The organism is Microbacterium sp. NPDC056052, assembly GCF_042266785.1.
Classification (GTDB): domain Bacteria; phylum Actinomycetota; class Actinomycetes; order Actinomycetales; family Microbacteriaceae; genus Microbacterium.
Genome location: NZ_JBHJWV010000009.1, coordinates 1 through 55,782, shown reverse-complemented (window position 1 = coordinate 55,782; position 55,782 = coordinate 1). Strand labels below are relative to the sequence as shown.

The window sequence follows — 55,782 nt, the reverse complement described above, 5'->3', positions numbered from 1 at the left end:
TCGCCGCCGCCGTGCTGCCCCCCGTGCTCACCCGCCCCGAGCGCACGACGACCGCGCGCACCGCGTCGGGCAGGACGGACGCCCCGTGCAGATCCGCGAAGACCAGCGCAGGCCGTGCCCGCGCGGTCACGGTGGACAGGACGACGATGCGGCTCAGCTCCGCGGCACGGAGCCGGGGCCGGTGCAGCTCCAGAAGGGAATCGGTGTGACGCAACACGCGCTCCTTGCGCAGCCCCACCGACGCCCCGGGTCCGACGTCGACCTGCGGCCCGCCGATCCCGGCGAGCACGTGCGTCGCCTCGTGTGCCAGATGCAGGATGCCGACCGGGCCCCGCAGCTCGACCAGTTGCAGTGTCCAGTGCAGTTCGCCGTTCGCGCCGCGCAGTCCGCAGATCTCGCGCACGTGCCCGCCCCCCGCGGCGAGGCCGCGCCTCGGCAGGCTCCGCAGCTGCAGGAGCTCGGCCGGGGCGGTGCTCGCCGCGAGGGACACGGGGTTCACCGGCTCAGGCCCGCGCGCCGGTGAGGACATAGCCCTCTTCGCCGTGCACCACGGTGTCGAGCCCGGCGATCTCGTCCTCGTCCTTGACCCGGAAGCCGAGAGTCTTCTCGATCACGAAGCCGATCGCATAGGCGAGGACGAAGGAGTACACCAGCACCGCTCCGGCGGCGAGCGCCTGCGCCGCGAGCTGTGCGAAGCTGCCGCTGTAGATCAGGCCCGTGCCGTTGGCGAAGATGCCGAGGTACAGCGTCCCGATGATGCCGCCGACGAGGTGGATGCCCACCACATCGAGGGAGTCGTCGAAGCCGAGCTTGAACTTCAGGTCGATGGCGAGCTGGCAGACGGCGCCGGCGAGCAGGCCCAGCACGACCGCCCAGATCGGGGTCAGCGAGGCGCAGGCCGGGGTGATCGCCACGAGACCCGCGACCGCACCGGACGCGGCGCCGACCGACGTCGGCTTGCCGTTGCGGATCTTCTCCATCACCAGCCAGCTCAGCAGCGCCGCAGCGGGCGCGGCGATCGTGTTCACGAACGCGACAGCGGCGGTGCCGTCGGCGGCCAGCTCAGAACCGGCGTTGAAGCCGAACCAGCCGAACCACAGCAGACCCGCACCGAGCAGGACGAACGGCGGGTTGTGCGGAACGTCCGCACCCTTCTGGAACCCGAGGCGCTTGCCGAGCACGAGGGCGAGGGCGAGGGCTGCGGCGCCCGCATTGATGTGCACCGCGGTGCCTCCGGCGAAGTCGATCGCACCGACGCCGAGCATGTCCTGCAGGCCGTGCGTGACCCAGCCGCCGTAGGCGAAGCTGCCGTCCTTGTTCAGGCCGAAGTTGAACACCCAGCTCGCGACGGGGAAATAGACGACCGTCGCCCAGATGCCGGCGAAGATCATCCAGGATCCGAACTTCGCGCGGTCGGCGATCGCTCCCGAGATGAGCGCGACCGTGATGATCGCGAACGTGGCCTGGAATGCGACGAACGCGAGCGGCGGGTAGGCGGCGTCCTTCGGCACCTCGAGCAGATTCGACAGTCCGATCGAGGACCAGTCGATCGTCCAGGGTGCGACAGTGCCGTGGTTGCCGGGGAAGGCGATCGCGTAGCCGTAGATCACCCACAGCACGCCGATGAGGCCGATCGCGCCGAAGCTCAGCATCATCATGCTGATCACGCTCTTGGCCTTGACGAGGCCTCCGTAGAAGAACGCAAGGCCGGGGGTCATCAGCAGCACGAGGGCCGCGCAGATCAAAACGAAGGCGGTGTTTCCCTGATCCATGAGGTCCGCTCCTCTCTGTCAGGACGCTCCTGCAGCGTCGGGTGACGTCAGACTGTCACTCGCGCGTTTCGCTTCGACGCGCGCAATGTTTCGGATCCGTTTCGTCGCGCGCACCCGGCGTGAACAAGCTGTGACGAAGACCCGTGCGCCTGGCAGGATGAGGCCATGCGTGCAGTGGTCTTCGATGCGGTCCGTTCCCAGCCCGAGGTGCGGATGGTCCCGGAGCCCGAGCTCCCGGCCGACGGCGTGCTCGTGCAGGTGAGGGCCACGGGCATGTGCCGGAGCGACTGGCACGCCTGGGCGGGGCACGACGACATCGCGTTCCCGCATGTACCGGGGCACGAGCTCGCCGGAACCATCGCCGCCGTCGGGCCGCAGGTGACCCGCTGGCGGGTCGGAGACCGCGTGACGGTGCCGTTCGTGTGCGGCTGCGGGCGCTGCGAGTGGTGCCTGTCCGGAAATGCGCAGGTCTGCCCGGATCAGCAGCAGCCGGGCTTCACGCACGGGGGATCCTTCGCCGAGGTCGTCGCCCTGCACGCCGCGGATCTGAATCTCGTCGCACTCCCGGACGAGGTGGACTTCGCCACCGCGGCGAGCCTCGGCTGCCGCTTCGCGACCGCGTTCCGGGCGCTCGTCGGGCGCGCCCAGGTGCGCGAGGACGAGTGGGTCACCGTGATCGGCGCCGGGGGCGTCGGCCTCAGCGCCGTCATGATCGCGAAGGCGTGCGGCGCCAGGGTGATCGCGGTGGACCGCAACCCGGAGGCGCTCGCGGTGGCGAAGGAGGTCGGCGCCGCGCACACGCTCCTCGCCGACGGAACCGCCATCCCGGCCGCTGTCGCCGCGCTGACCGGCGGGGGCAGCCACGTCTCCGTCGACGCCGTCGGCAGCGAGCAGACCCTCGCCGACGCGGTCCTCGGGCTGCGCCGGCGCGGCAGGCATGTGCAGATCGGCCTGCTCCCGCCGATCGACGGACATCCCCGCGTGCCGATGGAGCGCGTGATCGGCTGGGAGCTCGACCTGCTCGGCAGCCACGGGATGGCGGCCGCCGACTACCCCGCGATGATGGACCTGATCGCCGAGGGGCGCCTGGCCCCGCAACGCCTCATCGAGCGCACGATCGGGCTCGAGGAGGCGGCGGCCCTGCTGCCCGGGTTCGACCGGGCGACCGTGGCGGGCATGACCATGATCGATCCGCAGCAGCGCCGGTCTCAGCCCCTCAGCCGGGCCGCACGGGCGCGCAGATAGTCGCGCTCCGGGAGCGAGAGGGTCGCCCTGGCCGCGTCGAGGTACTCCTCGATCGCCTCGGCCGTGCGGCCCGCGCGTTCCAGCAGATGCGCGCGCACGGACGCGATCCGGCGACGGTCGCCGCGCACGCGCGGATCCGCGATCCCGTCGATCACGGCCAGCCCGGATTCCGGACCGTGCACCATCGCCTGGGCGACGGCGCGGTTGACCGTCGCGACGGGGTTGCCGGTCTCGAGCTCGAGCAGGCGGTACAGGGCGAGGATCTGCGGCCAGTCCGTCGTCCCGGTGCTGGGGGCGTCGTCGTGCAGCGCTGCGATCGCGGCCTGGATCGCGTAGGGGCCGTGGCGCCCGGCGGCGAGCGCAGCATCGAGGATCCCGGTCCCCTCGACGATCCTGTCCCGATCCCACCGCGTGCGATCCTGCTCGTCGAGCGGGATCAGCTCGCCGCGGGCGCCGGTGCGCGCGGCCCGGCGTGCATCGGTGAGCAGCATGAGCGCGAGGAGCCCCACGACCTCGACGTCGTCCGGGCGCTCGCGGTGCAGCATCCGGGCCAGGCGGATCGCCTCATCGCTGAGCCGCACGTCGTTGACGTCGGCACCCTCGGTGGCCGTATGCCCCTCGGTGAACATGACGTAGAGCACGGCGAGCACCGGATCCAGGCGGTCGGCGGGGTCGGAGGGCTCGGGGAAGACCGCCCCGGCAGCGCGGATCCGCGCCTTCGCCCGGCTGATCCGCTGGGCGATGGTCGCCTCGGGCAGCAGGTGCGCGCGGGCGATCTGCGCGGTCGAGAGGCCGGCGACCCCGCGCAGCGTGAGCGCCACCTGCGCGGGCATCGTGAGCGCGGGATGGCAGCACAGCCGCAGTACCTCGACGCTGTCGTCCGCGTGCGCCGTCTCGGCTTCCGCGAGGGGCCGCCAGGCGTCGGCATAGGCGTGCTCGCGCTCGCGGCGCTGGTGCTCGCTGCGGATCCGGTCGATCATGCGGCGTCGGGCGACGGTCAGCAGCCAGCCCTTCGCGTCCGAAGGAGCGCCCTCGGATGGCCATTGCCGGTGAGCGGCCAGGAGCGCCTCCTGCAGCGCGTCCTCGCAGAGATCCAGCTGCGCGGCTCCGTAGTGGCGCAGCAGCGCGGCGAGGACCTGCGGCGCGCTGCTGCGCCACAGGTCCTCGAAACCGCGATCGGTCACACGTCGGTCCCGGCGGAGAACATCACAGGGCGGACCTCGAGGGCGAGACCGTCGATCGCCGCGTCCGGGATCTGCCGGGCGAGTTCGACGGCGCGCTCCTCGGACTCGACCTCGATCAGGTAGTACCCGCCCATGAACTCCTTGGTCTCGGCGAACGGGCCGTCGACCACCTCAGAAGCCCCGGCCGTGCCGCGCACCACCTTGGACTGACTGGGGTCGGCGAGGGCGACGGTGCCGAGCATCTCGCCCGAGGCGGTGATGGTGTCGATGAACGCCTGGTGCCCCTCCCCGATCGCCTGCATCTGCTCCGCAGTGAGCGCATCCAGCACGTCCTGCCGCACCTGCATGAGGATCATGTACTTCATGGCCGTTCTCCTTCGATTCGCCGGGGGACCCGATGTCCGCCTCGATATGTGGTCGGAGCCGATGCCCAGTTCTCGACATCATTCTGCGCGCCGAACGCCGGGATGCGCCGCAGTCGCGCGGCGGTGACCCGGCGAGGGCGAGCATCGCGACGGCAGCCGCGAACGTCGACGTCGGCAGTCCGGCCGCTAGGCGCGCCTGCGGAAGATGCGTCCTGACACGGATGTGGGATGGATGCGCACCCAGCGATCTTTCGGTTCCGGCGCCCAGGGCGTGACCCCGGCGTTCTCGGCGTCGAGCGTGTCCGCATCCCGGTCGAACTCCTCGGCGACGCCCTTCACCATCACGCTGAACGCTTCGGCTCCGTCGGTCCCGTCGATCTCGAACACGACGCGCTGCCGGATGGTCAGCTCGAGCAGCTTCGTGCCCGCGGACGTGCGGAAGACGATCATCCCGTCGAGCACGGCATGGTTGATCGGGAAGACGTCGATCTCCTCCGCCGCGGCGACGGCGATCCGGCCGTACGGAGCCGCGTGGATCCGCTCCCAGCATTCGCTTTCGGTGAGAGCCCGTGTCGGCTCCCTGCCCTCTTCGATGTCCATGGCCCGATGATCCCCGGCTCGGCTGCTCTGTTCCGGGCCTAAGGTCCCGTCGGGCAGGCTGACCCGATCAGCTCCGTGCAGGTCCCGCACGTCCCGACCGTGCGGTGAAGCGTGCCGCGCGCCGCAGGACCCTGCGCGCGGCCGGACGCGACGGCCTGGCGACGGGCCGTGCGCTCATCCGCCGGAAGTACCAGAGCTTGGCGAGTTCGACGAGCACCAGGTAGACGATCAGCATCCCGACGAGCGCGAGGAAGAACGGCGCCGGCAGCGGAGTGAAGCCCAGCAGGCCGTTCGCGGGCGAGTACGGCAGCCATGCGCCGACGGCGATCGCGGCGAGCACGGTGATGATCAGCACCGGGGCGGGGCGGCTTCGCGTGAACGGCACTCTGCGGGTGCGGATCGCGAACACGATGAGCGTCTGCGTGGCGATGGACTCGATGAACCAGCCGGAGCGGAACTCGGGCGCGCCCGCATGGAAGACGAACAGCATCAACCCGAAGGTGGCGAAGTCGAAGAGGGAGGAGATCGGCCCGAACAGGAGCATGAAGCGACGGACGGCCGCGATATCCCAGTGCGACGGCGCGCGCAGCTGCTCGGGATCCACGCGATCCGCGGGGATCACGAGCTGGCTGGCGTCGTAGAGCAGGTTGTTGAGCAGGATCTGCCCCGGCAACATGGGCAGGAACGGCAGGATGACCGAGGCGACCGACGCGCTGAACATGTTGCCGAAGTTGCTGGACGTGCCCATCATCACGTACTTGATCGTGTTCGCGAAGATGCGCCGTCCCTCGGCCACCCCATCGGCCAGCACATCGAGGTCCTTGTCGAGCAGCAGCACGTCCGCTGCGTCCTTCGCGACATCGACGGCGGAGTCCACCGAGATGCCGATGTCGGCGCCGTGCAGCGCGAGCGCGTCGTTGACGCCGTCGCCGAGGAACCCCACGGCGCGTCCGCTGTGCCGCAACGCTCTCACGATGCGTGCCTTCTGCTCGGGCGAGACCCGTGCGAAGACCGTGGATCGCTCGGCGGCCACGATGAGCCCCGCGTCGTCGAGCTCGTCGATGTCGCCCCCGGTGAGCACGGCCCGCACGTCCAGACCCAGGTCGCCGCAGGTGCGGGCCGCGACCACGGCGCTGTCGCCTGTGCAGACCTTGACGGCGACTCCCAGATCGGCGAGCCGCTGCAGCGATGCCTGCGCGCCCGGCTTGACGCCGTCGGCGAAGATGAGGAGCCCCTCGAAGGCGAGGCCCTCATCGAGCCCGGGTGCGAGTGTCTCGGCGTGGGGCACCCCGCGACTGGCGACGGCGATCACACGGAACCCCTCGCCATAAAGCCCGTTCAGATCGGCGATCGATGTGTCCGGCACGCCGGTGCAGTGCGGCAGGACCGACTCGGCGGCGCCCTTCAGCACGATGATGCGATCGCGGCCGTCGCGCTCCGCGAGCACGGTGGTCGTCCGGCGCTCGTGGTCGAACGGGATCGCGTCGAGCCGGCGCCAGCCCGCGAACGCGCCCTCCTCTGCACGCGCGTCGAGGAGGGCCGCGTCGATCGCGTTCAGCCCGACCTCCGACGGTTCGTCGAGATCGGCGCCGGACGCGATCAGGCCCAGCTCGACCAGTCGCTGCGGCGCACCCGCTGCCACCGGCACCCCCCGCGCGAACACGATCTCCCCCGTCGTGAGCGTCCCCGTCTTGTCGGTGACGAGCAGGTCGAGATCTCCGAGATCCTCGATGCACACCACTCTCTTGACCAGAACACGGCGACGGGCCATCGCCCGCGATCCCGCGGCGAGGCTGGTGCTGACCACGGCAGGGAGGAGCTGCGGCGTGATGCCCACGGCGATGGCCAGGGAGAAGAGCAGCGACTGGATCAGAGGGCGTCCGAGCAGCACCGCGATCACGAAGATCGTCGCCGTGAGGATGATCGCGACGAGCAGCAGGAACCTCGAGAACCGGCCGAGACCCCGCTGGAACTCCGTCTGCGGTTCCTGCGCGGCGAGCCCTGCGGCGATCCGACCGAACTCCGCCTCGGCGCCGGTCGCCACGACCACGCCGTCGCCGGCTCCTGCATGCACCACGGTCCCCATGAGCGCACCGGAGGTCAGACCTCCCACGCCGGTGCCCGCGGGGACGGTCGCCGTGCCCTTCGACGCCGGGTGCGCTTCCCCGGTGAGGATGCTCTCGTCGCACTCCAGCCCCTCCGCGCGAAGGAGACGGAGATCGGCGGGTATGACCGCCCCGACCGAAAGAGCGACCACATCCCCGACCACGAGCTCCGTCACGTCCACGCGCTGCAGGGTTCCTGCGCGCCGCACGATCGCGGTGTGGCGCAGCCGATCGTGCATGGCATCGGCCGCGCGCTCGGCGCGGAACTCGTTGACGAAGCCGAGACCGATGCTGATCAGCAGGATCACCCCGATCACGACCGCATCGGTGGCATCGCCGACGAATCCGGCGACGACCGCCGTCGCGAAGAGCATCAGGACGATCGGGCTGCGCACCTGCCTGCCCAGGACGCGCCAGGGGCGGGCACGATGGCCGCGGATCGCGTTGGGTCCCTGACGCTCGAGTCGCGCGCGCGCCTCCTCGGGATCGAGCCCGTGCACCCCGGACCCGAGTTCGGACAGCACCGTCGTCACGTCCTCCGCGGCGCACCGGCGGACCGCGCTCAGCGCGCCACCATCGCCCGGAGCGCGGCCGACGGGCTGGATCCGCCCGTCCTTCGTCGCGCCGATGGTCCCCTCAGCCGACACGACTCCAACTCCACTCCGCGACCGCGGGGATGTCCTCGCCGTGTTCACGCGTGTATGCCCGAGCCCGAAGGCGCGCATCCTGCAGCTCCTGCCGCAGACCGGCGCAGCGCTGGGCCAGGCCGGGAACCCTGTCGATCGCGTCGATCGCCAGCTGGTAACGGTCGAGGTCGTTGAGCATGACCATGTCGAACGGCGTCGTGGTCGTGCCGTTCTCCTTGTAGCCGCGCACGTGGAGGTTGTCGTGTCCGTGCCGCTTGTAGGCCAGCCGGTGGATGAGCCAGGGATAGCCGTGATAGGCGAAGATCACCGGCCGGTCGGCGGTGAAGATCGCATCGAACTCCCGATCGGACAGTCCGTGCGGGTGCTCGCTCTCCGACTGCAGGCGCATCAGATCCACGACGTTGACCACGCGCACCCGCAACTCCGGCAGAGCGTTGCGCAGGATCTGGGCCGCCGCCAGCACCTCGAGCGTCGGGACGTCGCCGGCCGCGGCCAGCACGACATCCGGATCCTGCCCCGTGACCTCGGTGCCCGCCCACTCCAGGATCCCGAGGCCTCGCGTGCAGTGTTGCACGGCCTCCTCCATGGTGAGCCAGTTCGGGGCAGGCTGCTTCCCGGCGACGACGACGTTGACGTAGTCCACCGAGCGGAGGCAGTGGTCGTAGGTGGACAGCAGCGTGTTCGCGTCGAACGGGAGATACACGCGCACCACCTCGGCGCTCTTGTTCACGACGTGGTCGATGAAGCCGGGATCCTGGTGGCTGAACCCGTTGTGGTCCTGCCGCCAGACGTGGCTGGTGAGCAGATAGTTCAGGCTCGAGATCGAACGCCGCCACGGGATGTCGCGCGTGACCTTGAGCCACTTCGCGTGCTGGTTGAACATGGAATCGACGATGTGGATGAACGCCTCGTAGCAGTTGAACAGGCCATGCCGGCCGGTCAGCAGATAGCCCTCGAGCCAGCCCTGGCACTGGTGCTCGCTCAGCATCTCCATGACTCGGCCGACGCGGGCGAGATGATCGTCCGTGGGCAGGATCCGGGCACCCCACTGCTTCTGCGTGGCCGCGTAGACGGCAGGCGCGAGGCGGTTCGACGCGGTTTCGTCCGGGCCGAAGATCCGGAATGTGGAGGGGTTGCGCCGGATGACCTCGGCGAGCCAGGTTCCGAGCACTCTGGTCGCCTCGGCACTCGTGGCCCCGGGGGCGGGGACGTCCACGGCGAACTCCCGGAAGTCCGGCAGCGTCAGCGGTTCGCGGAGGAGGCCGCCGTTCGCGACCGGGTTCGCACTCATCCGATGCTCCCCGTCCGGAGCGAGCCGGCTGATGAGCGCGACCGGTGCGCCGTCCGCGTCGAAGAGCTCGTCCGGCCGGTATCGGCGCATCCAGTCCTCGAGGATCCGGAGATGCTCTGGCGTGTCCCGCGCGCTCGCGAGCGGCACCTGGTGAGCGCGATAGGTCCCTTCCACGAGCACGCCGTCGACCTCGTGCGGCCCGGTCCAGCCCTTCGGCGTGCGGAGGATGATCATCGGCCACTCCGGCGTCGCCATCACCGGGTCATCGGAGCGGTATCGGCCCGCCAGCGCCTCGGCGCGGATGCGGGCGATCTCGTCAAACACCTCCTCGAGCAGAGCCGAGAACCGACGATGGACACTGATCGGATCCTCGTCGTCGAACCCGCCCGTGAACACGTACGGCGTGTATCCGTAGCCGCGGAACAGCTCGACCAGCCGTCTCTCCGGGATGCGCGCGAGCACGGTCGGGTTCGCGATCTTGTAGCCGTTCAGGTGCAGGATCGGCAGGACCGTGCCGTCCTGCACGGGATCGAGGAACTTGTTCGAGTGCCAGCCCGTCGCCGCAGGTCCGGTCTCCGCCTCGCCGTCGCCCACGACGCAGGTCACGACCAGATCGGGGTTGTCGAAGGCGGCGCCGAACGCGTGGCTGAGCGAGTAGCCCAGCTCGCCGCCTTCGTGGATCGATCCCGGCGTCTCCGGGGCGACATGGCTCGGGATTCCGCCGGGGAAGGAGAACTGGCGGAACAGCGCGCGCACTCCGTCCTCATCCCTCCGGATGTGCGGATAGACCTCGGAGTAGGTGCCGTCCAGGTAGGTGTTCGCGACCATTCCCGGACCGCCGTGGCCCGGGCCGGTGACGAAGATCGAGCTCAGCTCGCGATCCCGGATGACCCGGTTGAGGTGCGCGTAGAGGAAGTTCAGCCCCGGGGTCGTCCCCCAGTGCCCGAGCAGTCGCGGCTTCACGTCCTCCGGCGTGAGCGGCCGACGCAGCAGCGGGTCGTTCTGCAGGTAGATCTGGCCGACGCTGAGATAGTTCGCCGCACGCCACCAGGCGTCGATGCTGACAAGGTCTGAATCGGGGACGCCGTCCTCCGGCGTCGAGGAGTTCTTCGTCGGGGGCGTCTCGCTCATGGTTGCAGCCTCGTCCTCTCGCTGTCTTCGTGTCGGGCCATTGGTCCTTCGATCGGGGCCTGCGCCGCGAATGCGCGCTCCGGGGTCAGCGGCCCGCGCAGCGCCCGCAGCGCGTACAGGATCGTGGCGAGATCCACGAGCTCCTGGACGAGCGCCCCCGCGACGGCGGGGATGACGCCGGTCATGGCGACGATCATGAGCGCGATGCTCAGTGCGATCCCGATCCAGATCGCGGTCAGCGCGACCCGCACGGTGTGCCGGCCGATCTCCACCGCGTGCGCGACCTTCGCCAGGGAGTCCACGAGGATCACGGCGTCGGCCGCCTCCCCCGCAGCGGTGGCCCCTTTCGCGCCCATCGCGATCCCCACATCGGATGCGGCGAGCACCGGGGCGTCGTTCACGCCGTCGCCGACCATCATGAGCGGGCGCGGACGCAGGTCGCGGGCGAGCCGCACCTTGTCGTCCGGCAGGAGCTCGGCGTGCACCTCGGCGATGCCCACCTGCGCCGCGATCGGATCCGCCGTCGCCGCGGCGTCGCCGGTCAGCATCACGATCTGCCCCACGCCGTGGTCGCGGAGCCAGGCGACGACGCCCGGCGACTCAGGACGCGGGGCGTCGGCCAGCACCAGGGCGCCGGCGTGACGCCCGTCGATTGCGACGTACGCCGCCGCCTGCCCCGACACCAGGTCGGTGCGGGCGAACCCCGGCACGAGGGAGGCGATGTACGCGGGCTTGCCCACGACCACCGTCCGCCCGCCGATGCGCGCCATCACCCCGTTCGTCGCGACCTCGCTCGCGTCCTCGGCCGTCTCGAGCGCGAGGCCGCGGTCGCGTGCCGCCGCACGGATCCCCGCCGCGAGGGCGTGCGAGGAGTACTGCTCCGCCGATGCGGCGAGGCCCAGCACCTCCTCCGCCGTGAACCCGGCCACGGGCCGGACGTCCACGAGGGCCGGCCTGCCGCGAGTGAGGGTGCCCGTCTTGTCGAACGCGACCGAGCGCACCCGCGAGAGCGTCTCGATGACCGCGCCGCCCTTGAGCACGATCCCATCCTTCGCCGACCGCGACAAGCCGCCGAGGAACGCGACGGGCGCGGCGATCAGCAGCGGGCACGGCGTCGCCAGCACCAGCACCTCGGCGAACCTCACCGCCTCGCCGGAGAGCGCCCACGCGAGCCCGCCGAGCAGGAGCGACACCGCAGTGAACGGGATCGCGAACCGGTCCGCTAGCCGCACGACGGGGGCGCGCGAGTCCTGCGCCTGTCGCACGAGCGCGAGGATCTGCTGGTACTGGCTGTCGGCGCTGCGCCGCACGGCCCTCGCCCGCGCGATGCGGGTGCCGTTGACGGCGCCGGAGAGCGCGGTCTCCCCCGCGGTGCGCGTCACGGGCAGGCTCTCGCCCGTGAGCGAGGACTCGTCGAAGGAGACCTCCTCGGTCAGGAGCTCGCAGTCCACGGGAACGATCTCGGAAGGACGGATCAGCAGCACGTCGCCGATCACGACTTCGTCGACCGGCACGTCCCGGACGAGCTCGCCGTCGCCCTCTCCATCGGTCGTGACGACGTGCGCGGTCTGCGGCGAGCGCTCGAGCAGAGCGGTCAGCTCCCGCTTGGCGCGGCGGGCCGCCACCTCCTCGAGAGCCTCGCCCCCGGAGAGCATCAGCACGATGATGAGGGAGGCGACGTACTCGCCGACCGCGAGGGTCGCGACCATGGCGACGATCGCCAGCACGTCCAGCCCGAACCGGCCTCGCAGCATCTCGCGGATCATCTGCGCGAGCGTCCACAGCACGAAGCCGCCCACCAGGATCGTCGCGATCCATCGGGCGAGGACGGCCTGGCCGATCAGGCTGAGCACGAGGACCGCGGCGAGCGTCAGAAGTGCAAGAGGTATCGCCGGCTGCCGCCTCATCGCCTTCAGCACTGCCATGTCCTCGAGCTCTTCCTCTCCGGTGGCGCGCGGTTCCGCCCCGCCCCCACCCTCCCGCGCCCTCGTGGCACCCGCAAGTGACTTTCGTCCCGTGCCCCGGCGCGGAGGGAGAGGAGCGTGAGCGCATGAACACCTCTGCGAACGCTCCGATCCTCGTCGGCGTCGACGGCTCCGACTCCTCACTCGACGCCCTCCGATACGCGGCGAAGCTCTCAGCCGCTCTCGATCTTCCGCTTCGCGCGGTCACGACTTGGGACTACCCGGCGCTCGTCGACCTCTATCCCAGCATCGGCTGGACCCCCGACAAAGACGCGGCGGTCCTCCTCGATGCCGCGATCAAGGACGTGTTCGCGGGCGATCCGCCGGAGGCACTGACGGCGGTGGTGCTGGCCGGACCCGCCGCACCGGTTCTCATCGAGGAGAGCCATCGCGCCGAGATGCTCGTGATGGGCAGCCGCGGCCGAGGCGGATTCGCCGGCCTCCTGCTCGGATCCGTCAGCGCGACCTGTGCGTCGCACGCGCACTGCCCCGTCCTCATCGTGCGGCACGAGAAGCAGAAGGACTGAGGGCCGGACCGGCGCCGCGGCTAGCGGTCGCGGCGCCGGTCCCGCTCGATCTCGAACACCGCCGCCTGCGTGCGATGGTCGAGTCCCAGCTTGCGGAGCAGGCCCGAGACGTAGTTCTTGACGGTCTTCTCGGCCAGGCCCAGCCGTTCGCCGATCTGCCGGTTGGTGAGCCCGTCCGCGATGAGCGCGAGGATCTGCCGTTCGCGCAGACCCAGTGATCCGAATCGGGGATCCTCCTCGGGGGCGTCGCGCATGCGTTGCATCGCGTTGCGTTCCGCACCCGGGTGCAGAAGCCTCCTGCCCGCCGCGACGGCGCGGATGGCGTCGAGCAGCCCGGCGGCGCGGACGCTCTTCAGGAGATACCCGGCGGCGTCGGCCATCACGGCCGCGAACATGGCGTCGTCGTCGTCGTAGGCCGTGAGGATGAGGCACTGCACCTGCGGATGGTCCTGCCGGATCTGCCGGCAGAGGTCGATCCCGTTCCCGTCCGGAAGCCGGACATCGAGCACGGCCACATCGGGCTGCGTCGCCGCGATCCGTGCAAGGGCGTCGTGGACGGTGGCGGCCTCGCCGACCACCGTCAGATCGGGCTGCCCGCCGACAACCCCTGCGAGCCCTTGCCGGACGATCTCGTGATCGTCGACGAGGAACACACTGCTCATGCGAACTCCCTTTCCTCCGGCGCGCGCCGACTCCCGTCCGCGGCGCTCGCTCCGGGCCGCGAGGATCGGCGATCCCAACGTCCCGTCAACGACATCTTGCCTGTTCGGGTGCACGGTGAGGTCGTCGACCTCTGTGCGCACGCCACGGACGCGACGCGCCGCCGTCTTCGCCGCGAGACGCTCGACATCACTGCCGACTTCGCCCGAGATGCACGTCTCCACACTGCGCGCGCCATGCGCGCGTGCCAGGGTCGAAGGTCCCCTGCCGCGGTAGACTCGGTCCCTCACGCGCAGGGAGTCTCATGGCCGACGATCCGCTCACGTTCCCCGATGTCCCGCGCCTGGAACTCGAGAAGACCATCGCGGACCTGATGGCCCATGCCGAGCACGTGTTCTCCGCTCAGGGGCGGCTGCGCAGCCTGCTCGGCGCGACCCGCGCGGTCAGCGAGGACCTGGATCTGGACACGGTGCTCCGCCGGATCGTCGAGGCGGCGATCGAGCTCGTCGGCGCACGATACGGCGCGCTCGGCGTCATCGACGAGGACGGACTGCTCGAGCGCTTCATCCACCAGGGCATGTCGTCCGAGGTGATCCGCGACATCGGCGCACCGCCGGAGGGGCACGGCCTGCTCGGCGCCGTGATCGAACTCGGCGAGAGCATCCGGATCCCGCGCATCGCCGACGACGCGCGCTCGGTCGGCTTCCCGGAGAATCACCCCGCCATGGATGCGTTCCTGGGGGTGCCGATCCGCATCCGCGACCAGACGTACGGGAACCTCTATCTGACGAACCCGGACAAGAAGGACTTCTCCGACGACGATCAGGAGATCATCGAAGCTCTCGCGACGACCGCCGGGGTGGCGATCGAGAACGCTCGGCTGTTCGCCGAGACGCGACGACGGGAACGGCTGGGGACGGCGCTGTCGGAGGTCACCGCCGCTCTCCTCTCGCCGGTCGGCGGCGACTCGCTTCGCATCGTCGCCGATGCGATCGTGACGGTGGTGCCCGTCGAACTCGTCGCGATCATCACGCCCGACGAGGACGAACGCTTGCGCATCGACATCGCGCGCGGCGCCGACGCGGGCGCCATCGAGGAAGCCCACTATCCCGCGGCGAGCGCTCTCGCGGCCCGCGCGATGGCAGAGGGGCAGGTGATCGTCGATCAGTTGCCGGAGCCGGTCGATGCCGTCGTACGTCCCTTCGGGCACACGGTCGCAGCGCCCCTGGTGGTGTCCGGCGACGCCGTCGGAGCGCTCTGCGTTTCTCGCGGCCGTTCCGCCTACACCCGCACCGAGCTCGACACGATCTCGGATTTCGCCTCGCAAGCCGGCCTGGCGATCTCCCTGGCGCACGCCCGTGAGCAGCGGCAGCGGCTCGAGATCATCGAGGACCGCAGCCGGATCGCGAGAGACCTTCACGACAGTGTCATCCAACGGCTGTTCGCGACCGCCCTCGGTCTCCAGGCACTCGCCTCGGCCCATCCTGCGCAGGCCGATGCGCTCGAACGGCACATCGAAGAGCTCGATGCGACGATCACCGACATCAGGACGGCGATCTTCGCCCTCCGCAGCCATGGGACTTCGGAGACCGGGCTGCGCGGCCGTCTCCTCGAGCTCGTCTCCGCGATGACCCCGATGCCACGGATCACCTTCGCCGGTCCGGTCGATCTCGCCGTCACAGAGGAGCTCGCCGACGACCTCATCGCTGTCGTCCGCGAGTCCCTGGCGAACGTCGTCCGCCATGCTCGCGCCTCGTGGTCCTCCGTCGCCGTGCTCGTCTCCGAGACCGAGGTCGTGGTGACGGTCGAGGACGACGGCATCGGCCTGCCCGTGCAGATCACGCGGAGCGGCACCGCCAATCTCGCCGAGCGCGCCTCCCTGCGCGACGGCGTGTACGCGCTGGAGCCGCGCCATGGCGGCGGCACCCGCGCCCGGTGGAGCGTCCCACTGCCCACGTGACCAAAGTCCCGGCCGACGATCCGCGCAGCGTGTTGGGTCTTCTTCATGAGCGCAACGTTGGCCTTCCTCGGTGCCACCGGCACCGTGACCGGATCCCGATATCTGATCGACAGCGGCAAGACGCGGATCCTCGTCGACTGCGGGCTGTTCCAGGGCTACAAGGCGCTGCGCGAAAGGAACCGCGCGCCCTTCCCCGTGCCTCCGGAGAGCATCGACGCGGTCGTGATCACGCATGCCCATCTCGATCACACCGGGTATCTGCCCGCGCTCGTGCGCGACGGATTCCGCGGCACGATCCACAGCACGGTCGGCACCGAGGAACTGAGCACGCTCGTCCTGCCCGACAGCGGGCGGCTCCAGGAGGAACAGGCCGAGTACGCGTCACGCCGCCACAGCTCTCGTCACGCGTCCCCGCGCCCGCTCTACACGGAGGAGGATGCGATGCGGGCCCTCACGCACTTCCAAGGGCACCCTTTCGACGACGAGTTCACCGTGGGCGACGTCCGCACCACCTTCGTGCCTGCCGGGCATATCCTGGGCGCGGCTCAGCTCCGGCTCGACGTGACCGGCACGCGACTGCATTTCACCGGCGACCTCGGGCGCTCGGACGATCCGCTCATGCGTGCTCCACGACCCCTCGAGCCGACGGACGTGCTCGTGTCCGAGTCCACCTACGGGGACCGCGCCCATCCTGCCGAAGACCCGGCATCCGCACTCGCCGACATCGTGACCCGCGTCAGCAAGCGGGGCGGCGTGCTCCTGCTCCCCGCCTTCGCCATCGGGCGAGCCGAGTCGCTGCTGCTGCACCTGAGCCGGCTCCGCGCCGCCGGACGCATACCGGAGATCCCGGTGTTCCTGAACAGCCCCATGGCCGTGAGCGGCGCCGACATCTACGCGCGCCACCCCGAAGAGCACCGCATCCCGGCCGACGAGTTCACGCGCATGTACGAGTTCGCAACCCTGGTGCGCACAGTCGACGAGTCCAAGGCGCTCAACACGCGGGGCGGGCCCGCCATCATCATCTCCGCGAGCGGCATGCTCGAAGGAGGGCGGATCCTGCACCACATCGCCGCCTACGGACCGGATCCGCGCAACGCCATCGTCCTGACCGGCTTCCAGGCCGGCGGTACTCGCGGCGATGCGCTGCAGCGCGGAGAACGCATGTTGCGCATCTACGGTCAGGACATCCCGATCCTCGCCGAGGTCGTCTCCCTGGAGATGCTGTCGGCTCACGCCGACGCGAAGCAGATCGTCGAGTGGATGAGTAGCACGTCGGAGGCCCCGAGCCAGGTGTTCCTCACGCATGGCGAACCCGGCGCCGCGGATGCGCTCCGGGCACGCATCCAACGCGAGCTCGGGTGGCGAGCCCGCATCCCGGAGATCGGAGATCGGGTCTCGCTGGGCAGGCAGACGGAGTCAGGAGCGGACCGTGGTCCGGGCGTCGCAGGAGCCGCTGCGGCTGCAGCCGAAACCTCGAGACCGCTGCCGACGCGCCCCGGCCTCGCCTCCGAGACTCCGCGGGCGATGATGCGCGCCGCCCTGGTGTCCTCGTTCACGGAGCCGATCGCCGTGCGGGACGTGCCGGTGCCGATCCCCGGCCCGGGACAGGTCCTCGTGCGGATCGAGATGAGCGGCCTCTGCCACACCGACATCCACGCGGCCCACGGCGATTGGCCCGTGAAGCCCTCATTGCCGTTCATCCCGGGGCACGAGGGGATCGGCCGCGTGGACGGCCTCGGTGAAGGCGTCTCGGTTCCCGCCATCGGGACGCGCGTGGCGCTGGCCTGGCTCGGTTCCGCGTGCGGATCCTGCCGCTTCTGCGAGACCGGACGCGAGAACCTGTGCCTGGCGCAGACGAACACCGGATACTCGGCCAACGGTTCGCACGCCGAGTACACGGTGATCGATGCCCGGTTCGCCGTGCCCGTCCCCGAGCCGATCACCTCCGTCGACGCCGCGCCCCTCACCTGCGCCGGCGTGACGACGTACGCCGCGATCAAAGCTGCGCGCGTGACTCCGTCCGAACGCGTCGCGGTCTTCGGGATCGGTGGGCTCGGACATCTCGCGGTGCAGTACGCACGGCTCGTCGGCGCCGAAGTCATCGCGATCGACGTCGACGACGAGAAGCTGAAGCTTGCCACCATGCTCGGCGCCGATCACGTGATCAATGCCGCGAAAGAGGACCCCGTCGAGGTGATCCGAGCACTCGGCGGCGCCGATGCATCCGTCGTCCTCGCCGTCGCGCCGTCCGTGTTCGACCAGGCCTATCGTGCGCTCGCCCGAGGAGGACGACTGGTGCTCGTCTCGCTGCCCAAGGACGGAACGCTGACCTTCCCGGTGTTCGACACCGTCCTCAACGGCATCGAGATCATCGGCTCGATCGTCGGCACCCGCGAGGACCTCGCCGAGGTGTTCCGGCTCCACGCGCTCGGTCGCACGACCGTCGTCGCGCAGACGCGACCGCTCTCTGCGGCGGCGGCGGCGATGCAGGAGGTGCTCGACGGTTCTGTACCCGCCCGCCTGGTGTTCGACCTCGACCTCGAGCGCTCCGGCGACGGAGCGCTCGCGAGCTGAGAGCGTGAGCCGACTCGGCTCGGAGGCGCAGATGCGCCTGCTCGCCGGGCAGAAGGCGATCCTGGAGCAAGGGGGTCTGTCCGCCGCGTGACTTTCGTCCCGTCCTCGACCCCCGGTGCGCGGGACCGTGGAGGCATGGACAGCAGCGACAGCAGCAACAGCAGCCGGATCATCGTCGGCGTCGACGGGTCTGACTCCTCCGTCGCCGCCCTGCGCTACGCGGCCCGGCTCGCGGAAGCACTGGGCGCGCCGCTCGAGGCCGTGACGACCTGGTACTACTCGTCGATCACCGGTGCAGAGCTGGTGATCGAATGGACGCCGGAGATCGTCGCGGAAGGAACGCTGACCGCGACCATCGACCGCGCCTTCGGCGATGCGCCGCCCGCCCCGCTGGTCCGCACGGTGGCAGGAGGCATGCCTGCGCCGACCCTGATCGAGATGAGCAGGACCTGCCAGATGCTCGTCGTCGGCAACCGCGGCCACGGCGGATTCGTCGGCCTGTTGCTCGGCTCGGTCAGCGCCGCCTGCGTGCGGCACGCGCATTCGCCCGTCCTCGTCGTCCGCCCGCAGGACATCGACACCGACACCGACACCGACACCGACACCGACACCGACACCGACACCGACACCGACACCGAGGAGTGATCATGATGTACGGCTATGGCGACTACTGGTCGCTGATGTGGATGATGTTCGGGATCGTGGCGTTCGCCGCCTACCTGTTCGCCCTGTTCGCCGTCGTCGCCGACCTGTTCCGGGATCACACGCTCGGCGGCGTCGCGAAGGCGCTGTGGGTGATCGCCCTCGTCTTCCTCCCCCTGCTCGCCCTGCTCGCCTACCTCATCGCACGAGGTCCCGGCATGCAGGATCGCGCGAACCGCGAAGCCGAGCGGATGTGGCGCGCCACCGACGCCTTCCTTCGCCGGATGCCGGTCGCCGGCACACCCTCCGAGGAGATCGCGCGCGCCAAGGCCCTCCGCGACGACGGCACGATCACCGAGGCCGAGTTCCAGTCGCTCAAGGCACGGGCGCTGTCCGCACCCGTGCAGGCGTCGGCAGTGGACGCCTGGGCGCAGAGCACCTCTCCCGAGCCGCAGAGCTGATCTCACATCACGCCGCCCAGGGCCGATTCCCCGTCCGGAGCCGTGCGCAGCTCCCCTTCGAGTGCTCGTCGCGCAGCGGTGCCGACCGTCGGCGCGGTCACGAGGAAGATGCGCCGTTCGCACACGGCCTCTCCACGGCGGCCGGTCAGGCGTTCGGATCCGCCGCGCGGGCCCTCGCCACGACGATCCCGCGCTGCGAGGTGGGGAAGCGCTGCAGCATCGCCCGCAGCTCCGCGGCGCCGACGTCGGCGCCGAAGGCCTCCGCAGCGGGCTCGAGCATGATGCCGCTCGCGAGACCACCGGCGACCACGGGATCGAACCCGAGGTCGTCCACCAGCCGGGCCACCCGCGCCAGATCGTCCGGATCGTCCCCGGCGATCGCGATCGCCTTGCGGTCAGATGCGCCAGCGGGACGCGTCTCGTCCTCGAGGTCCTGATAGCCCATGTGATTGAAGGCCTTCACGACCCGGGATCCGGACAGGAATCGCTGCACGATCTCGCTCGTGGACGTGCGCGGATCATCGAGCTCGCCGCGGAGCCCGTCGCCCCACCAGTAGTTCATGGCGTCGATCACGAGCTTCCCCCGCAGCAGCTCGGCCGGCAGAGTCCTGTGCCGGCCGAGCGGGAGGGCCAGGAGCACGGCGTCGGCCGTGCGTGCGAGCTCCGCCACGTCGACCGCGGTCGCGCCGAGGGCTCGCGCCGCACGCGCGATCCGGGTCGGATCGGATGACGCCGCGAGCAGCACCCGATAACCGGCCGAGACCGCGAGCCGGGCGAGCACGCTGCCGACCCGACCGGCACCGATGATGCCGAGCGTCTCGATCCGGGATGCCTTGTCCGCCACGGCGCCATCGTATCCAGGGACCTGTCGGTCCCTGGATCCGTCGAGGGGCCCGACTCCGCGGGCCGGACGTTCGGACGCTCACGCACCGATGAGGGATCGAGATCCAGATGCCGACGCGGCGCCGCGGTGGGACGCCAGGGATCCCGCCGCCTCAGCCGATCGGGTGCTCGATCCGCGCCCGGGCCTCGCGCTCGACGAGGACCGGCACGAAGTCGCGCACCCTGGCCTGCTCGAACGTGCGCTGCGCGTCTCGGACCGCACCGTCGATCTCGATCTCCGCGGTCTGCGGGAACCTCGCCTGGAGACGTTCGATGACGTCGGAGATGGCCTTGTCCTCGTCGGACGGTTCGCGGGTCATGGCGCCATCGTCGGCTTCCGCCCGCGCCGTGTCAAGCGAGGCAGGGGATCCACAGCCCGTTGGCGGCCGATTCATTCCGAGTCGTCCCCGTCAGCGGAGCCCAGGGGGTGCGCTGACGGGGACGACTCGGAATGGGGGACGGCGGGGGCAGCTCCGGCCCGATGCTGGCGCGCGATCCGGCTCCGGGGATAGGTTCTTCTCGTGCCATCCCTGGAAGCCCTCATCGCCTTCGCCCTCACCTCCCTGGTCCTGATCGCCATCCCGGGGCCGAGCGTGCTGTTCGTCATCGGACGATCGCTCGCGTGGGGTCGCAGCGCCGGCCTCTGGACCGTGCTGGGCAATGAGCTCGGCAGCCTCGTCCCGATCGGGGCCGTGGCGTTCGGCGTGGGAGCCATCGTCGCGCAGTCGGTGGCCCTCTTCACGGTGGTCAAGGTGCTCGGCGCGCTCTATCTCGCGTATCTCGGCATCCAGGCCATCCGCCACCGCCGCGACGGCGTCGGCGACGCCTCCGAGGCGAGCCCGCGACGGGTCTCGTCGCTCGTGATGCTGCGGCAGGGCTTCATCGTCGGGGCCACCAACCCCAAGACCATCGTCTTCTTCGTCGCCGCCCTGCCCCAGTTCGTGGACTTCCATGCCGGTGCCGTGCCGGTGCAGATGATGATCCTCGGGCTGGTCTTCACCGTCATCGCGTTCGCGTGCGACGCGACCTGGGCGCTCATCGCCGGATCCGCACGCGCCTGGTTCGCGAAGTCCCCGCGCCGGCTCGCCGCGGTCCGCGGCACCGGCGGCGGCATGATGATCGGCCTCGGCGGGGTGCTGCTGCTCGCCGACAACAAGACCTAAGCGGACGCCGTCGGCGATACGGGGATCCCGGTCCTCGCACACCGATCCGACGTCGGATGCGCCCTATCGGGCGTTCTGAACGAGTTTTCGCGCGGCCCGCTGCTTGAGACGGCGGTCGACGATGAGGCCCATGACGATCCACCCGCCGAGAGCGGTGATGATCCACATGATCAAGGGCGCCAGGATCCACGACGTGACGCCGTTGATCTGAATGCCGCCGGGGAACCAGGTGGCGATCCAGAGGGCGAGCAGGGTGGCGACGATTCCCACCCCGCCCGCGAGCGGTGCGGCGTATCGCTGGGCCACGGATTGCACGAAGGGTCCGAGGATGACGTGCGCGAGGGTGAACACCCCGAGGGCGACGAAGAACCCGGAGAGGCTGAGGGCGACGTCCGGGAGCGTGAGATGGACGACGACGAGCGCGACCGCGCCGAGCACGAGCTGCGAGAGGATCTGGAACAGGAATCTGAGCATGGCTGCCTGCTTCTTGGTCGGGACGGGGCGGGACTACGCCCGGTCGGCTGCGCGGATCGCATCACGGCGCGAGGCGACCCCGAGCTTGCGGTAGATCGCGCGGATGTGGGACTTCACCGTGGGGTAGGCGATGCCGAGATCCGCCGCGATCTCGTCGGCGGTCATCGTGGTGCGCAGGCACACGAGGACCTCCCTCTCGCGCTCGGTGAGCACGCCGGTCACCGTGGTCGCATGCTGTCCGCGTTTCCTGAGGACGGCGTGGAGGAACTCCTGATGATCCGACCCCCAGTGCGCGTGGGCGCTGAGGAGATCGGCGATGATCGGGTCGTCGCTGAGGAACGGCGCCAGCACGCGTTCCGCCGCAGCGTTCTCCAGCGCGTGGTCGAGCTGCTCATGCGCGCGATCTCCGTGCCCCGCCGCCGAATGAAGCGCGGCCGAGGTGACCAGGGTGCTGACGCGCGCGTACCGGGGCATTCCTGCCGCGGCCGCGAGACGGAACACCTGACCCGACAGACCGGGCTCGCCCATGGTGCGGTAGAGCTCTGCGAGCAGTGCGTGCGCGACGGCGGCACCGGTACGGGTGAGAGTGGGTGCGGCAAGCGCCCTGGCCCGTTCGTCCTGCCCCTGCGCGTGTGCGAGATGCGCCGACACGGCCCGGCGAAGCGTGTCCCAGGGGATCCCGTGCTTGTCGGTCCTGCTGATTCCCTGGAGAAGTCCCGCGGCCGCGTAGTAGCGGTCCTCGCGTTTCAACGCGATGACGCTCATCACGTAGTAGAGACGGGCGAGGGCTTCGAAGTTGTTCCCGGGGCTGTCATCGACGATCGCCGCTTCGAGCAGTGCGGCCGCGCGCTCGAAATCGCCGCGCCAGTAGGCGATGCATCCTCGGTTCGCCTCGGGGAGCCCGCCTTCGAACAGGTCCCAGTCGGACGGAGCCGGCGTCGGCGGAAGCGTGTCGAGAACCTGCTCGGCCTCCGTGAACAGTCCGGCCTGGGTGAGCGCGAACGCGAGGTTCGACTGGGCGAGGCGATGGGTCTGCTGACGGCCCTGAAGGTGCGCCTCTGTCGCGGCGGCGCGCAGGAGGGCGATCGCTCCCGGGAAGTTCCTGCGGAGCCGCACCTCCGTCCATCCGAGCAGGAACAGCGCCGACGAGTAGTCGTCGTCGGCCTCGCAATGAGAGAGCGCCTGATGCGCCCGGTCGGCGATGGCGGCCTTGGCCGCTGCGTCGGGGGCGAGCAGCAGGTCGGTGAAGCAGGCGACGAAGTCGTCGGCGGCGACGCGCAGGCCCTGCCCGCGAAGATACTCGGCGCCGTAGGAGTCTCCCGCGAGGTCACGGCAGCACGCCCTGATCAGGAGGACATGCGGGTCGTGCGGGTCAGGAGCAGCCACGCAGAGCTGCTCGAGGTCGCTGGTGTGGGATTCGATGATGAGTCGCAGCCAGTTCCTGCGAAAGAGGATCCGTGCCTCCTCCGGAGCCGCGGAGGCCATCTCCCGGCGGACGTCATCGATCATGTCTCCACGCTACTGGCGCGATGCGGCGGGTGGATGAGATCCGTCCCGCGTCTCATCCGAAGAGGATGAGATCCGATTCCGCGCCGGTTCCTGCGGGAAACACTGACAGCGATGAACCGTCTGCTTCCCGGCCTGAGTCGCCGGAATCTGGGGCGTGAACTCCTCGCGGGGGTCACGCTCATCGCGATCGCGATCCCCCTCAACATCGGGTACGCGCAGATCGCCGGCCTTCCGGCCACCGCGGGCTTGTACGCGCTGGTGCTGCCGACGATCGCGTGGGTCGTTCTGACCTCCTCTCGTCAGCTCGTCGCGTCCCCGGACGCGTCGGCCGCTGCGCTCGTGGCCGCTTCGGTGGGCGGCCTGGCCGCGGCCGGTTCTCAGGACTACCTGACGATGGCGCTCGCGCAGGCGATCATCTGCGGGCTGCTGTTCGGCGCCATGGCCGTGTTCAAACTGGGATTCCTCGCGAACTTCCTCTCCCGCCCGATCCTGATCGGGTTCATCGCCGGTCTCGCCCTCGACGTCTTCGTGTCCCAGGTCGCGAAGATGCTCGGCGTGCACATCGACGCGGGGAGCGAGTTCACCGAGAAGGTCGTCGACCTGGTCGGCGGACTGGGCAGGGTGAACCCGTGGTCGGTGCTGATCTCGGTCGCGGCGGTCGCGATCCTGCTCCTCGGACGCAGGCTCCTGCCGTCCCTGCCCTGGGCGCTGGTGGTGCTCGTGGTCGCGACGCTGGCCGTTTCGCTCACGCACGCCGGTGACGCGGGCGTCGCCGTTCTGGGCGAGGTGCCTTCCGGCCCGCCGGTGCTGACCTGGCCTCTGCTGGGCTGGGAGCAGTGGCTGGCTCTGGTGCCGTCCGCGATCGCCTTGACGGCCGTCGCAGCGGCGGAAGGACTCCTCGTGTCCCGCTCCTACGGCGAGAAGCACCGGCATCCGACCGACGCGAACCGCGACCTGCTCGCGTTCGGCGCGGCGAATCTGGTCGCCGGCGCGTCCGGCTCCTTCGCGGTCGGCGCATCGACCAGCCGGACGGCGGCGATGGACCAGACGGGTTCTCGGACACAGCTGCCCTCGCTGGTGCTCGCCGTCGGCACGGTCCTGCTGCTGCTCTTCGGCACCGCGCTTCTCGCCGAGATCCCGTCTCCGGCGATCGGCGCGATCGTCGGCATCGCCGTTCTTCCGCTCCTGGGCGTTCGCGAGTTCCTGCAGCTGTGGCGGCTGTCCCGGACCGAGTTCTGGATCGGCGTCGCGTGTCTCGCCGCGACGGTCCTGGTCGGAGCGATCGCGGGCATCGTGGTCGCCTTCGTGCTCTCCCTCATCAACCTCGCCCGACGCGCCGCCGCCCCCGCCATCGACGTGCTCGCCGACAACGACGACCCCGCCGCCTCGCTCCTGGAGGACGCGCCGGCCGGTGCGGTGACGGCGGACGGCGTGATCGTCGTGCGGATGGCCGCGCCGCTCTTCTTCGCCAACGGCACGGTGTTCGCGCAATCCGTGCAGCGCGCCGTCGACGCCGCCGGCCGTGCCCGGATCCATCACCTCGTGATCGACATGGAAGCCATCACCGATGTCGACGTCACCGGCGCGGAAGCCTTCGACGGTCTCAGGACCTGGCTCGACGACGCCCGGATCGCTCTCGCCTTCAGTCGCGTCCGGGCCGGTGCTCGTCCCCGCCTCGCGCACTTCGACATCATTCGCGACGACGATCCCGTCTACGACACCAACCGTGCTGCCGTTGCGGCGCTCTCACCGGCGGAGCCCCGCGCCGCGGAAAGGAGCCGATGATGCTCGGCCAGGTCATCGGGGAGATCCTTCCCCTCACGCTCGCCATCGCGATCAGCCCGCTCACCATCGTGGCGGTCATCCTCCTGCTGCTCTCGCCGAACGCCCGCAGCACCGGCCCCGGCTTCCTGATCGGCTGGAGCGCCGGAGTCGCCGTCGCGGCAACGGCCTTCGTGCTGATCGCGGGCGCGCTGCCACCGCGCGCGAGTGCCGACGGACCCGACCTCGTCCGGGCGATCGTGCAGTTCGTCCTCGCCGCACTGCTGCTCCTGCTCGCTGTGAAGCAATGGCGCAGCCGGCCGGCGCCCGGTGCTGATCCGGTTCTCCCGAAGTGGATGTCGGCGATCGACGCGCTCACCTTCGGCCGGGTGCTCGGCCTCGGACTGCTGCTCTCCCTGCCGCGACCGAAGACCCTGCTGATGGCCGCGAGCGCCGGAATGATCATCGGCGGCGCCGGACTCCCCCCGGCCTCCGCGGCCATCGCCACCGGCGTGTTCATCCTGTGCTCCATCTCCACGGTGCTCGTCCCCGTGGTGGCCTACCTCTTCGCCGCCGACCGTCTGCGCCGGCCGCTCGAGGCCTTCCGCGCATGGCTCACTCGCGAGAACGCCGTGATCACCACGGTGCTGCTGCTGGTCATCGGCGTTCTCATGCTCGGCAAGGGCCTCGGCTCCCTCTGACCCCCACCGCAGTGCCTGCGCCCTGCAGGCCTCAACCACCTCCGAGAAACGGAAAACGAGATATGAACTTCTGGGTAGATTTCTGGGCGATCCTGGGCTGGATGCTCTGGGCGGTCGTGTTCATCGGCTACCTCTTCGCGCTGTTCGCGATCGTCGGCGACCTGTTCCGGGATCGCACGCTCAACGGATGGTGGAAGGCCGTCTGGATCGTCTTCCTGATCTTCCTGCCCTTCCTCACCGCCCTCGTGTACATCATCGCCCGGGGCGAGGGCATGGCCGAACGCAGCGACCGGGCCGCCCGCAACGCCGAGACGGCCGCGCAGGCCTACATTCGCGACGTCGCAGGGAAGAGCCCGAGCGAGGAGATCGCAGCAGCGTCCGCGCTGCTCGAATCCGGATCCATCAGCCAGGAGGAGTTCGACCGGCTCAAGGCGAAGGCTCTGGCGTGACCGGCTCTGTCATCGAGACCCCGCCGTTCGGGCCGGTCGACCTCTACCTGCTGGGGCTCCCCGGTGAGCTCCCTGACCCGGACGCGCTTTCGGCGCTGACCGAGCTCACCGGATCCGGCCTTCTGCGCCTGCTCGACCTGCTCCTCATCTCCCGCTCCGCCGCCGGCGAGACGACGATCGTCGAAGCCGCGGAGGTCCCGGGCGGGTTCGAGATCGGCGCCGCGGGCCTCGGGGCCGCCGGGCTCATCGGGAACGAGGACGTCGACGGTCTCGCAGCCCTGATCCCCGACGGCACGGCGGCACTCCTCGTCGCCGTCGAGCTCGTGTATCAGCGCGATCTCGCGGAGAAGACCGCGGCATCGGGCGCGGAGCTGCTCGCATACGAACGCATCCCGGCGCCGGTCGTGAACGCCCTTCTCGATTCGTTCGTCGCCGAGAGGGGGAACTGAGATGCCGTTCATTCCAAGGATCGGCAGGCCGGGGCTGCTCGGGCTGGCCGCCCGCACCGCCGTCGTCGCCGGGACGGCGACCGCGGTCAGTGGCGGGATCATGGCCCACCAGCAGAAGAAGGCACGGACGCAGTACGAGGCGGCCCAGTACGAGAACGCCCGATACGAGGCCGAGCGCCCCTCGGCTGCGATCCCCCCTTCTCCGGCTCCGTCTGCGGCATCCGGTGACCTGGTCGCCGAACTGCAACGTCTCGGCGACCTGAGAACGCAGGGGCTGCTGAGCGAGGCCGAGTTCGAAACCGCAAAAGCCAGGCTGCTGCGTTGAGCCGCACGAAGAACCGACGAAAGGAGACCGAGATGGCTGCCATCCCCGTCAACGTCCAGAACTTCAACCGAGCCGAGACCGACCTCATGTTCTCGCGCCTCGCCGCACCTCACGGCGTCGGGACCTGGAATCACACCTACGAGGTGACTCCGCTCGATGATCAGCCGGTGATCCGGCAGAACCGCGACACCCTGTACAGCATGACGATCCTCGATGTCAGGGAGGACGTCATGCTCACGCTCCCGGACACCGGGGACCGCTACATCTCGGCCTTCGTGATCAGCCAGGAACACTACGGACAGGCGATCCTCAGCGAGCCGGGCGACCATGTCCTCACCCGCGACCTCGTGGGCACGGACTACGCCGGGGTGATCGTCCGCATCCTCGTCGATCCGACGGACGCCGACGACGTGACAGAGGTGAACCGGCTGCAGGACGCGCTCCGCCTTCACGGCGGCGGCTCGGGAACCTACCCGATGCCCGACTACGACGAGGCATCCCATACCGCGACCCGCCGCGCGATCCTGGAACTCGCCCGCGGTGTGAGCAAGTACGACCACGCCTTCGGCGCCCGGCACGAGGTCGACGCGATCCTGCATCTGCTCGGCACCGCCTCCGGTTGGGGCGGCCTCCCGGAGTACGAGGCGACCTATATCAGCGTCGACGAGAACCTCCCGGTCGACGAGTACCGGCTCAGGCTCAAGGACATCCCGGTAGACGCGTTCTGGTCGGTATCGCTGTACAACGCGGCAGGGTACTTCGAGGAGAACGCGCTCGGGGTGAACAGCATCAACAGCCTCGCCGCGACCCCCGACGTCGATGGTGCCGTCACCATTCGTTTCGGCACCCAGCTGGACGGAGTGCCGAACGCGCTGCCGATCATGCCGGGCTGGAACTACGTGCTGCGCCTGTACCGTCCGCTCCCCGTCGTGCTCGACGGATCCTGGACCGCACCTCGTCCCGAGGTGATCTGACGAACGGGCGGGGCACCGCCCCGCCCGTTCCCCCGCATACACGCATACGTCTCACCGGGACCTTCTCCCGGCATCGCGACCAGGAGGAGCACGCATGGCGCAGCCCACCGCCGATCAGCTCGCTGCCGAGCTCGACGAACTCAAAGCGGTCAACGCCGAACTCGTCCGAGCCCTCGAAGAGGAACGGGCCCCAGCCCGCGGTGGACGCGGAGACAGAGAGGTCCCGCGCAGGACACGCACCGGCGGATGGGGAAGGACGCTGCTCTCGGCGAGCCTGATCGTGATCGGGGCCCTCCTCGCCCCCGTCGCGGTCGTATCGACGTGGGCGCACCATCAGCTCACCGACACGGACTACTTCGTCAGCACGTTCGCGCCTCTCGCCCATGAGCCCGCCGTGCAGGATCTCGTGGCGGATGAAGCCGTCACCGCGATCGAGTCGCACATCGACATCGACCGGATCGCCGACGACCTCTTCGCGGGACTCGGCGACCTCGACCTCACTCCACGGGCCCGGGGAGCCCTGCAACTGCTCCAGGCCCCCGTGGTCTCCGGCCTCAAAGACCTGATCCGCAAGACGATCGACGGCTTCGTCCGCTCCGATGCCTTCGCAGCGATCTGGAAGGACGCTCTCGAGGTCACGCATCGCCAGCTCCTCAGCACCGCCACCGGGCAGCAAGGAGCAGCGATCACGATCGGCCAGAACCAGCGGATCCAGCTCGAACTCGGCCCGATCATCGACGCCGTCAAGGAAGAACTCGTCAAGGACGGGGTTCCTCTCGCCGACCGCATTCCCGCGATCTCCCGGTCGATCGTGCTCGCCGAGGACACCTCGATCGGCATCTACCTCACGATCTATCAGATCGTGATCGCGATCGGCATCTGGCTCCCCTGGGCCATGCTGATCATGCTCGCCGCAGGGGTGCTCGTGGCGCGCAGGCGCGCGCTCGCTCTCGCCGGGGCATCAGGAGCCGTGCTCCTGCTCATACTGCTGGCCGGCAACGGCATCAGCATCGGAACGAATCTCTTCGCGCTGGCGGTCGCGGCGTCCATCCCGCACGACGCCGCCGTCGTCCTCTACACCGGAGTCCTCCAGTACGTGACGGACATGCTCATCGCGCTCGGTTCCGTCGCCGCCGCCACGCTCGCGATCACGCTGGTCGCGGGACCGTGGCCGTGGGCCAGAAGGCTGCGCGGGCACGGGCTCGCCGCGATAGCCGCGGTCCGGCACCGCGCCGAACAACGCGGCATCACCACGGGAACCGTCGGGGAGCGCCTGTACCGGTGGCGGGGTCCGCTCCGCCTCGTCATCGGCACCGCGTGCGCGGCGTTCATTCTCCTCGTCCGACCGATCACGCCCGGAATCGCCCTGTGGACCGCAGTACTCGGCGTGGGCGCCGTGATCGTCCTCGAGCTGCTCTCCCGGCCGACCGCTCGCGCGGCGGCCATCGATACCACCGCCGAACGCCCCGAAGCCATGGAGACCCGCCTATGAACACCTCGCACACGCGCACCGTGCCGATCGCGACGGCCCCGAATCTCCGCGACCTGGGTGGGCTGCCGAGCACGGCCGGCGAGGTGAGGCGCGGACGGGTGTATCGCTCGGCGGCCCTCTCCTCCTTGACGGATGCCGACGAGCAGCGATTCGCCGCGCTCGGGATCCGCACGGTGTACGACCTGCGCACCGCGGAGGAGGCCACCGCATCCCGCGACCGCCTCCCCGAAGGGGTCGACACGGTGACCCTCGATGTGCTCGCGGACAGCTCCACGAGCGTCGCAGCGAGCCTCGGGCAACTCGCCGCCGACCCTCAGGCCTTCGCCGCCTCGCTCGCCGGCGGGCGGGCCCAGCAGCTGTTCGAAGAGACGTACCGCGACTTCGTCCGGCTCCCCTCGGCGCTCCGCGCCTACCGCGCGTTCTACGCGAGCCTCCTCGACGAAGACCGGCACGGAGGGGCGCTGTTCCACTGCACCACCGGCAAGGACCGCACCGGCTGGGCCGCCGCGACGCTCCTCACCCTTCTGGGCGTCAGCGAGGACGATGTGTACGACGACTACCTGCAGACCAACACCGATCTGCTCCCCGCCCTCGAACCCGTGCTTCAGCGGGCCGAAACACAGGGCGTCGACCGGGACGTCCTGCTTCCCGTGCTCGGCGTCCGGGAGAGCTACCTCGCCGCCGCGTTCACGCAGATGCGGGAGCAGTTCGGCAGCATCCAGGGGTACGCACGCGAAGGACTCGGGCTGAGCACGCGTGACGAGCGGCGGCTTCGTGAGACCTTCCTCTCCGAACCCGAAGGCGCGATCTTCCGACGCGCGGACAGCGACTCGACCGACGCCACGATCAGCGCCGGGATAGCGTGATCGGGTGAGGTCTTTCGAGGAGCTGGTGGCGGAGGCGGAGTCCGCGGAGGTGAGCGGCTGGGGATTCGGGTGGCTCGACGGCCGCGCCACCGAGGAGCGACCGCCCTGGGGATACTCGGGCCTCCTAGCCGAGAAACTCCGCCGGGCCGCTTCGGCACTCGACATCGACACGGGCGGCGGAGAGGTCCTCGCCGAGGCGGCGGTGTTTCCGCCGCGCATGGTGGTGACGGAGGGGTGGGCGCCGAATGCCGAGCACGCTCGGGCGCTGCTCGGACCGCGAGGCGTCGACGTCGTCGAATCCTCGGACGGGCCGCGCCCTTTCTCCGACGGGGCCTTCGACCTCGTCACCTCGCGTCACCCGGTGCGCCCCGACTGGAGTGAGATCGCGCGCGTGCTCGCACCGGGAGGACGCTATTTCGCGCAGCATGTGGGCGCGGCGTCGGCGTTCGAGCTGATCGAGCACTTCCTGGGGCCGCTTCCGGAGCAGCGCAAGGGGCGGGACGCCCACGCCGAGGCCGCCGCCGCCGAGTCCGCAGGCCTGGTCATCGATGACCTCCGCATCACGCGCTGCCGGATGGAGTTCTTCGACGTCGGGGCCGTCGTCTGGATCCTTCGGAAGTGCGTCTGGTGGGTCCCCGGCTTCACGGCGGCCGCCTACGAGCCGCAGCTGCGCGAACTCGATCGGAGGATGCGCGCCGGTCAACCGTTCATCGCCACGTCCGCGCGACACCTGATCGAGGCCTCGAAGCCGAGGGGCTGACGGCGGGCCGCCTCAGCGCCGCAGAGCAGCGGGCCGGGGCAGGCCGAGATCCTCGATGAGGTCGCCGAGTGCGCGGTCGAGCTCGGCGCCGGCCTGCGCGATCTTGTTGACGCCGAAACCACCGAGCCCGGCACTGGGCACCTCGAAGCTCAGCGTCGTCCCCGGCGCCTTCGACGTGTGCATCTCTATGCGCAGGGGCGAGGCGAGCGTCGTGCCCGGATCGTGACGGAACAGCCGTGCGGCGATCCCGTGGTGCGCGATCAGCCACACCACGCTGCGGGCGTCACTGCCCGCATGCTCCATGAGCGCATCGGGACGCGAGGTCCACACCCGGACGAACCCGCTCGGCGACTCCCACTGCAGCCCGCGGACGAACCCCGCCCAGTCACCCCCACGCAGTTCGGCCAGCGCCTGTTCGTCGGACAGCGCGGGAACCGCCTCCTCGAAGGCCGCGCGCAGCGCGTCAAACTGCGCGTTCGTCTCGAGCCGGACCCGTCGTCCCCTGTGCTCGAAGACCGTCTCGTCCGCGTCGTAGCTCACCGGATCATCCTCTCGTAAGGACAGGATATCCGAGCCCCGTCGGACACTGGCGCCATGCGAAACAAGGGTGCGACCACCGACGCTCCGGCTGCTGACGCCGGCGCCGGATCCCGCCCGCATCCAGGCCTACGCGAGCTCCGCCAACGCCTCCGGAGAGATCGTCATCCCCGACGAGCGCACCCTCGGGGAGAGCGGGCGCGAGCAGCCGAGGCATGACCTTATGAATCCGCCCAGACCGTGACCTGATCGTTGCATTCGTTACCCCGCCGTTATACAGTGATCGCACGGTGAAAGTTTTGCTGTGGCTCTCACCGCATGTGATTGCAGGACACTCTTGGTGCAAGGGACAAAGGCCGGTCGGGAGCCTCTCCGACCGGCCTTTACTGCGTGCAGCCTCATGTCCGCCCGGGCGGATATTCTGATGCGATGAGCGATCGGAAGCTGGCCCTGGCAGCCTGGGAGACCCTCTTCCGCGCCCAGCACGAGATCTTCACCGAGATGTCCACCGACTTCGACGGCGCCGACCTCTCGGCCGCGGAGTACGACGTGCTGCTCACCGTCACCCGCTGCGCGTCGCACACCGCGCGCCTGCGCGAGGTCACGGCGAACATGCTGATCAGCCAGCCCAGCGTCTCGCGCCTGGTCGACCGCATGGTCGCGCGCGGACTGCTGGAGAAGTGCCCTGATCCGGAGGACGGACGCGGATCCCTCGTGCACGCGACCGAAGCCGGAACGCGCGCGTTCCGCCAGCTCGCCACCGCGCACGGCCGCTCGATCGCCGAGCGCATGTCGGCGCTGGACGACGAGGAGCTGCGCACTCTGACGGCCCTGACGGAGAAGCTCCGCGCGCGGTGACCGCTGGGGCTGCGCCCGTTCGTTCCCCACAGGCATCGACGCGGGAAAGTTCTCCACAGATCTCGTAGATAGCTTCGAATGTCGTCGGGATCCGGCGTAAAATCAAGGCATGACCGGACATCTCGACCCACTGCACGAGGCGCTGACGCGTCTCGATGAGGTGTGGAACGGCGCGCGCGAGGCGGGTGACCTCTCCCGCACGCAGCTCGTGGCGGTGACGGAGGCGCTCGGCCTGCTGCATCGCCGGTCCGGGGCGATGCTCGCCGAGGTCGCCGCCTGCGTGGCGCACGAGTCCCGCACCGAGCTGGGCGCGGACTCCCTGGCGAAGGAGCAGGGGTTCCGCAACGCCGCGCAGCTCATCGCGACCACGACCGGCGCGACCACGGGCGACGCCTCCCGGCTGGTGAAGGTCGGAGAAGCCACGGCGCCCCGCACGAATCTGGTCGGCGATCGTGTCCCCGCGAAGTACCCGGCCGCGCAGCAGGCGCTCGCCTCGGGGGCGCTGAGCGCGCAGGCGTTTGCGGTGATCCTCGCCCTGCTCGAGCGGGTGCGCTGCAAGATCGGAGCAGTGCGGGCCGCGGAGGCCGAACGCCTGCTCGTGGACAAGGCCGCGGGCCTGTCCCACGACGACGTGCGGCGGCTGGTCACCCGGGCGGAGGCATGGCTGGATCCGGACGGCGTCGCCCCGAGGGAGCAGGTGCAGCGCGACCGCCAGTCGCTGTCGATCTACGAGCGCGACGGGCGGATCCACCTCGACGGCGACTTCGATGCCGCTCACGGCGCGCCCATCGTCGCCGCGGTGAACGGATACGTGTCGGCGCTGTTCGCCGCGCAGAAGGACCAGCTCGCGCCCGACTCTCCCGATGCGACTCATCGCACGGTCGCGGCGCTGCGCGCCGAAGCGCTCAGCGCGATCTGCGCGCACGCCCTCGGCTGCGAGAACGAGGCGCCCGCGCTGGCCGGCGCGACCGTGGTGGTGCGCGTGGACCTGCGGGACCTCACCGACGGCACCGGATACGCGACGATCGACGGATCCGACCTCCCCCTCAGCATCGCCGCCACCCGGCAGCTCGCCGCGAGCGGCGGCGTCATCCCCTGCGTGCTCGGGACCGATCGCGAGGTTCTCGACTACGGCCGGCGGCTGCGGTTCTTCACCACCGCGCAGCGTCTCGCCCTCGCCGAACGCGACGGCGGGTGCGCGATGTGCGGTCTGCCGCCGTCGATGACCCGGGCGCATCACATCCGCTGGTGGAAGCGCGATGCCGGGCCGACGGACCTCGAGAACGGCATACTGCTCTGCGAAAGCTGTCACCATCGCATCCACGACAATGACTGGGAAATCCGGATCGACGGCAAAGGACAGCACAGCAGGGTGTGGTTCATCCCGCCGCCGCACGTGGATCCCGAGCGCACACCGCGCCTCGGAGGCAGAGCGCGGTTCGATCTCGCGGCTTGAGGGCAGTGAGTCCAGGCGCATCGGTGTCCGGTGCGCGGGCACGCCGGTGCGCCCACTCGCCGGCGGGCCCGGCGACCGCCGGAACCTATCCACATCCCTCACGGCCGGTTCATAGCTTCTGGCATAGTCGTTCGTGACGCCCTCATCGGGCGCGACCGGAGAACACAGGAGTGCATATGGACCCCGCCGCCCTCATCGGGTTGCTCATCATCATCGGGGCCGCGATCGTCGGCGTCGTCATCGTCCTGCTCGTGGTGCTGCTGCTCGCGCGCAGCTGGATCAAGGTCGCCCGCGCCGACGAGGCGCTCGTGATCTCGGGCCGCAAGCAGAAGGTGCAGCGCGCCACCCTGCTGCCGGACGGCTCCACGAGCTCCGAGATGTCCGAGTCTCCGGTCACCGTCATCGTCAACGGCAAGTCGCTCGTCAACCCGATCACGCAGCGCCACGAGATCATCTCCCTGCGCTCCCGCCAGGTGCTGCTGAACGCCGAGGCCCAATCGCTCGACAGCGTCACGCTCAACGTCGACGGCGTCGCGATCGTGAAGATCGGCTCCGACCCGCTCTTCGTGCGCCGCGCCGCCGAGCGCTTCGCGTCGCAGGACAAGGCCATCGAGCAGTTCACCACCGAGCAGCTCGAGGGCGCGCTCCGCGGCATCGTCGCGACCCTCTCGGTCGTCGAGCTCATGCGGGAGCGCAAGAAGTTCTCCGATCAGATCGCCGCGGACGTCTCGCAGGAGCTCGCCGAGCAGGGCCTGATCCTCGATTCGTTCCAGATCAAGGGCATCACCGACAAGGTCGGCTACATCCAGTCGCTCGGCGCCCCGGAGATCCAGGCGAAGCGCCAGGCGGCCGAGATCGCGCAGACGAACGCCGATCGCGCGATCAACCAGAAGCTCATCTCCAACCAGGAGGCGAACCTCGTCGAGCAGACGGCTCTCGACACCAACACCGCGAACGCCGCCGCCGGCGTCGGGCGGGCCCGCGCCGAGGCCGAGCAGGCGGAGCAGCTCGCCCGCGCGCAGGCCGAGCAGGCGGTGCTCCAGCAGCAGGCCGAGAACAAGCAGGCCCAGCTCGACGCCGACGTCAAGCGCGTCGCCGACGCCCAGCGCTACGAGGCGGAGACCCGCGCCCAGGCCGAGCTCTACACCCGCGAGCGCGCCGCCGAGGCCGCCGCGATCGAGCAGGTCAAGCAGGCCGAGGCGTCCACCCGCATCGCCGAGCAGCAGGCGCAGTCCGACAAGGCCCGCGCCGACGGCGAGGCGGCCGCCGCGGTCGCCACGGCCACCGGTGAGGCCACCTCGCTGCGCGCGCAGGCCGATGCGCAGGCGGCAGCCCGCCGCGTGCGCGCCGAAGCCGAGGCCGACGCGATCCGCGCCGAGGGCGAGGCGAAGGCGGCCGCCGTCGAAGCCGAGGCGAAGGCCATCGCGTCCAACCAGGAGGCGTTCCTGTCGCAGCGGGTGCTCGAGGTGCTGCCATCGATCATGGCGGAGTTCGCCAAGGGCTACTCCGCGATCGGGAGCGTGTCGATCATCGGCGGATCCGGCGAGGACGGCGCCTCGAGCGTCGTCGGCGGCGACAGCGCCAAGGCCCTGCGCAGCGTGTTCGACAGCGTGCACGCCGCGACCGGGCTCGACCTCGCCGGCATCCTCCAGGGTCAGGCCGTCGGCCGTGGCTTCGGCGCGGGCCTCGCCCAGTCCGAGGCGCACCACCCGGCTGCGCAGGTGAGCGGCATGGAGGCGCACGCGACCGCGCCCGCGACCCGCGCCGCCGCGAAGAAGGCCGACGAGGCCGCGGAGTAACCCTCCCGGACGAACGGCGCCCGGATCCCTCGGGGTCCGGGCACCGTTCCCGTTTCGCGGCAGACTGGACGGATGACCTCCGCGCCCTTCGACCTGCGTGCGATCGGCGCATCGCTGTCCTTCGCCGCAGCCCTCGACGAGGTCACGGCGACGCTCGACGCCGGGACCGCGGCCGTCATCAGCGCTCCGCCCGGCACCGGCAAGACCACGCTGGTCCCTCCCCTGCTGGCCTCCCGCACCGCGGGCCGCGTGATCGTGACCCAGCCGCGCCGCGTCGCGGCCCGCGCGGCCGCACGCCGGCTCGCGCAGCTCGACGGATCCCCGCTCGGAACCAGGGTCGGCTTCACCGTCCGCGGCGAGCGCTCCGTGAGCCGCGACACGCGCGTCGAGTTCGTGACCGCGGGCGTGCTGCTGCGCCGGATGCTCGGCGATCCCGGCCTCGACGGCGTGGACGCCGTCGTCATCGACGAGGTACACGAGCGCGCCCTCGAGACGGACCTCCTGATCGGCCTGCTCGGCGAGGTGCGCGAACTGCGCGACGACCTCGTGGTCGTCGCGATGTCGGCCACGCTCGACGCCGCCCGGATCGCGTCCGTGATCGGCAGCATCGACGCGCCCGCGCCGATCGTCGAACACACCGTCCCCGCGCATCCGCTCACGGAGCGCTGGGCGCCGAGCCCTGTCCCGCGGCTGGACGCGCGGGGTGTCACCCGGGGCTTCCTCGATCACGTGGCACGCACGACGGCGGAGGCCGCACGGGACCTGGTCCGCGACGACCCCTCCGCGGACGTGCTGGTCTTCGCGCCGGGAGCTCGCGAGGTCGCCGAGATCGCCCGCCGCCTCCGCGACAACGGGCCGGCATTCGACATCCGCGAACTGCACGGACAGATCCCGGCGGCGGAGCAGGACGCGGTGATCCGCGGCCGAGGCTCCTCCGAGGCGCCGCGCATCATCGTCACCACATCGCTCGCCGAATCGTCGCTCACCGTGCCGGGCGTGCGCCTCGTGGTCGACAGCAGCCTGTCCCGGTTCCCGCAGCGCGACACGGCGCGCGGCATGAGCGGGCTCGTGACGGCCGCGTCCGCCCGCTCCTCCGCCGTGCAGCGTGCCGGCCGCGCCACCCGCCAGGGGCCCGGCACCGTCATCCGCTGCCTCGACGAGCGGACGTTCGCGGCGGCGCCGGCCCGGCCCGCACCCGAGATCGCGACCGCGGACCTCGCCGATGCCGCGCTGCTGCTGGCGTGCTGGGGCGCGCCCGGCGGAGCGGGGCTGCGGCTGATCGATCCGCTCCCCGCCGATGCCCTCGCCGAGGCGCAGTCCGTGCTGCACGACCTCGGCGCCACGGACCCCGACGGCCACGCCACCGCCGAGGGGCGCGCGCTGGCCCGGATCCCCGTCGACCCGCGCCTGGCCCGCGCCCTGATCGAGGGCAGCGGGCTCGTGGGCGCCCGGCTGGCGGCGGAGGTCGTCGCGCTGCTCGGCGGAGACCTGCGCATCCCGGATGCGGACACCACCGCCGCCATCGTCGCCCTGCGGAACGGCCGGGGTCCCGACGCCCGCCGCTGGGCCCAGGAGGCGGAGCGACTGCGGCGCTTCCTCCCGTCGTCGCCGTCCGCACCCGCCCGGGCCGGGGTCGACGATGCGGGGCTCGTGATCGCCCTCGCCTTCCCCTCACACGTGGCCCGGCGGGTCGAACGCACCGCGGACGGAGCGACGTTCCTGCTGGCATCGGGAACCCGCGCCGGCGTGCGGGGACCGCTCGCCGGCGCCGAATGGCTGGCCGTCGCCGACGTCGCGCGCGCCTCAGGGCGCGTGGCGGACGGATCCGGGGCCGTGATCCGCGCCGCGGCCGCGATCACCGAGGCGCAGGTGGAGCGGGCCGCCGACCACCTGATCACGGACTGCGTGGAGGCGGAGTTCGCCGGCTCCCGCGTCACCGCCCGGCGCGAGCGCAGGGTCGGCGCGATCGTCCGCTCCTCCGCACCGGTCCGGCCGGGCGCCGACGAGGGGCGCGACGCGGTACGCCGCGCCCTGCACGCGCAGGGAATCGAGGTGTTCGCCTGGTCGGAGGCCGCGGATCAGCTGCGCCGCAGGCTCGCCCTGCTGCATCACGCGCTCGGATCGCCCTGGCCCGACATGTCGGACACCGCCCTGACCGCGGCGCTCGATGACTGGCTCGGCCCCGAGATCGACGCGCTCGCGACCGGCACTCCGACGACGAGGATCGACCTCGCTCCGGCGCTGCGCCGGCTGCTGCCCTGGCCCGCCGCAACGGAGTTCGAGGCGCTCGCGCCCGAGCGCCTCGAGGTGCCGAGCGGCTCACGCGTCCGGATCGCTTATCCGGCGCACGACGATCCGGCCGCACGCCCCGTGGTGGCGGTGAAGCTGCAGGAGTGCTTCGGCTGGGCCGAGACGCCGCGCCTGGCCGGAGGGCGCGTCCCCGTGCTCTTCCACCTGCTCTCCCCCGCCGGACGTCCGCTCGCCGTCACCGACGATCTGGCGTCGTTCTGGTCGGGACCCTATGCCCAGGTGCGGGCCGAGATGCGCGGCCGCTATCCGAAGCACCCCTGGCCGGAGGACCCGTGGCGGGCCGCACCGACCCGGCACACCAAGAACCGCGCCGCGCGCGACCAGTCTGCACGGGACTAGGACCTGCGCGCGATCAGGGCGTGCGCCGGCGCAGCGTGAGCGGCGCGAGCACGAGGAACGCCACGGCGAAGCCCGCCACGATCAGCACCGGTCGCCACAGGTCCCCATCGTCGGTGCCGGCCGTCACCGCCTGGATCGCATCGATCGCATGGCTCAGCGGCAGCCAGTCCGAGATCGCGTAGAGCACGTCGGGCATGGTGTCCCGCGGCATGAACAGCCCGCCCAGGATGATCTGCGGGAAGACCAGCACCGGCATGAACTGCACGGCCTGGAACTCGGTCTGCGCGAAGGCGCTCGCGAGCAGGCCGAGCGAGGTGCCCAGCAGCGCGTCCACGACCGCGACGAGCCCGAGCTGCCAGAGCGGACCGTCCACGGTGAGCCCGCAGACGTAGACGGCGAACGCGACCGTGACGACGGCCTGCAGCACCGCCATCAGGCCGAATGCGAGCGCGTAGCCGAGCACGAAGTCAGCCTTGCCGAGCGGGGTGGTCATGAGCCGCTCGAGAGTGCCGGAGCGCCGTTCGCGCAGCGTCGTGATCGAGCTCACCAGGAACATCACGATGAACGGGAACAGGGCGAGGATTGCCCCGCCGAATTTGTCGAACACACCGGTCGCGTCGGTGAACAGCCAGGCGAAGAGACCGACCAGCAGGCTCGGCGCGACCACCATGAGCGCGATCGAGCGCGGGTCGTGCCGCAGCTGGGTGAGCACCCGGCCCGCGGTCGCGAACATCCGGCGCGGGTTCATGATGCCGCCGCCTCGCGCTGCTCCCGGCGCGTCTGCGGACGGCCGCCGGCATCCGCAGCCTCGTCCCGGGCGATGAGCACGAGGAACGCCTGTTCCGGGTCGGTCTTGCCCGTGTCCGCCAGCAGCTCGGCCGGCGTCGTGTCAGACACGATCCGCCCCTCGCGCATCAGCAGGAGCCGGTCGCAGCGCAGGGCCTCGTCCATCACGTGGCTGGAGACGAGCATCGTCGTGCCGGCCTCCGCGATCCGGCGGAACAGATCCCACAGCTCCGACCGCAGCACCGGGTCCAGTCCCACGGTCGGCTCATCGAGCACCACGAGCTCGGGCGATCCCAGCAGCGCGACCCCGAGCGACACCCGGTTCGCCTGCCCGCCGCTGAGCGCGGAGACCCGCTGCCCCGTGAACGGGGTCAGCCCGACCTGCTCCATGACACGGTCGGCGTCGGCGTGGCCGACCCCGAGCACGGCGGCGAAGTAGCGCAGGTTCTGCCGCACCGTGAGATCGGAGTACACCGCGGCGCCCTGCGTGCCGTACGCGACGCGATGGCGCAGGGAGGCGGATCCGGCCTTCTCCCCCAGCACCGTGACCTCGCCGGAGCGGATCCGCTGCACGCCGACGATGGCGCGCATGAGCGTGGTCTTCCCGCAACCGGACGGCCCGAGCAGCCCCGTCACCTCGCCGCGCGGGATCGTCAGCGCGAGACCGTCGAACACGTCGTGCCCGCCGCGCCGCACGTGCAGCCCGTCGATCACCACCGCGTTATTCATCATGTGATGAATTATGGATCCGCGAGTGTCGGGGGTCAAGGTCCATGAGGTCGTTGAGCGCCCTTCGTCTCGCTGCGCTCGCTCAGGGACCGGTCCATGGATCGGTCCCTGAGCTCCTACTCGAAGAGGTAGCGCTGGATCGTGGGCCCGACGCGCGCGACCAGCTCGTCGACCGGCGCATCCGCGATGGGCTGCAGGCGGGCCACGTACCGGGTCACGATCAACCCGGCCATCTGCGACGCCACGAGAGTGGCGCGCAGAGCCGCGTCGGGCGTCTCGAGACGCGTCGTGATCCGCCCGATCAGCTCGCGGGACAGGAAGCCCACGAGCGGCGGCGACATGACCTTGGATCCGAGCGCGACGCGGATCATCGTCACTCCGCGCCGCCGCACGTCGGGGCGCTCGAACGCCTCGAGCACGTACCGCACCACGCGCTGGCCGACCTCGTCGCGGGGTCCCTCCAGGATCGTCGGGACGTCGACGTCCGGCCGCAGCGGGATGCCGATCACCTCCGCGAACAGGTCGGCCTTGGCGCCGAAGTAGTGGTGCACGAGCGCGGAGTCGACGCCCGCGCGCGCGGCGATCGCCCGGATCGTGGCGCCGTCGTAGCCGTTCTCGCCGAACTCGTGCTCCGCGGCGACGACGATCCGCTCCCGGGATCCGGACTCCCCCTTGGGGCGCCCGCGGCGACGCGTGGTGCTCATCTGCTCACCCTACGACGGGTGCCGGCGGCATGTGCCCCGAGCTCAGCACTCGATGACGTTCACCGCGAGGCCGCCCTCGCTCGTCTCCTTGTACTTCGTCGACATGTCCAGGCCGGTCTGTCGCATGGTCTCCACGACGGCGTCGAGCGAGACGTAGTGCTGCCCGTCGCCGCGCAACGCGAGGCGGGCCGCGGTCACGGCCGTGGAAGCGGCGATCGCGTTGCGCTCGATGCACGGGATCTGCACGAGTCCGCCGATCGGGTCGCAGGTGAGGCCGAGGTGGTGCTCCATGGCGATCTCCGCGGCGTTCTCGATCTGCCGGTTCGTGCCGCCCATCACCGCGGTGAGCCCGCCCGCGGCCATCGCGCACGCGGATCCGACCTCGGCCTGGCAGCCGCCCTCGGCGCCCGAGATCGACGCGTTCGCCTTGAACAGGGATCCGAGCGCGGTCGCGGTGAGCAGGAAGCGGCGGATGCCGCGCCGACGGTTGGCCTCGGCGAGCGTGTCCGGGTCTTCGATCGCGCCGACGGCGACGAGCGACGCCTCGGCGCTGAACCCCATCAGCGCGCTGCCGACCAGCTCGCCGTACGGGGTGACCGCATTGCCCGCGCCGAGCCCGGAGTCGGCGAGGAAGCGCCACCAGTACATCGCCACGGCCGGCAGGATCCCGGCGGCGCCGTTGGTGGGGGCGGTGACCACGCGCCCGCCCGCGGCGTTCTCCTCGTTCACCGCGAGCGCGAACGCGCCCAGCCACTCGCCGGGGACGGCGGGATGCCCGTCGGACTCGACCTCGTCCAGCTGCTCGCGGATCGCGCCGGCGCGGCGCTTGACCTTGAGGATGCCGGGCAGCGTGCCCTCGGCGTGCAGGCCCGCGTCGACGCACGCGGCCATCGCGTTCCAGATCGCATCGAGCCCGGCCGCGACGTCCTCTTCGCTCCGCAACGCGGTCTCGTTGCGGCGGGCGAGCTCGGCGATCGTCAGCCCGTTCTCGTCGCACAGCTCGAGCAGGGAGGCGGCATCCGCGTAGGCGAAGGGGAAGGCAGCCTTGTCCAGCGCCCGACCGGGCTCCTCGCCGTCGCGGCGGATGAAACCGCCGCCGATCGAGTAGTACGTCTCCTGCGCGAGGTGGATCCCATCGGCGTCGAGCGCCCGCAGGGTCATCGCGTTGGGATGGCCGGGCAGGCGCGTGCGCGGCTCGAACGTGATGTCGTCCTTCTCGAAGGCCACATCGTGCGTGCCGTTCAGCGCGAGCGCGGATCCGTCGGTCCAGTCGGCCCAGGCGCGGCGCACGTCGGCGGGGTCGCAGGCCTCGGGGGTGAGGCCGCGCAGACCCGCGACGACCGCATCGGGCGTGCCGTGGCCCAGACCGGTCGCACCGAGGGATCCGTAGAGCGAGCACGTGACGCGCGCCACCCGCTCGAGCGTGCCGTTCGCGGCGAGCCGGGCGGCGAAGTCGACGCCGGCGCGCATCGGGCCCACAGTATGGGAGCTCGACGGTCCTACACCGATGGAGAACAGGTCGAAGGCCGAGACGTACGCAGTCACCCCTCCAGCGTAATCCGCCGGGCCGCATCCGGATCCGCGCCGGGCTCCGCGACCGGCAGCGTCACGACGAATGCCGCACCGGGCCCGCGCCCCACGGCGATCGTTCCGCCGTGGGCCTCGACCACGGCGCGGGCGATCGCCATACCGAGGCCGGTGCCGCCGCTCTCGCGCGAACGCGACGTCTCCCCGCGGGCGAAGCGCTCGAACACGGTCTCGCGGACGGCCTCGGGCAGCCCCGGCCCGTCGTCCGAGACGGTGAGGCGCACGGATCCGACTCCCTCGCCCGTACGCACCTCGTCGAGCCGCACGCGCACCGTTGTCCCCTCCGGCGTGTGCACGCGCGCGTTGCCGAGCAAGTTGTCCACCACGCGGCGCAGATCCCCGGCATCGCCGCGGACGAGAGCGGAATCCTCGCCGAGCTCCAGGATCCAGACGTGATCGGGCCCGGCGAGACGCGCGGCGAGCACGGCCTCCGCGAGCAGCAGCCGCAGATCGACCTCGTCCTGGGCGAGGGCCGGCAGGGCGTCGAGGCGCGCGAGCAGGAGCAGCTGATCGATGAGCGCGCCCATCCGCACCCCCTCGATGTCGATGAGCGCGGCATTGCCGCGGATCTCGGGCTCCTCCGCGTCGGCACGATCGGAGAGCTGCGCATAGGCGCGGATCGTGGCGAGCGGGGTGCGCAGCTCGTGGCTGGCGTCGGCGACGAAGCGCCGCATGGTCGATTCGCTGGCCTCGCGCTGGGCGAGGGCGCTCTCGACGTGGTCGAGCATGTCGTTCAGAGCCGCGCCGACCTGGCCGACCTCGGCGGTGGAGGCGATGTCGCGCGCGTCGACCCGCTCGGCGAGCCGCACCTCGCCCCGGCCCAGCGGCACCGAGGTGACGGCCGCCGCGGTGTGCGCGACGCGGCGCAGCGGACGCAGCGCCCGCCCCATCGCCACGGCGGCGGCCGCGATCGCGAGCACGATGCAGGCGAGGCCGACCAGTGCGACCACGAGCGTCAGCCGCCCGGTCACCGCCGTGACGGAATCGAGCGGCAGCGCCGTGACCACGCCCGCACCGCTGGGCGTGGTGCGCCCTGCGACGCGGTAGTCGCCGAGCGCGCCACCGAGGTCGAGTGTGACGGGCGCCGTGCGATCCGCGGATCCGGTGGGAAGGCGCCCGGCGAGGAGCTTCTTCTGCGCGGCGGTGAGATCGTGCCGCGACCCGTCCGAGGCGATCCACCCGCCGATCTCGAACCGTCCGTCGCGGAAGATCGCGGTGATCGTGCCGGCGGACTGGCCGGGAGCACCGACCACGTCATTGCGGCTGGGGCGCGCGGGCGGCGTGGGAGCCGGGGTGGATCCGGGGCCGGTCGGCGACGTCGTGCCCGGCGCCGGTCCGGGGCCCCGCCCACCGGCGATGTCGGCGCCGCGCGCCGCCGCACCGTTCAGGCGCGCGTCGACCTGGCTCAGCATGGAGTCGTGCAGCGAGAGCACCGCGACCACGCCGACGACGATGCTCACGGCCGCCACGAGGGCCGAGGCGATGAGCACCACCTGCAGGCGCAGGCTGCGGGGGCGCCTCATGCGCCTGACTCGGGATCCGCGACGCGCAGCACGTATCCCACCAGCCGCACGGTCTCCAGACTCAGCGCGGCGGACCCCGCGAGTTTGCGGCGCAGGCTCGACACGTACACCTCGACCAGGTTCGACTCGGTGCCGAAGTCGTAGCCCCAGACCGCCTCGAGGATCTGCGCGCGGCGGAGCACCCGCCCGGCGTTGTTGGCGAGCAGGAGCAGCAGCTCGAACTCCGTGGGGGTCAGCTCGAGCGAGGTTCCGCCGAGCTCGGCCGTGGCCTCCGCCTTGTCCACCGCGAGGTCGCCGACGCGCAGCTGCGACTCGGCCGGCCGCGCGATCGCCGCGGCGGTGCGGGCGAGCACCCGCACCCTCGCCTGCAGCTCGGCGATCGCGAAGGGCTTCGTGAGGTAGTCGTCGCCGCCCGCGCGGAGTCCCGCGATGCGGTCGTCGTGACTGTCCAGGGCGGTGAGGAACAGCACCCGGATCTCGGGTCGGATCGCGCGGATCCGCTCGAGGGTGTCGAGCCCGTCGATGTCCGGCATCATGACGTCGAGCACGACCACGTCGGGCTGGAACTCGCGCACGGCGATGAGGGCGCTGCGCCCGCGGTGCTCGACCCGCACCTCCCAGCCGTCGGCCCGGAGCGATCCGCCCACCGCCGCGGCGAGCGCCTGCTCGTCGTCGACCACGAGCGCTCTGGCGGCCGATCCGTCGGCCCGCACGATCGGCGGCAGGCCGAGGGGCAGTGCCGCGACCTGCTGCTGCGGGTCGTCTGTCATGATCGCCCCTCCCCTTTTCGTTTCCCCGGTGCCGCGTGCTCCGCCGGACATGGACCCATCTTCGGCCATCCCGCGGGACTCCGTCCGTGGATCGTCTATGAGTCGCCTAAGGCCTTCGCGAGGCCGGCGATGTCCGCCGGGCCGTATCCGCAGCAGCCGCCGATGTAGCGGGCGCCGGCGGCGGCCCATCCCTCGATCAGGGCGTGGTCGACCGCGTGCGCCCGCGACCAGGTCTTGGTGGCGCTGTCCCAGAGGCCGCCACGGTTCGGGTACGCGACACCGGGAAGTCCTGTGACCTGCGCCGACGTCGTGATCGCACCGAGCACGTCCGCCTGATCCGAGCAGTTGACCCCCGCGGCGATAAGGACAGACGAATCCGCGAGAGCGGCGTAGGCATCGGTGAGCGGCTGACCGGCGCAGGTGACCGTCCCGCGCACCGAGTAGCTGAACCACGCCGGAAGCCCGATGTCGTCGAGCAGGGCGACCAGCACGACCGCCTCCTCGACATCCGGGATCGTCTCCACGGCGAACAGGTCGGGTCCGGCCTCCGCGAGCAGCTCCAGCCGCGGACCGTGGAAGTCCCGCAGCCGGGCCGCGGAGATGCCGTATCCGCCGCGATACTCCGAGCCGTCGCCGAGCACGGCGCCGTACGGGCCGACGGACGCAGCGACCCGCAGCCCGGGTCGGACCGACACGAGTTCGTCGCGCGCATCGCACGCGATCGTCACCCCCCGGCGGATCAGGGCACGGGCCTGGTCGTCACCGAATCCCGCGGCGAGGAACCCGCGCTCGCTGGCCTGATACGTCGCGGTGGTCGCGACATCCGCCCCTGCCTCGAAGAAGTCGCGGTGCGCCCGGGCGATCCGCTCCGGCTCGTCCGCGAGCAGTCGTGCGGTCCACAGTGCACCGTCCACGACGGCCCCCTGCTGCTCCAAGGCCGTCGACAGGCCGCCGTCCAGGATGGTCACGGGCGGCATCCGCTCCGCGCTGCTCGCAGGCACTGCAGTGCTCATCGCGTCATCGCTCCCTCGTCGTCCGGCCGGGATCCGCGCGAGACCGGGTACGGCGGTCGAGTACGCTCATGCCATGCCGACCGCCGAAGATCTCGCCCAGGTCAGGACCAGCATGGGCCGCGGCTTCGACGTCCTCTCCGCACTCGCCGAGCTCCTGCCCGACTCCCCCGCCGGCGCCACGGTCCAGGATGTCGCGCACGCTCTCGGCCGCGAGCGCTCGCAGGTCTCCCGCACGCTGTCCGCGCTCGCGGACCAGCGCCTGGTGGTGCGCGGCGACGATCACCGTTACCGCCTCAGCTGGGGCTGGTACGCGGCGGCGCAGGATCTGACCGGCCGACGGATGCGCACCACGGGGCTCGAGGTGCTCGACGAGCTGGCGTCGTCGGTGGGCGAGGCGTGCTTCCTCGGCATCCTCCAGGGCGACAGCACGCTGACGATCGTGGAGAGCATCCCTACGGGATCGCGCATGATCGGGTCCTGGATCGGGCGCGCCTACCCCGCGTTCTGCAGCGACGCGGGTCAGGCCGTGCTGTGGGACGCGAGCGACGACGAGGTGCGCACGGTGTTCGCCCATACCTCGTTCACCAGCCCCGGTCCGAACGTGCCCGCGTCGGTGGAGGACTTCCTCGGTCGCCTCCGGAAGGCCAGGGAGCGCGGATACGCGATCGTGGATCAGGAGGCCGAGCCCGGCCTCTACTCCGTGTCGGCACCCGTGTGGGACTTCCGGGGCGAGGCTGCGGCCGCCGTCCAGGTCGTCGGCGAGCGAGAGACGCTGCAACCGCGCACGACGGAGCTCGCGGCGGCCTGCGTCGCGGCCGCGGAGGCCCTTTCGGCTGCACTCGGAGCACCCGGCCGACGCCGGGGTGCGCACGGGACTCACTGACCGCTCGCGGATGCGCTGAGCCGGTCGCGGACCTCGCCGAGGGCGGTCAGCGCCGCACGCGTGCGGCGAGAGCTCTGAGGGGCACCGCTGATCGCGATCGACGCCACGATCCCGGAGCGCCCGAACACCGGCAGCGCGAACTCGGCGACGCCTTCCGCGTACTCGTCCACGGCGGAGATCACGCCGGCAGCCCTGTCGCGTTCGAGGAGAGCCTGCACCTCACCGGTCGTCCGTGCCGCCGCAGGGCCCCCGACTCCGACGAACTGCACGTCCTGGAGTAGCTCGGCGAGCTGTTCCGGGGAGTGATCCCAGAGCAGCGCGCGGCCGGCGCCGGTGCCCCAGATCGGGGTGACCGTCCCGTATCGGGTGGACAGGTCCGTGGCGCCGATGCCCGCCTCGGCGCGCAGCACGAGCGCCGCCGCACCATCCGCGGCGCAGACGCGCGCCGTCATGCGCAACGTCGATGCCAGCGTCCGCAGTTCCTGCCGTGCGGCCCTCAGCCAGGGGGCGTCGAGGGCGGCCGCGATACCGAAGTAGGCGTCGCCGGCACGGAGGACCGCATCCTCGTCGCGCTGCAGGAAGCGCAGCGCGCGCAGTTCCTGGGTGAGGCGCGACACGCGGCTGCGTTCGATCCCGGTGGCATCGGCGAGACGGGAGGCGTTGTACCCGGACCGCCCTGCCTGTTCGCGCACGACGACCGACCCGAGCAGCGCGAGGCCCTGCGACAACGACGAGGGAGCCGACATCCTGCCTCCCCGGTTCCTGCGCCATTCTCCGGAGACGGCTGATCCGGATCCGGGTCCGGCCAGCCTATCCGGCACCTTCGCGATCATGATGACACCCACCCCGCTCGTGCGCGCCGAGGGAGGAGGCGACCCCATGCGGTGTACAGATCGGCGGCGATCTGCCCCGATGCCTCCTCGAGGTCCCGCGCCAGGATGGCACCGCCGTCCTGTTCGCCCGCCAGGACGACCTCGTCTCCGATCCGGGCCTCGGGAACAGCGGTGACGTCGAGCACCAGGGAATTCATGGCGAGTCTGTCGACGACGGGGACCCGCTGCCCCCGTACCAGCGTATGAGCGCGCCCGCCGAGCACCCGGTGGAAGCCGTCCGCATACCCGAGCGGCACAACAGCGAGACGTGCCGTGTGAGGGATCCGATGGGCGCGGTCGTAGCCGACCGTGCTGCCGGCGGGGTAGGTGTTGATCGCGGCGATCCGGGACAGCAGTCGCAGCGCGGGACGGAGTCCTGCCACGGGAGCCGCTGTGTCCCCGTACAGCGCCGCCCCCACGCGCACGAGGTCGAATCTCGATGACGCGACCGTGAGCGCCGAAAAGGAGGTCGCGCAGTGCCGCTCGAGGCCGGGCGTCCCGCCGAGCAAGCGGACGGCCTCGGCGGACTGCACACGGAAGACCTCGGCCCCTGCGGCGACGTCCTCTTCGTCCTCACAGGGGAAGTGGGAGCAGACGCCGATCGGGCGCAGACCGGTGAGTCCGCCGATCTCGGCGAGCTCCGCCCTGCCCCGTTCGCCGCCGACGTCGACGCCGTCGCGGCTGAGCCCGGTCGAGTTCAGGGAGACGTGCACCTGGATCCTCCTCCCCGTGGCGCGCGCCGCCGCATCGATCTCACGCGCGTGGGCGATCCCGCCCGCCCACTCCTCGACGCCCGCGGACGCGGCGTCCTCGATCTCATCGCGCAGCGCCGTGCGCAGCCGCATGATGCGACCCCGGAATCCGAGCTCGCGGGCGCGGCTCGCCTCCTCGTTCGCGGTGACGCCGATCGTCGTGACGCCCGCGTTCATGAGGACCGGGAGGACGAGGTCGACGCCATGCCCGTAGGCGTCGGCTTTCACCACGCCGCACAACGGCGTGGTGGGGCCGACGGCCTCCCGGACGACCTCGACGTTGTGCGCGATCGCGTCCACGTCGACCTCGATCCATCCCGGCCCGAGGGTCATCGCCGGTGGCCTGCGACCGGCTCCTCCGCAGCCGGATCCTCACCGACGTCGATCGGCGCCTCCTCGGAGATCACGACGGCCGCCTTCGCTCCGCGGCGCCCGTAACGCCACCAGAAGAACAGGTAGCAGAGGCCGACGAAGGGGATGCCGAAGTACAGGGCCGCGATCTGATTGGGATCGAAGGCTATCGCGATCACCGAGATGAGCAGCAGCACGAAGGCGACGATCGGCAGGACGGGGAAGAGCGGCGTTCGGTAGGGCAGCGTCGACAGATCGCCGCCCCGGCGGAGGAACGCGCGCCGATGGAAGAACTGCGACGCCACGATCGACATCCACACCGCGACGACCGCGAAACCCGCGATCGAGACCAGCGCGAGGTACACGGTCGCCGGTGCGATGACGCTGGACAGCAGCGAGACCAGGCCGAGGGCCATGCTCACGCTCAGCGCCACGATCGGGATCCCGCGACGGGTGAGCCGCGTGAACGACCGCGGGGCGTGCCCCTCCTCCGCCAGCGAGAACAGCATCCGCGCGCACGAGAACAGGCCGCTGTTGCCCGCGGAGAGCAGCGCAGTGATGATGACGAAGTTCATGATGTCCGGCGCGAAAGGCACTCCGGCATACGCGAAGACGTCCACGAAGGGGCTGCTGGTGACGCTCGCCTTGTCGTACGGCAGGATCGCGGCGATGACCGTGATCGACCCCACGAACAGGACCAGCAGACGCAGCACCGTGGACTTCAGCGCCCGCGGGATGTTCTTGCCCGGGTCCTTCGTCTCGCCGGCGGCCACCCCGATCAGCTCGGATCCGCTGAACGCGTAGAAGACCGCGAGCGACGTCATCAGGACTCCGCCTACGCCACCGGGGAAGAGCCCGTGCGGGGTCGCGAAGTTGCTGAACAGCACGGCGCCGGGGTGCGTGTCCGAAAGCGGGGTGAAGCCGAAGATCGCCGCCCCGCCGAGCACGATCAGCGCGACGATCGCGACGACCTTGATGAGCGAGAACCAGAACTCGGTCTCGCCGAACACGCGCGCGGAGATCGCGTTGATGGAGAACAGCACGGCGGCGAAGACGAGGCACCAGCCCCAGACCTGCACGCCGGGGAACCAGCGCTGCATGAGTATCCCGGCGGCGGTGAACTCGGATCCGAGCGCCACCACCCAGCACAGCCAGTACAGCCAGGCCGTGGTGAAGCCCGTGGCGGGGCCGATGGAACGCGCGGCGTAGATGTGGAACGCGCCGGAGACCGGGTACGCGGTCGCGAGCTCGCCGAGGCACGCCATCACCAGGTAGACCACGAGCGCGCCGATGAGGTACGCGATGATGGCGCCGAGCGGGCCTGCCTGGCTGATCGTGTATCCGGAGCTGAGGAACAGCCCGGATCCGATCACGCCGCCCAGGGCGATCATGATCAGGTGTCGCGCGTCCATGGAGCGCTGCAGCCGGCGCAGCGGTACCTGGGTGGCGGTGGTGTGGGGCAGGGCGTTGGGCAGCGCCTTCTCCCCGGGAAGTGGGCTCATGATGTCTCGCATTCGAAGGGTGTGAGGGGTGAGACGAACATCTGCGTGCTATATCACCACATCAATGTGCCGATGTCGCACGCAGTGTTTCCGGACATTACCGCGAGGAGTCCGCGGGCACAACCGTTCGCGGAGCCCGCCCGCCCCTGATCCCCGCTTCGGGCGAAACGTCATCGCGGCGGGCACAACGGCAGTGCGCTCGGACGATCGGGCAGGCGCGCACCGACACCCCGCCCGCTCAGGATGGATCGCGACCTGCCCACCCCCTCCGAGCATCGAAGGAGCACGACGTGAATCGTCATGACCTCGCCCTCATCGGCTTCGGCGGCGTGAACCGCGCCCTCGCCGAGATCATCCACGCTCGCGGAGAGGAGCTCGCCGACGAGCTCGGCTTCGCGCTGCGCGTCGTCGCGATCACCGACCTGCGCCTCGGCTCGCTCATGCAGTCCGACGGCATCGACCTCGGCGCCGTGTTCCGGATGGCCGATGACGCGACCTTCGCGGGCCTCCCGGGAGGCGTCGCCGTGCCGCAGAACGACTACGTGATCCGCAGCACCACGGCCGACATCGTCGTGGAGGCGACGTTCACCAACCCGATGGACGGCGAGCCGGCGGTGTCGCACGTGCGCGCAGCCCTGGAGAGCGGCAAGAGCGTCACGACGACCAACAAGGGCCCGGTCGCGCTCGCCGGCACCGAGCTCAACCGCATCGCGGACGCACGGGGCGTGCGCTTCGAGTACGAGGGCTCCGTGATGAGCGGCACGCCTGTGCTGCGGTTCGCGTCCGACGCTCTGCCTGGCCTTCGGATCTCGGCCGTGCAGGGGATCCTGAACGGCACGAGCAACTACGTGCTGGGGCAGATGGAGACCGGCATGACGCTCGCGGATGCCGTGGCGGGGGCACAGGCGCTCGGATACGCGGAGGCGGATCCGACGGCCGACATCGAAGGATCCGACGTGCAGCTGAAGGTCGTGATCCTCACCAACGAGCTCCTCGGCGCGAACATCACGACGGCCGACGTCGAGCGGCGCGGGATCTCCGGCATCACCCAGGAGGACATCGTCGCAGCGGCCGCCGAAGGCAAGCGCTGGAAGCTGATCGGCACCGCGCGGCGCGACGAAGCGGGAGGAGTGGTCGCGACGGTGGAGCCCGTGGCGCTGCCCTCGACGCATCCGCTGGCCGGCGTCTCGGGACCGATGAACGCCGTGTCCTTCGACACGGATCTGCTCGGCACCGTGACCGTCTCGGGGCCCGGCGCCGGTCGCATGGAGACCGCATACGCGCTCCTCTCGGACATCATCGCGATCGACGCGCACCAGCGCGCCCTCGCCGAGGCGACCCGATGAGCGCGCCCGCCATCGCGGTACCGCACGACGTGACGGAACCGGCGGCGCTGGCCGTGCACAGCCCGTTCGACGGCAGGGCGATCGGATCCGTCCGGCAGAGCGCGCCCGGCGACGTGGCAGGGATCCTGCAGCGGGCGCGCACCGGCTTCGCGGTCTCGCGCACGCTGTCCCGCTTCGCCCGGCACGAGATCCTGGACCGTGCCGCGGGTCTGCTCCGCGAACGGGCGGACGAGGCGGCCTCGCTCATCGTGGGCGAGGCCGGCAAGACCATCCGGCAGGCGCGCAAGGAGGTGCGCCGCGCGGTGACGACGCTGTCCCTCTCCGCCGAGACGGCGCGATCGCACGCGGGCGAGGTGATCCCGTTCGACGCCTTCGAGGGATCCGAGAAGCGCCGCGGCTGGTTCACCAGGGAGCCGCTCGGCATCATCGTCGCGATCACGCCCTACAACGACCCGCTCAACCTCGTCGCGCACAAGCTCGGCCCGGCGGTCGCCGCGGGGGACGCCGTCATCCTCAAGCCCTCCCCGTTCGCCCCGCTCACCGCGGAGTTCCTCGTCGCCCTGCTCGTCGAAGCCGGCCTCCCGACAGAGGTCATCACGACGGTCCACGGCGACCCTGCGGTCGCGCAGGCGCTCGTGGCCGCGCACGACGTCCGGCTGATCTCGTTCACCGGCGGGTTCGCGACCGGCGAGGCCATCGCGCGCAGCGCAGGGCTGAAGCGGCTCGCGATGGAGCTCGGCGGCAACGCCCCCGTCCTGGTGTTCGCGGACGCCGACATCCCTGCGGCGGTCGAGGCCTGCGTCTCGGGCGCGTTCTGGGCCGCGGGCCAGAACTGCGTGGGAGCGCAGCGGATCCTGGTGCAGCGCGAGGTGCACGAGCGCTTTCGCGACGCCTTCGTCGCCCGCACGAGGGAGCTCGTCGCCGGCGATCCGACGGACGAGCGCACGGATGTCGGCCCGATGATCACGGCCGAGGCCGCCGAGCGCGCGCAGCGCCTCGTCGACGAGGCGGTCTCCGTCGGAGCCCGCGTGCTCGCCGGGCACCGCCGCGAGGGCTCGGTGTACTGGCCGACCGTCCTCGACGCCGTCCCGTACTCCTGCGCGCTGTGGCAGGACGAGGCCTTCGCCCCCGTCGTGGCGCTCGCGCCCTTCGACACGGAGGAGGAGGCGATCGCCCTGGCGAACGAGACCGACTACGCCCTGCACGCCGGGGTCTTCACGGCGGATCTCACCCGGGCGCTGAGGGTCTCCGAGCAGATCGAGGCGGGTGGCGTGATGATCAACGACTCCTCGGACTACCGGGTCGACAGCATGCCGTTCGGGGGCGCGAAGCACGGCAGCATGGGCCGCGAAGGCGTGCGGTTCGCCTATGAGGAGCTGACCCAGCCCAAGGTGGTGTCCATCAGCACCTGACCCGCGATCGGCGCCGGCGGGACCCGGCGCCGATCAGGTCCTGTCGATGACACGCGTGAGCGAGAGCGACGTGACCGTGTTCTCGACTCCGGGCAGGGCGGCGATCATCTCCCAGATCTCCCCGATCCGGTCCATGGTGTCCGCCCGCACGGTGACGAAGAGGTCGAACTCCCCCGAGAGGATGTCGCAGCGCACCACCTCCGGGATCCGCTCGAGCGCCGTCACGACATGCGCACCGCGCATGCGATCCGCACGATAGACCATCACGATCGCGGTCACTCGCCGCGCCGCCGCGGCACCGCGCACCACGGTGTACCCCGCGATCACGCCGTCGCGCTCCATGCGCTCGATCCGTTGCTTGACCGCGTTGCGCGACAGATGCACCCGGGCCGCGAGCTCCACGAGGGCGACGCGGGCGTCCGCCGTCAGCTCGGCCAGGATGCGGTGATCCGTCCCATCCACGCTTCACCTACTTCATTCATGTGCAATATAGACAATTGCAGATGCTGATATCACACGTTAGCGTAATGCCGATGCGATGACCACGATCATCGCCCAGACCCAGGAGGACCCCATGACGGATCGTCCAGACCGCACCCGCCCCGCAACCCTGTCCGACGCGAGCCTCGCCGTCCACGCTGGCGTCCACATCGACTCGACCAAGGCCCTGCGAACGCCGCTCGTGATGGCCAACTCCTACCTCCTGCCGGAGGATCCGAGCGACATCAGCTGGTCGGCGACCGCTCCCGGTCTTTACACGCGCAACACGGGCGTCAACCAGCAGGCGCTGCAGGACAAGCTCGCCGCGCTCGAGGGCGGCGAGGACGCCGTCGCGCTCGCGTCGGGGGTCGCGGCACTGCACGCCGTGTTCTTCACGCACGTCCGCGTGGGCGACCACGTGGTCGTGAGCGACGTGACCTACGAGGCGACCTGGCGGCTGTGGACCGAGCTGCTGCCGCAGCGGTACGGCATCGAGGCGACCTTCGTCGACATCACCGACCACGACGCCGTGCGGGCGGCGATGCGGCCGAACACCCGCCTGGTGTGCGTGGAGGCGATGGCGAACCCGACCACGCAGGTGGCCGACGTCGCGGCGATCGCCGACATCGTGCACGATGCGGGCGCGATCCTCATGGTCGACTCCACCTACACGCCCCCGCCCTTCTACCGCCCGCTCCGCGACGGCGCCGACCTGGTGGTGCACTCCCTGACCAAGTTCATCAACGGACACGGCGACGCCATGGGCGGAGCCGTCATCGGCCGGCACGAGCTGATCGAGCCCATCAAGGCGGACGCGATGGTCGACGTCGGCGGGATCATCTCGCCGTTCAACGCCTGGCAGATCCAGCGCGGATCCGTCACCCTGCCGCTGCGGATGCGTCAGCACCTCGCCTCCGCGCAGGCGATCGCCGAACTGCTCGACGACGACCCGCGCGTCGCCTACGTCTACTACCCGGGGCTCCCCTCGCATCCGCAGCACGAGCTCGCGGCCCGGCAGTTCGACGGCGCGTTCGGCGGGATGATCGCCTTCGCGGTCGACGGCGACCCCGACACGCAGAACCGCTTCGTCGCGAACCTGCGTCTGATCACCTCGGGCTTCTCGCTCGGCCACGACGACTCCCTCATCGTGCACACGGGGACCGAGGGCGGGCGCGTGTCCACGTACCCCGAGCCCTTCCGCAGGCTGGGCCACCTGCGCCTGTCGGTCGGGCTGGAGGACACGGACGACCTGCTCGCGGATCTGCGCGCGGCGCTCGACGCCACCTTCTGCTGAGATCACGGCCGCCGCCGATTCGGCAATCCTACGGATAGCGGCGGCCGTGGCCCGGGCCCAGGCTGTTGCGCATGACCGATCGCCCCCGCATCCTGCTCGTCCACGGCGCCTGGGTGGGCGCCTGGGAATTCGCCGACGCCGTGGCCCTGCTGCGTGAGCGGGGCTGGGAGGTGGAGGCCCTCGAGCTGCCCTCGACCGGGTCGACCGCCGGCCTGGACGCCGACGCGGCCGCGGTCACCGCCGCGCTCGACGCGATGACACGATCCGTGATCCTCGTCGGCCACTCGTACGGAGGCGTGCCGATCACGCAGGCGGGCCATCATCCCGCGGTGCAGCACCTCGTCTACGTGGCCGCCTTCGCCCTCGGCGGCGCGCTCCCCGAACTCTGGCACGTCGACGGCGGACAGGTCTCCCTGGGACCGGACCGCGCGGCGCGCATCGCGATGGTGAGCGCCGACTTCCCACCGGGAACCCCGCGCGAGGCCGCAGAGCAGCTGGCCGACCTGTTCCGCCCGCAGTCGCTCGCCTCGCTCCAGGACGAGGTCGGCAGCGTCGCGTGGCGACACAAGCCGGCGACCTACATCCTCACCGAGAAGGACGTGCTCGTCCCGCCGCCCTTCCAGGAGCTGCTCGCGACCCGCGCCGGAGCCGAGATCGTGCGCGTACCGACCGGACATGCGCCCTTCCAGGAGGATCCGGCGGGTTTCGTCGCGGTGATCGAGGCTGTGGCTGCGGCTCTGGAGCCTTGACAGGAGAACTTCGCGGCCGAGAAAGAGCACCAAGCAGCACCGAAGGAGCATCATGAGCGACCAGCGCAGCGCCCGCAAGCCTGCGGCCTCCGGCGAGGCACAGTCGGACCGTAGCGACGCACAGGATGGTGCGTGACGCTACCCCCTGACCGCCCGTGGACCGCCCGCGCTATCTCCGGGCTCAGCCTGCCCACAAGCGGACAGCGGGACCCCAACCGCCCGCCCCCACACAAGCCGCACCATCACCTCACAGAAGGACGGTGCGGCTTCGTATGTGCGGCATGTGCACGGCCTCGTAAGCGGACCCCACTGGTCCCTGCTGTCCTCGTTCGGCTTGATGATGAACGCTCCATCGCGGCGTAGCCTGATGAGTCGGCACGCTTTGTCAGCGGGCGGCTATCGCCCCTCTTCCGCCAAACTGATCCCATGCAGAACAAGAACCCTCGACGCTGGTGGTGGACCACCATTTTCCTCAGTGCCGTGGTGATCGGAATCTGCGCGATCGTGATCGCGCTCTGGCTCCTTCCGGCCCTGATTGTCGACATGGATTCGCAGGATGGGGAACCGCTCGAGACTGCGGCGCGACAGGCTGCGATCGCGGCGGTGCGACAAGTGATCCTGTTCTGCGCCGGTGGGCTGATCGCGATCGTGACGCTCATCTTCACCTGGCGCCGCGACCAGATCACGCGCGCGAGCGCCGACCTAGCTGTACTGACCTCGACCGTTGTTGATGCGGTCGATCGGGGTCTTGCCTCCGATGCCGAGGTGGGCTCGTTCTAGGTTGTAGTAGTCGAGCC

General features: G+C 70.8%; 52 protein-coding genes and 1 pseudogene (1 of these 53 only partly in view). 27 read left to right on the top strand and 26 right to left on the bottom strand.

What is annotated here, in order from left to right; all coding sequences use genetic code 11:
- Both ACFC1J_RS16655 and ACFC1J_RS16650 read right to left on the bottom strand, forming a co-directional pair.
- Positions 1–529, bottom strand: partial view of a hypothetical protein gene (locus ACFC1J_RS16655; protein WP_375908534.1) — the 5' portion only. The gene continues 104 nt to the left of window position 1, outside the view; only the first 529 of its 633 coding nucleotides appear in the window; its start codon is at positions 527–529; its stop codon lies off the left edge, out of view.
- On the bottom strand, positions 504–1,772 hold the full coding sequence (locus ACFC1J_RS16650) for an ammonium transporter (RefSeq protein WP_375908531.1): 1,269 nt from the start codon (positions 1,770–1,772) through the stop codon (positions 504–506). The genes ACFC1J_RS16655 and ACFC1J_RS16650 overlap by 26 nt, the downstream gene beginning before the upstream one ends.
- A gap of 165 nt (positions 1,773–1,937) precedes the next feature.
- On the opposite strand from ACFC1J_RS16650, the gene ACFC1J_RS16645 reads away from it, so the two are divergent.
- A complete protein-coding gene (locus tag ACFC1J_RS16645) occupies positions 1,938–3,017 on the top strand; it encodes a zinc-dependent alcohol dehydrogenase family protein (protein ID WP_375908528.1) in 1,080 nt (359 codons plus the stop codon).
- Here ACFC1J_RS16645 and ACFC1J_RS16640 read toward each other — a convergent pair.
- The 6 genes from ACFC1J_RS16640 to ACFC1J_RS16615 form a co-directional block, all read right to left on the bottom strand.
- Positions 2,981–4,201 carry an RNA polymerase sigma factor gene (locus ACFC1J_RS16640; RefSeq protein WP_375908525.1) on the bottom strand — a complete coding sequence of 407 codons (1,221 nt, stop codon included), beginning with the start codon at positions 4,199–4,201 and terminating at the stop codon, positions 2,981–2,983. The two genes, ACFC1J_RS16645 and ACFC1J_RS16640, sit on opposite strands and share 37 nt — an antisense overlap.
- Positions 4,198–4,566, bottom strand: coding sequence for a YciI family protein (locus ACFC1J_RS16635; RefSeq protein WP_375908522.1), 369 nt, complete (start codon positions 4,564–4,566; stop codon positions 4,198–4,200). The genes ACFC1J_RS16640 and ACFC1J_RS16635 overlap by 4 nt, the downstream gene beginning before the upstream one ends.
- Before the next feature lie 186 nt (positions 4,567–4,752).
- Entirely contained in the window at positions 4,753–5,166 is a 414-nt protein-coding gene (locus tag ACFC1J_RS16630; RefSeq protein WP_375908519.1) for a pyridoxamine 5'-phosphate oxidase family protein, read from the bottom strand.
- Positions 5,167–5,233: 67 nt separating this feature from the next.
- Positions 5,234–7,918: a magnesium-translocating P-type ATPase gene (mgtA, locus tag ACFC1J_RS16625; protein ID WP_375908516.1), complete on the bottom strand. Its 2,685-nt coding sequence runs from the start codon at positions 7,916–7,918 to the stop codon at positions 5,234–5,236.
- Positions 7,908–10,340: a phosphoketolase gene (locus tag ACFC1J_RS16620; RefSeq protein ID WP_375908513.1), complete on the bottom strand. Its 2,433-nt coding sequence runs from the start codon at positions 10,338–10,340 to the stop codon at positions 7,908–7,910. Before ACFC1J_RS16620 ends, mgtA begins: the two co-directional genes overlap by 11 nt.
- Complete coding sequence (locus tag ACFC1J_RS16615) at positions 10,337–12,265, bottom strand: heavy metal translocating P-type ATPase (protein ID WP_375908511.1); 1,929 nt, start codon at positions 12,263–12,265, stop codon at positions 10,337–10,339. Before ACFC1J_RS16615 ends, ACFC1J_RS16620 begins: the two co-directional genes overlap by 4 nt.
- 125 nt (positions 12,266–12,390) lie before the next feature.
- On the opposite strand from ACFC1J_RS16615, the gene ACFC1J_RS16610 reads away from it, so the two are divergent.
- Positions 12,391–12,831, top strand: coding sequence for a universal stress protein (locus ACFC1J_RS16610; protein WP_375908508.1), 441 nt, complete (start codon positions 12,391–12,393; stop codon positions 12,829–12,831).
- A 20-nt stretch (positions 12,832–12,851) separates the two neighbouring features.
- Here ACFC1J_RS16610 and ACFC1J_RS16605 read toward each other — a convergent pair whose 3' ends face one another.
- Positions 12,852–13,493, bottom strand: coding sequence for a response regulator (locus ACFC1J_RS16605; RefSeq protein WP_375908505.1), 642 nt, complete (start codon positions 13,491–13,493; stop codon positions 12,852–12,854).
- 302 nt (positions 13,494–13,795) lie between these two features.
- Between ACFC1J_RS16605 and ACFC1J_RS16600 the strand changes: the two genes are divergently transcribed.
- From ACFC1J_RS16600 to ACFC1J_RS16580, 5 genes and pseudogenes are all read left to right on the top strand, one after another.
- On the top strand, positions 13,796–15,451 hold the full coding sequence (locus ACFC1J_RS16600) for a GAF domain-containing protein (RefSeq protein ID WP_375908502.1): 1,656 nt from the start codon (positions 13,796–13,798) through the stop codon (positions 15,449–15,451).
- Positions 15,452–15,496: 45 nt separating this feature from the next.
- A pseudogene (locus ACFC1J_RS16595) lies at positions 15,497–16,852 on the top strand (MBL fold metallo-hydrolase RNA specificity domain-containing protein); the annotation flags it as partial.
- Positions 16,853–16,975: 123 nt separating this feature from the next.
- A complete protein-coding gene (locus ACFC1J_RS16590) occupies positions 16,976–18,025 on the top strand; it encodes a zinc-dependent alcohol dehydrogenase (protein WP_375908870.1) in 1,050 nt (349 codons plus the stop codon).
- A gap of 135 nt (positions 18,026–18,160) precedes the next feature.
- Positions 18,161–18,670, top strand: coding sequence for a universal stress protein (locus ACFC1J_RS16585; protein WP_375908499.1), 510 nt, complete (start codon positions 18,161–18,163; stop codon positions 18,668–18,670).
- A gap of 2 nt (positions 18,671–18,672) precedes the next feature.
- Complete coding sequence (locus ACFC1J_RS16580; protein WP_375908496.1) at positions 18,673–19,128, top strand: SHOCT domain-containing protein; 456 nt, start codon at positions 18,673–18,675, stop codon at positions 19,126–19,128.
- 2 nt (positions 19,129–19,130) lie between these two features.
- Here the strand turns inward: ACFC1J_RS16580 and ACFC1J_RS16575 are convergent, their stop codons facing one another.
- The 3 genes from ACFC1J_RS16575 to ACFC1J_RS16565 form a co-directional block, all read right to left on the bottom strand.
- Complete coding sequence (locus ACFC1J_RS16575; RefSeq protein WP_375908493.1) at positions 19,131–19,253, bottom strand: hypothetical protein; 123 nt, start codon at positions 19,251–19,253, stop codon at positions 19,131–19,133.
- Between the two features lie 20 nt (positions 19,254–19,273).
- Positions 19,274–19,972: an NADPH-dependent F420 reductase gene (locus ACFC1J_RS16570; RefSeq protein ID WP_375908490.1), complete on the bottom strand. Its 699-nt coding sequence runs from the start codon at positions 19,970–19,972 to the stop codon at positions 19,274–19,276.
- 151 nt (positions 19,973–20,123) lie between these two features.
- Entirely contained in the window at positions 20,124–20,330 is a 207-nt protein-coding gene (locus tag ACFC1J_RS16565) for a three-helix bundle dimerization domain-containing protein (protein WP_375908488.1), read from the bottom strand.
- A gap of 201 nt (positions 20,331–20,531) precedes the next feature.
- Between ACFC1J_RS16565 and ACFC1J_RS16560 the strand changes: the two genes are divergently transcribed.
- Complete coding sequence (locus ACFC1J_RS16560; RefSeq protein ID WP_375908486.1) at positions 20,532–21,173, top strand: LysE family translocator; 642 nt, start codon at positions 20,532–20,534, stop codon at positions 21,171–21,173.
- Between the two features lie 63 nt (positions 21,174–21,236).
- Here ACFC1J_RS16560 and ACFC1J_RS16555 read toward each other — a convergent pair whose 3' ends face one another.
- Complete coding sequence (locus tag ACFC1J_RS16555; RefSeq protein WP_375908484.1) at positions 21,237–21,647, bottom strand: hypothetical protein; 411 nt, start codon at positions 21,645–21,647, stop codon at positions 21,237–21,239.
- 33 nt (positions 21,648–21,680) lie between these two features.
- The gene (locus ACFC1J_RS16550) at positions 21,681–23,156 is read right to left on the bottom strand and encodes a LuxR C-terminal-related transcriptional regulator (protein WP_375908482.1); all 1,476 of its coding nucleotides are present in this window, start codon (positions 23,154–23,156) and stop codon (positions 21,681–21,683) included.
- Positions 23,157–23,267: 111 nt separating this feature from the next.
- Between ACFC1J_RS16550 and ACFC1J_RS16545 the strand changes: the two genes are divergently transcribed.
- The 9 genes from ACFC1J_RS16545 (at position 23,268) to ACFC1J_RS16505 (ending at position 30,933) form a co-directional block, all read left to right on the top strand.
- On the top strand, positions 23,268–24,941 hold the full coding sequence (locus ACFC1J_RS16545) for a SulP family inorganic anion transporter (protein WP_375908480.1): 1,674 nt from the start codon (positions 23,268–23,270) through the stop codon (positions 24,939–24,941).
- The gene (locus ACFC1J_RS16540; RefSeq protein ID WP_375908478.1) at positions 24,938–25,618 is read left to right on the top strand and encodes a GAP family protein; all 681 of its coding nucleotides are present in this window, start codon (positions 24,938–24,940) and stop codon (positions 25,616–25,618) included. Before ACFC1J_RS16545 ends, ACFC1J_RS16540 begins: the two co-directional genes overlap by 4 nt.
- Before the next feature lie 62 nt (positions 25,619–25,680).
- Positions 25,681–26,067 carry an SHOCT domain-containing protein gene (locus ACFC1J_RS16535; RefSeq protein WP_375908475.1) on the top strand — a complete coding sequence of 129 codons (387 nt, stop codon included), beginning with the start codon at positions 25,681–25,683 and terminating at the stop codon, positions 26,065–26,067.
- Positions 26,064–26,516, top strand: coding sequence for a DUF6325 family protein (locus ACFC1J_RS16530; RefSeq protein ID WP_375908472.1), 453 nt, complete (start codon positions 26,064–26,066; stop codon positions 26,514–26,516). The genes ACFC1J_RS16535 and ACFC1J_RS16530 overlap by 4 nt, the downstream gene beginning before the upstream one ends.
- 1 nt (position 26,517) lies before the next feature.
- Positions 26,518–26,841 (top strand): SHOCT domain-containing protein, encoded by a 324-nt coding sequence (locus tag ACFC1J_RS16525; protein ID WP_375908469.1) that lies wholly within the window; start codon positions 26,518–26,520, stop codon positions 26,839–26,841.
- A gap of 32 nt (positions 26,842–26,873) precedes the next feature.
- Positions 26,874–27,815 (top strand): DUF1214 domain-containing protein, encoded by a 942-nt coding sequence (locus ACFC1J_RS16520; RefSeq protein ID WP_375908466.1) that lies wholly within the window; start codon positions 26,874–26,876, stop codon positions 27,813–27,815.
- Positions 27,816–27,909: 94 nt separating this feature from the next.
- Positions 27,910–29,307: a hypothetical protein gene (locus tag ACFC1J_RS16515; RefSeq protein WP_375908463.1), complete on the top strand. Its 1,398-nt coding sequence runs from the start codon at positions 27,910–27,912 to the stop codon at positions 29,305–29,307.
- On the top strand, positions 29,304–30,173 hold the full coding sequence (locus tag ACFC1J_RS16510; RefSeq protein ID WP_375908460.1) for a tyrosine-protein phosphatase: 870 nt from the start codon (positions 29,304–29,306) through the stop codon (positions 30,171–30,173). Before ACFC1J_RS16515 ends, ACFC1J_RS16510 begins: the two co-directional genes overlap by 4 nt.
- A 4-nt stretch (positions 30,174–30,177) precedes the next feature.
- Positions 30,178–30,933: a methyltransferase domain-containing protein gene (locus tag ACFC1J_RS16505; RefSeq protein ID WP_375908458.1), complete on the top strand. Its 756-nt coding sequence runs from the start codon at positions 30,178–30,180 to the stop codon at positions 30,931–30,933.
- 12 nt (positions 30,934–30,945) lie between these two features.
- Here ACFC1J_RS16505 and ACFC1J_RS16500 read toward each other — a convergent pair whose 3' ends face one another.
- On the bottom strand, positions 30,946–31,473 hold the full coding sequence (locus tag ACFC1J_RS16500) for a hypothetical protein (protein WP_375908455.1): 528 nt from the start codon (positions 31,471–31,473) through the stop codon (positions 30,946–30,948).
- A gap of 426 nt (positions 31,474–31,899) precedes the next feature.
- Here ACFC1J_RS16500 and ACFC1J_RS16495 point away from each other — a divergent pair, with 426 nt between their 5' ends.
- The 4 genes from ACFC1J_RS16495 to hrpB all read left to right on the top strand — a co-directional run bounded on the left by ACFC1J_RS16495 (position 31,900) and on the right by hrpB (position 38,232).
- Complete coding sequence (locus tag ACFC1J_RS16495; RefSeq protein ID WP_292719696.1) at positions 31,900–32,328, top strand: MarR family winged helix-turn-helix transcriptional regulator; 429 nt, start codon at positions 31,900–31,902, stop codon at positions 32,326–32,328.
- A 109-nt stretch (positions 32,329–32,437) separates the two neighbouring features.
- The gene (locus ACFC1J_RS16490; RefSeq protein ID WP_375908451.1) at positions 32,438–33,784 is read left to right on the top strand and encodes a DUF222 domain-containing protein; all 1,347 of its coding nucleotides are present in this window, start codon (positions 32,438–32,440) and stop codon (positions 33,782–33,784) included.
- A 176-nt stretch (positions 33,785–33,960) separates the two neighbouring features.
- Positions 33,961–35,583, top strand: coding sequence for an SPFH domain-containing protein (locus ACFC1J_RS16485; protein ID WP_375908448.1), 1,623 nt, complete (start codon positions 33,961–33,963; stop codon positions 35,581–35,583).
- Between the two features lie 72 nt (positions 35,584–35,655).
- Positions 35,656–38,232, top strand: a complete 2,577-nt coding sequence (gene hrpB / locus ACFC1J_RS16480; protein ID WP_375908445.1) for an ATP-dependent helicase HrpB — start codon at positions 35,656–35,658, stop codon at positions 38,230–38,232.
- Between the two features lie 13 nt (positions 38,233–38,245).
- On the opposite strand, the gene ACFC1J_RS16475 is transcribed toward hrpB, so the two are convergent.
- From ACFC1J_RS16475 to mmuM, 7 genes are all read right to left on the bottom strand, one after another.
- Positions 38,246–38,980 carry an ABC transporter permease gene (locus ACFC1J_RS16475; protein ID WP_375908443.1) on the bottom strand — a complete coding sequence of 245 codons (735 nt, stop codon included), beginning with the start codon at positions 38,978–38,980 and terminating at the stop codon, positions 38,246–38,248.
- Positions 38,977–39,750 carry an ABC transporter ATP-binding protein gene (locus ACFC1J_RS16470; RefSeq protein ID WP_375908440.1) on the bottom strand — a complete coding sequence of 258 codons (774 nt, stop codon included), beginning with the start codon at positions 39,748–39,750 and terminating at the stop codon, positions 38,977–38,979. The genes ACFC1J_RS16475 and ACFC1J_RS16470 overlap by 4 nt, the downstream gene beginning before the upstream one ends.
- 113 nt (positions 39,751–39,863) lie before the next feature.
- Entirely contained in the window at positions 39,864–40,451 is a 588-nt protein-coding gene (locus ACFC1J_RS16465; RefSeq protein ID WP_375908437.1) for a TetR family transcriptional regulator, read from the bottom strand.
- 42 nt (positions 40,452–40,493) lie between these two features.
- The gene (locus tag ACFC1J_RS16460; protein WP_375908434.1) at positions 40,494–41,996 is read right to left on the bottom strand and encodes an L-serine ammonia-lyase, iron-sulfur-dependent, subunit alpha; all 1,503 of its coding nucleotides are present in this window, start codon (positions 41,994–41,996) and stop codon (positions 40,494–40,496) included.
- A complete protein-coding gene (locus tag ACFC1J_RS16455; RefSeq protein ID WP_375908431.1) occupies positions 41,993–43,561 on the bottom strand; it encodes a sensor histidine kinase in 1,569 nt (522 codons plus the stop codon). The genes ACFC1J_RS16460 and ACFC1J_RS16455 overlap by 4 nt, the downstream gene beginning before the upstream one ends.
- On the bottom strand, positions 43,558–44,331 hold the full coding sequence (locus ACFC1J_RS16450) for a response regulator transcription factor (RefSeq protein WP_375908428.1): 774 nt from the start codon (positions 44,329–44,331) through the stop codon (positions 43,558–43,560). Before ACFC1J_RS16450 ends, ACFC1J_RS16455 begins: the two co-directional genes overlap by 4 nt.
- A 95-nt stretch (positions 44,332–44,426) precedes the next feature.
- Positions 44,427–45,344 carry a homocysteine S-methyltransferase gene (gene mmuM / locus ACFC1J_RS16445; protein ID WP_375908426.1) on the bottom strand — a complete coding sequence of 306 codons (918 nt, stop codon included), beginning with the start codon at positions 45,342–45,344 and terminating at the stop codon, positions 44,427–44,429.
- 73 nt (positions 45,345–45,417) lie between these two features.
- Between mmuM and ACFC1J_RS16440 the strand changes: the two genes are divergently transcribed.
- Complete coding sequence (locus ACFC1J_RS16440) at positions 45,418–46,227, top strand: IclR family transcriptional regulator (protein ID WP_375908423.1); 810 nt, start codon at positions 45,418–45,420, stop codon at positions 46,225–46,227.
- Here ACFC1J_RS16440 and ACFC1J_RS16435 read toward each other — a convergent pair.
- The 3 genes from ACFC1J_RS16435 to ACFC1J_RS16425 form a co-directional block, all read right to left on the bottom strand.
- Positions 46,221–46,973, bottom strand: a complete 753-nt coding sequence (locus ACFC1J_RS16435; protein WP_375908420.1) for an IclR family transcriptional regulator C-terminal domain-containing protein — start codon at positions 46,971–46,973, stop codon at positions 46,221–46,223. The two genes, ACFC1J_RS16440 and ACFC1J_RS16435, sit on opposite strands and share 7 nt — an antisense overlap.
- A gap of 83 nt (positions 46,974–47,056) precedes the next feature.
- A complete protein-coding gene (gene alr, locus ACFC1J_RS16430; RefSeq protein WP_375908417.1) occupies positions 47,057–48,184 on the bottom strand; it encodes an alanine racemase in 1,128 nt (375 codons plus the stop codon).
- On the bottom strand, positions 48,181–49,704 hold the full coding sequence (locus tag ACFC1J_RS16425) for an amino acid permease (protein ID WP_375908414.1): 1,524 nt from the start codon (positions 49,702–49,704) through the stop codon (positions 48,181–48,183). Before ACFC1J_RS16425 ends, alr begins: the two co-directional genes overlap by 4 nt.
- Positions 49,705–49,994: 290 nt before the next feature.
- Here ACFC1J_RS16425 and ACFC1J_RS16420 point away from each other — a divergent pair, with 290 nt between their 5' ends.
- Together ACFC1J_RS16420 and ACFC1J_RS16415 are read left to right on the top strand one after the other, a co-directional pair.
- Complete coding sequence (locus tag ACFC1J_RS16420; protein ID WP_375908411.1) at positions 49,995–51,050, top strand: homoserine dehydrogenase; 1,056 nt, start codon at positions 49,995–49,997, stop codon at positions 51,048–51,050.
- Positions 51,047–52,462, top strand: a complete 1,416-nt coding sequence (locus tag ACFC1J_RS16415; RefSeq protein WP_375908409.1) for an aldehyde dehydrogenase family protein — start codon at positions 51,047–51,049, stop codon at positions 52,460–52,462. The genes ACFC1J_RS16420 and ACFC1J_RS16415 overlap by 4 nt, the downstream gene beginning before the upstream one ends.
- Positions 52,463–52,495: 33 nt before the next feature.
- Here the strand turns inward: ACFC1J_RS16415 and ACFC1J_RS16410 are convergent, their stop codons facing one another.
- The gene (locus tag ACFC1J_RS16410) at positions 52,496–52,924 is read right to left on the bottom strand and encodes an Lrp/AsnC family transcriptional regulator (protein WP_375908406.1); all 429 of its coding nucleotides are present in this window, start codon (positions 52,922–52,924) and stop codon (positions 52,496–52,498) included.
- A gap of 76 nt (positions 52,925–53,000) precedes the next feature.
- Between ACFC1J_RS16410 and ACFC1J_RS16405 the strand changes: the two genes are divergently transcribed.
- The 3 genes from ACFC1J_RS16405 (at position 53,001) to ACFC1J_RS16395 (ending at position 55,765) form a co-directional block, all read left to right on the top strand.
- On the top strand, positions 53,001–54,236 hold the full coding sequence (locus ACFC1J_RS16405) for a trans-sulfuration enzyme family protein (RefSeq protein WP_375908403.1): 1,236 nt from the start codon (positions 53,001–53,003) through the stop codon (positions 54,234–54,236).
- 71 nt (positions 54,237–54,307) lie between these two features.
- A complete protein-coding gene (locus ACFC1J_RS16400; protein ID WP_375908401.1) occupies positions 54,308–54,985 on the top strand; it encodes an alpha/beta hydrolase in 678 nt (225 codons plus the stop codon).
- A gap of 426 nt (positions 54,986–55,411) precedes the next feature.
- Positions 55,412–55,765, top strand: a complete 354-nt coding sequence (locus tag ACFC1J_RS16395; RefSeq protein ID WP_375908398.1) for a hypothetical protein — start codon at positions 55,412–55,414, stop codon at positions 55,763–55,765.
- The last annotated feature ends 17 nt before the right edge of the window (positions 55,766–55,782 follow it).

What these genes read in the sequence shown, in the direction of transcription:
- ACFC1J_RS16650 (WP_375908531.1), bottom strand. Translation starts at nt 1,772, where the DNA reads ATGGATCAGGGAAACACCGCCTTCGTTTTGATCTGCGCGGCCCTCGTG.
- ACFC1J_RS16645 (WP_375908528.1), top strand. Translation starts at nt 1,938, where the DNA reads ATGCGTGCAGTGGTCTTCGATGCGGTCCGTTCCCAGCCCGAGGTGCGG.
- ACFC1J_RS16635 (WP_375908522.1), bottom strand. Translation starts at nt 4,566, where the DNA reads ATGAAGTACATGATCCTCATGCAGGTGCGGCAGGACGTGCTGGATGCG.
- ACFC1J_RS16630 (WP_375908519.1), bottom strand. Translation starts at nt 5,166, where the DNA reads ATGGACATCGAAGAGGGCAGGGAGCCGACACGGGCTCTCACCGAAAGC.
- ACFC1J_RS16620 (WP_375908513.1), bottom strand. Translation starts at nt 10,340, where the DNA reads ATGAGCGAGACGCCCCCGACGAAGAACTCCTCGACGCCGGAGGACGGC.
- ACFC1J_RS16615 (WP_375908511.1), bottom strand. Translation starts at nt 12,265, where the DNA reads ATGGCAGTGCTGAAGGCGATGAGGCGGCAGCCGGCGATACCTCTTGCA.
- ACFC1J_RS16610 (WP_375908508.1), top strand. Translation starts at nt 12,391, where the DNA reads ATGAACACCTCTGCGAACGCTCCGATCCTCGTCGGCGTCGACGGCTCC.
- ACFC1J_RS16605 (WP_375908505.1), bottom strand. Translation starts at nt 13,493, where the DNA reads ATGAGCAGTGTGTTCCTCGTCGACGATCACGAGATCGTCCGGCAAGGG.
- ACFC1J_RS16600 (WP_375908502.1), top strand. Translation starts at nt 13,796, where the DNA reads ATGGCCGACGATCCGCTCACGTTCCCCGATGTCCCGCGCCTGGAACTC.
- ACFC1J_RS16590 (WP_375908870.1), top strand. Translation starts at nt 16,976, where the DNA reads ATGATGCGCGCCGCCCTGGTGTCCTCGTTCACGGAGCCGATCGCCGTG.
- ACFC1J_RS16585 (WP_375908499.1), top strand. Translation starts at nt 18,161, where the DNA reads ATGGACAGCAGCGACAGCAGCAACAGCAGCCGGATCATCGTCGGCGTC.
- ACFC1J_RS16580 (WP_375908496.1), top strand. Translation starts at nt 18,673, where the DNA reads ATGATGTACGGCTATGGCGACTACTGGTCGCTGATGTGGATGATGTTC.
- ACFC1J_RS16565 (WP_375908488.1), bottom strand. Translation starts at nt 20,330, where the DNA reads ATGACCCGCGAACCGTCCGACGAGGACAAGGCCATCTCCGACGTCATC.
- ACFC1J_RS16555 (WP_375908484.1), bottom strand. Translation starts at nt 21,647, where the DNA reads ATGCTCAGATTCCTGTTCCAGATCCTCTCGCAGCTCGTGCTCGGCGCG.
- ACFC1J_RS16550 (WP_375908482.1), bottom strand. Translation starts at nt 23,156, where the DNA reads ATGATCGATGACGTCCGCCGGGAGATGGCCTCCGCGGCTCCGGAGGAG.
- ACFC1J_RS16545 (WP_375908480.1), top strand. Translation starts at nt 23,268, where the DNA reads ATGAACCGTCTGCTTCCCGGCCTGAGTCGCCGGAATCTGGGGCGTGAA.
- ACFC1J_RS16540 (WP_375908478.1), top strand. Translation starts at nt 24,938, where the DNA reads ATGATGCTCGGCCAGGTCATCGGGGAGATCCTTCCCCTCACGCTCGCC.
- ACFC1J_RS16535 (WP_375908475.1), top strand. Translation starts at nt 25,681, where the DNA reads ATGAACTTCTGGGTAGATTTCTGGGCGATCCTGGGCTGGATGCTCTGG.
- ACFC1J_RS16525 (WP_375908469.1), top strand. Translation starts at nt 26,518, where the DNA reads ATGCCGTTCATTCCAAGGATCGGCAGGCCGGGGCTGCTCGGGCTGGCC.
- ACFC1J_RS16520 (WP_375908466.1), top strand. Translation starts at nt 26,874, where the DNA reads ATGGCTGCCATCCCCGTCAACGTCCAGAACTTCAACCGAGCCGAGACC.
- ACFC1J_RS16515 (WP_375908463.1), top strand. Translation starts at nt 27,910, where the DNA reads ATGGCGCAGCCCACCGCCGATCAGCTCGCTGCCGAGCTCGACGAACTC.
- ACFC1J_RS16510 (WP_375908460.1), top strand. Translation starts at nt 29,304, where the DNA reads ATGAACACCTCGCACACGCGCACCGTGCCGATCGCGACGGCCCCGAAT.
- ACFC1J_RS16495 (WP_292719696.1), top strand. Translation starts at nt 31,900, where the DNA reads ATGAGCGATCGGAAGCTGGCCCTGGCAGCCTGGGAGACCCTCTTCCGC.
- ACFC1J_RS16490 (WP_375908451.1), top strand. Translation starts at nt 32,438, where the DNA reads ATGACCGGACATCTCGACCCACTGCACGAGGCGCTGACGCGTCTCGAT.
- ACFC1J_RS16485 (WP_375908448.1), top strand. Translation starts at nt 33,961, where the DNA reads ATGGACCCCGCCGCCCTCATCGGGTTGCTCATCATCATCGGGGCCGCG.
- hrpB (WP_375908445.1), top strand. Translation starts at nt 35,656, where the DNA reads ATGACCTCCGCGCCCTTCGACCTGCGTGCGATCGGCGCATCGCTGTCC.
- ACFC1J_RS16475 (WP_375908443.1), bottom strand. Translation starts at nt 38,980, where the DNA reads ATGAACCCGCGCCGGATGTTCGCGACCGCGGGCCGGGTGCTCACCCAG.
- ACFC1J_RS16470 (WP_375908440.1), bottom strand. Translation starts at nt 39,750, where the DNA reads ATGATGAATAACGCGGTGGTGATCGACGGGCTGCACGTGCGGCGCGGC.
- ACFC1J_RS16465 (WP_375908437.1), bottom strand. Translation starts at nt 40,451, where the DNA reads ATGAGCACCACGCGTCGCCGCGGGCGCCCCAAGGGGGAGTCCGGATCC.
- ACFC1J_RS16455 (WP_375908431.1), bottom strand. Translation starts at nt 43,561, where the DNA reads ATGAGGCGCCCCCGCAGCCTGCGCCTGCAGGTGGTGCTCATCGCCTCG.
- ACFC1J_RS16450 (WP_375908428.1), bottom strand. Translation starts at nt 44,331, where the DNA reads ATGACAGACGACCCGCAGCAGCAGGTCGCGGCACTGCCCCTCGGCCTG.
- mmuM (WP_375908426.1), bottom strand. Translation starts at nt 45,344, where the DNA reads ATGAGCACTGCAGTGCCTGCGAGCAGCGCGGAGCGGATGCCGCCCGTG.
- ACFC1J_RS16440 (WP_375908423.1), top strand. Translation starts at nt 45,418, where the DNA reads ATGCCGACCGCCGAAGATCTCGCCCAGGTCAGGACCAGCATGGGCCGC.
- ACFC1J_RS16435 (WP_375908420.1), bottom strand. Translation starts at nt 46,973, where the DNA reads ATGTCGGCTCCCTCGTCGTTGTCGCAGGGCCTCGCGCTGCTCGGGTCG.
- alr (WP_375908417.1), bottom strand. Translation starts at nt 48,184, where the DNA reads ATGACCCTCGGGCCGGGATGGATCGAGGTCGACGTGGACGCGATCGCG.
- ACFC1J_RS16425 (WP_375908414.1), bottom strand. Translation starts at nt 49,704, where the DNA reads ATGAGCCCACTTCCCGGGGAGAAGGCGCTGCCCAACGCCCTGCCCCAC.
- ACFC1J_RS16415 (WP_375908409.1), top strand. Translation starts at nt 51,047, where the DNA reads ATGAGCGCGCCCGCCATCGCGGTACCGCACGACGTGACGGAACCGGCG.
- ACFC1J_RS16405 (WP_375908403.1), top strand. Translation starts at nt 53,001, where the DNA reads ATGACCACGATCATCGCCCAGACCCAGGAGGACCCCATGACGGATCGT.
- ACFC1J_RS16400 (WP_375908401.1), top strand. Translation starts at nt 54,308, where the DNA reads ATGACCGATCGCCCCCGCATCCTGCTCGTCCACGGCGCCTGGGTGGGC.
- ACFC1J_RS16395 (WP_375908398.1), top strand. Translation starts at nt 55,412, where the DNA reads ATGCAGAACAAGAACCCTCGACGCTGGTGGTGGACCACCATTTTCCTC.